The sequence below is a fragment of the Idiomarina piscisalsi genome, assembly GCF_003987095.1.
GTDB classification, from domain to species: Bacteria; Pseudomonadota; Gammaproteobacteria; order Enterobacterales; family Alteromonadaceae; genus Idiomarina; species Idiomarina piscisalsi.
On the sequence record NZ_PIQA01000001.1, the window covers coordinates 1 to 57,671 of the forward strand.

General features: G+C 46.6%; 44 protein-coding genes and 2 tRNA genes (1 of these 46 running past the window's edge). 34 read left to right on the forward strand and 12 right to left on the reverse strand.

The window, feature by feature from the left end:
- Positions 1-112: 112 nt before the first annotated feature.
- The 7 genes from CWI73_RS00005 to CWI73_RS00035 all read left to right on the forward strand — a co-directional run bounded on the left by CWI73_RS00005 (position 113) and on the right by CWI73_RS00035 (position 8,883).
- Entirely contained in the window at positions 113-337 is a 225-nt protein-coding gene (locus CWI73_RS00005; protein WP_126750979.1) for a hypothetical protein, read from the forward strand.
- Between the two features lie 187 nt (positions 338-524).
- On the forward strand, positions 525-1,826 hold the full coding sequence (gene tig / locus CWI73_RS00010; RefSeq protein WP_126750980.1) for a trigger factor: 1,302 nt from the start codon (positions 525-527) through the stop codon (positions 1,824-1,826).
- A 96-nt stretch (positions 1,827-1,922) separates the two neighbouring features.
- Positions 1,923-2,543, forward strand: coding sequence for an ATP-dependent Clp endopeptidase proteolytic subunit ClpP (gene clpP / locus CWI73_RS00015; protein WP_053952848.1), 621 nt, complete (start codon positions 1,923-1,925; stop codon positions 2,541-2,543).
- Positions 2,544-2,568: 25 nt separating this feature from the next.
- Positions 2,569-3,846 (forward strand): ATP-dependent protease ATP-binding subunit ClpX, encoded by a 1,278-nt coding sequence (clpX, locus tag CWI73_RS00020; protein WP_126750981.1) that lies wholly within the window; start codon positions 2,569-2,571, stop codon positions 3,844-3,846.
- Positions 3,847-3,967: 121 nt separating this feature from the next.
- Entirely contained in the window at positions 3,968-6,292 is a 2,325-nt protein-coding gene (gene lon / locus CWI73_RS00025) for an endopeptidase La (protein WP_100690472.1), read from the forward strand.
- 303 nt (positions 6,293-6,595) lie between these two features.
- A complete protein-coding gene (gene hupB / locus CWI73_RS00030) occupies positions 6,596-6,868 on the forward strand; it encodes a nucleoid-associated protein HU-beta (protein WP_011234253.1) in 273 nt (90 codons plus the stop codon).
- A 146-nt stretch (positions 6,869-7,014) separates the two neighbouring features.
- Positions 7,015-8,883 (forward strand): SurA N-terminal domain-containing protein, encoded by a 1,869-nt coding sequence (locus CWI73_RS00035; protein ID WP_126750982.1) that lies wholly within the window; start codon positions 7,015-7,017, stop codon positions 8,881-8,883.
- 57 nt (positions 8,884-8,940) lie between these two features.
- Here CWI73_RS00035 and CWI73_RS00040 read toward each other — a convergent pair whose 3' ends face one another.
- The 6 genes from CWI73_RS00040 to CWI73_RS00065 are packed head-to-tail and all read right to left on the reverse strand — an operon-like array spanning position 8,941 to position 15,864.
- Positions 8,941-10,656, reverse strand: coding sequence for a BatD family protein (locus CWI73_RS00040; protein WP_126750983.1), 1,716 nt, complete (start codon positions 10,654-10,656; stop codon positions 8,941-8,943).
- Positions 10,650-12,494, reverse strand: a complete 1,845-nt coding sequence (locus CWI73_RS00045) for a vWA domain-containing protein (protein ID WP_126750984.1) — start codon at positions 12,492-12,494, stop codon at positions 10,650-10,652. Before CWI73_RS00045 ends, CWI73_RS00040 begins: the two co-directional genes overlap by 7 nt.
- The gene (locus CWI73_RS00050) at positions 12,494-13,474 is read right to left on the reverse strand and encodes a vWA domain-containing protein (protein WP_126750985.1); all 981 of its coding nucleotides are present in this window, start codon (positions 13,472-13,474) and stop codon (positions 12,494-12,496) included. The genes CWI73_RS00045 and CWI73_RS00050 overlap by 1 nt, the downstream gene beginning before the upstream one ends.
- On the reverse strand, positions 13,467-13,952 hold the full coding sequence (locus CWI73_RS00055; protein WP_126750986.1) for a DUF4381 domain-containing protein: 486 nt from the start codon (positions 13,950-13,952) through the stop codon (positions 13,467-13,469). Before CWI73_RS00055 ends, CWI73_RS00050 begins: the two co-directional genes overlap by 8 nt.
- The gene (locus tag CWI73_RS00060) at positions 13,949-14,908 is read right to left on the reverse strand and encodes a DUF58 domain-containing protein (RefSeq protein WP_126750987.1); all 960 of its coding nucleotides are present in this window, start codon (positions 14,906-14,908) and stop codon (positions 13,949-13,951) included. Before CWI73_RS00060 ends, CWI73_RS00055 begins: the two co-directional genes overlap by 4 nt.
- Positions 14,908-15,864, reverse strand: coding sequence for an AAA family ATPase (locus CWI73_RS00065; RefSeq protein ID WP_126750988.1), 957 nt, complete (start codon positions 15,862-15,864; stop codon positions 14,908-14,910). Before CWI73_RS00065 ends, CWI73_RS00060 begins: the two co-directional genes overlap by 1 nt.
- Positions 15,865-16,075: 211 nt before the next feature.
- On the opposite strand from CWI73_RS00065, the gene fadI reads away from it, so the two are divergent.
- Complete coding sequence (gene fadI, locus CWI73_RS00070) at positions 16,076-17,386, forward strand: acetyl-CoA C-acyltransferase FadI (RefSeq protein ID WP_126750989.1); 1,311 nt, start codon at positions 16,076-16,078, stop codon at positions 17,384-17,386.
- A complete protein-coding gene (gene fadJ / locus CWI73_RS00075; protein ID WP_126750990.1) occupies positions 17,386-19,512 on the forward strand; it encodes a fatty acid oxidation complex subunit alpha FadJ in 2,127 nt (708 codons plus the stop codon). Before fadI ends, fadJ begins: the two co-directional genes overlap by 1 nt.
- A gap of 4 nt (positions 19,513-19,516) precedes the next feature.
- On the opposite strand, the gene CWI73_RS00080 is transcribed toward fadJ, so the two are convergent.
- From CWI73_RS00080 to nadK, 5 genes are all read right to left on the reverse strand, one after another.
- On the reverse strand, positions 19,517-23,308 hold the full coding sequence (locus tag CWI73_RS00080; RefSeq protein WP_126750991.1) for an EAL domain-containing protein: 3,792 nt from the start codon (positions 23,306-23,308) through the stop codon (positions 19,517-19,519).
- Positions 23,309-23,480: 172 nt separating this feature from the next.
- Positions 23,481-26,192 (reverse strand): insulinase family protein, encoded by a 2,712-nt coding sequence (locus tag CWI73_RS00085; RefSeq protein WP_126750992.1) that lies wholly within the window; start codon positions 26,190-26,192, stop codon positions 23,481-23,483.
- A 26-nt stretch (positions 26,193-26,218) separates the two neighbouring features.
- Positions 26,219-26,569: an outer membrane protein assembly factor BamE gene (locus CWI73_RS00090; protein WP_126750993.1), complete on the reverse strand. Its 351-nt coding sequence runs from the start codon at positions 26,567-26,569 to the stop codon at positions 26,219-26,221.
- A gap of 87 nt (positions 26,570-26,656) precedes the next feature.
- Positions 26,657-28,321, reverse strand: coding sequence for a DNA repair protein RecN (gene recN, locus CWI73_RS00095; protein ID WP_126750994.1), 1,665 nt, complete (start codon positions 28,319-28,321; stop codon positions 26,657-26,659).
- A gap of 108 nt (positions 28,322-28,429) precedes the next feature.
- Positions 28,430-29,320: an NAD(+) kinase gene (nadK, locus tag CWI73_RS00100; protein WP_126750995.1), complete on the reverse strand. Its 891-nt coding sequence runs from the start codon at positions 29,318-29,320 to the stop codon at positions 28,430-28,432.
- A gap of 142 nt (positions 29,321-29,462) precedes the next feature.
- Between nadK and grpE the strand changes: the two genes are divergently transcribed.
- The 10 genes from grpE (at position 29,463) to CWI73_RS00150 (ending at position 42,231) form a co-directional block, all read left to right on the forward strand.
- Positions 29,463-30,122 (forward strand): nucleotide exchange factor GrpE, encoded by a 660-nt coding sequence (gene grpE / locus CWI73_RS00105; RefSeq protein WP_126750996.1) that lies wholly within the window; start codon positions 29,463-29,465, stop codon positions 30,120-30,122.
- A 104-nt stretch (positions 30,123-30,226) separates the two neighbouring features.
- Entirely contained in the window at positions 30,227-32,155 is a 1,929-nt protein-coding gene (dnaK, locus tag CWI73_RS00110) for a molecular chaperone DnaK (protein ID WP_126750997.1), read from the forward strand.
- Between the two features lie 90 nt (positions 32,156-32,245).
- The gene (gene dnaJ / locus CWI73_RS00115) at positions 32,246-33,400 is read left to right on the forward strand and encodes a molecular chaperone DnaJ (protein WP_126750998.1); all 1,155 of its coding nucleotides are present in this window, start codon (positions 32,246-32,248) and stop codon (positions 33,398-33,400) included.
- 45 nt (positions 33,401-33,445) lie between these two features.
- Positions 33,446-34,282 (forward strand): M48 family metallopeptidase, encoded by an 837-nt coding sequence (locus CWI73_RS00120; RefSeq protein WP_126750999.1) that lies wholly within the window; start codon positions 33,446-33,448, stop codon positions 34,280-34,282.
- 147 nt (positions 34,283-34,429) lie between these two features.
- Positions 34,430-35,659, forward strand: coding sequence for a dicarboxylate/amino acid:cation symporter (locus CWI73_RS00125; protein WP_126751000.1), 1,230 nt, complete (start codon positions 34,430-34,432; stop codon positions 35,657-35,659).
- Between the two features lie 2 nt (positions 35,660-35,661).
- Positions 35,662-36,462 carry a 4-hydroxy-tetrahydrodipicolinate reductase gene (gene dapB, locus CWI73_RS00130; RefSeq protein WP_126751001.1) on the forward strand — a complete coding sequence of 267 codons (801 nt, stop codon included), beginning with the start codon at positions 35,662-35,664 and terminating at the stop codon, positions 36,460-36,462.
- 185 nt (positions 36,463-36,647) lie between these two features.
- Entirely contained in the window at positions 36,648-37,793 is a 1,146-nt protein-coding gene (gene carA, locus CWI73_RS00135) for a glutamine-hydrolyzing carbamoyl-phosphate synthase small subunit (protein WP_126751002.1), read from the forward strand.
- Positions 37,794-37,845: 52 nt separating this feature from the next.
- Positions 37,846-41,070, forward strand: a complete 3,225-nt coding sequence (carB, locus tag CWI73_RS00140) for a carbamoyl-phosphate synthase large subunit (protein ID WP_126751003.1) — start codon at positions 37,846-37,848, stop codon at positions 41,068-41,070.
- Entirely contained in the window at positions 41,067-41,543 is a 477-nt protein-coding gene (gene greA / locus CWI73_RS00145; RefSeq protein ID WP_126751004.1) for a transcription elongation factor GreA, read from the forward strand. Before carB ends, greA begins: the two co-directional genes overlap by 4 nt.
- 157 nt (positions 41,544-41,700) lie before the next feature.
- A complete protein-coding gene (locus CWI73_RS00150; protein ID WP_126751005.1) occupies positions 41,701-42,231 on the forward strand; it encodes a hypothetical protein in 531 nt (176 codons plus the stop codon).
- Position 42,232: 1 nt separating this feature from the next.
- Here CWI73_RS00150 and yhbY read toward each other — a convergent pair whose 3' ends face one another.
- On the reverse strand, positions 42,233-42,529 hold the full coding sequence (gene yhbY / locus CWI73_RS00155) for a ribosome assembly RNA-binding protein YhbY (RefSeq protein ID WP_053952822.1): 297 nt from the start codon (positions 42,527-42,529) through the stop codon (positions 42,233-42,235).
- 92 nt (positions 42,530-42,621) lie between these two features.
- On the opposite strand from yhbY, the gene rlmE reads away from it, so the two are divergent.
- From rlmE to pnp, 15 genes are all read left to right on the forward strand, one after another.
- The gene (gene rlmE / locus CWI73_RS00160) at positions 42,622-43,248 is read left to right on the forward strand and encodes a 23S rRNA (uridine(2552)-2'-O)-methyltransferase RlmE (protein ID WP_126751006.1); all 627 of its coding nucleotides are present in this window, start codon (positions 42,622-42,624) and stop codon (positions 43,246-43,248) included.
- Between the two features lie 39 nt (positions 43,249-43,287).
- Positions 43,288-45,234 carry an ATP-dependent zinc metalloprotease FtsH gene (gene ftsH / locus CWI73_RS00165; protein ID WP_058579416.1) on the forward strand — a complete coding sequence of 649 codons (1,947 nt, stop codon included), beginning with the start codon at positions 43,288-43,290 and terminating at the stop codon, positions 45,232-45,234.
- A gap of 70 nt (positions 45,235-45,304) precedes the next feature.
- Complete coding sequence (gene folP, locus CWI73_RS00170) at positions 45,305-46,120, forward strand: dihydropteroate synthase (protein ID WP_126751007.1); 816 nt, start codon at positions 45,305-45,307, stop codon at positions 46,118-46,120.
- Positions 46,117-47,457 carry a phosphoglucosamine mutase gene (glmM, locus tag CWI73_RS00175; RefSeq protein WP_126751008.1) on the forward strand — a complete coding sequence of 447 codons (1,341 nt, stop codon included), beginning with the start codon at positions 46,117-46,119 and terminating at the stop codon, positions 47,455-47,457. The genes folP and glmM overlap by 4 nt, the downstream gene beginning before the upstream one ends.
- An 86-nt stretch (positions 47,458-47,543) precedes the next feature.
- A complete protein-coding gene (tpiA, locus tag CWI73_RS00180) occupies positions 47,544-48,302 on the forward strand; it encodes a triose-phosphate isomerase (RefSeq protein ID WP_058579414.1) in 759 nt (252 codons plus the stop codon).
- A 7-nt stretch (positions 48,303-48,309) separates the two neighbouring features.
- Positions 48,310-48,651, forward strand: a complete 342-nt coding sequence (secG, locus tag CWI73_RS00185; protein ID WP_126751009.1) for a preprotein translocase subunit SecG — start codon at positions 48,310-48,312, stop codon at positions 48,649-48,651.
- A 7-nt stretch (positions 48,652-48,658) separates the two neighbouring features.
- A tRNA-Leu gene (locus CWI73_RS00190) sits at positions 48,659-48,745 on the forward strand.
- A gap of 76 nt (positions 48,746-48,821) precedes the next feature.
- A tRNA-Met gene (locus CWI73_RS00195) sits at positions 48,822-48,898 on the forward strand.
- A gap of 171 nt (positions 48,899-49,069) precedes the next feature.
- Complete coding sequence (gene rimP / locus CWI73_RS00200; RefSeq protein WP_126751010.1) at positions 49,070-49,528, forward strand: ribosome maturation factor RimP; 459 nt, start codon at positions 49,070-49,072, stop codon at positions 49,526-49,528.
- 23 nt (positions 49,529-49,551) lie between these two features.
- On the forward strand, positions 49,552-51,051 hold the full coding sequence (nusA, locus tag CWI73_RS00205) for a transcription termination factor NusA (RefSeq protein ID WP_126751011.1): 1,500 nt from the start codon (positions 49,552-49,554) through the stop codon (positions 51,049-51,051).
- A 26-nt stretch (positions 51,052-51,077) separates the two neighbouring features.
- Positions 51,078-53,759: a translation initiation factor IF-2 gene (gene infB, locus CWI73_RS00210; protein WP_126751012.1), complete on the forward strand. Its 2,682-nt coding sequence runs from the start codon at positions 51,078-51,080 to the stop codon at positions 53,757-53,759.
- 8 nt (positions 53,760-53,767) lie between these two features.
- On the forward strand, positions 53,768-54,151 hold the full coding sequence (gene rbfA / locus CWI73_RS00215; RefSeq protein ID WP_126751013.1) for a 30S ribosome-binding factor RbfA: 384 nt from the start codon (positions 53,768-53,770) through the stop codon (positions 54,149-54,151).
- Between the two features lie 3 nt (positions 54,152-54,154).
- Positions 54,155-55,117, forward strand: a complete 963-nt coding sequence (gene truB / locus CWI73_RS00220; RefSeq protein ID WP_126751014.1) for a tRNA pseudouridine(55) synthase TruB — start codon at positions 54,155-54,157, stop codon at positions 55,115-55,117.
- Positions 55,118-55,212: 95 nt separating this feature from the next.
- The gene (rpsO, locus tag CWI73_RS00225) at positions 55,213-55,482 is read left to right on the forward strand and encodes a 30S ribosomal protein S15 (RefSeq protein ID WP_053952810.1); all 270 of its coding nucleotides are present in this window, start codon (positions 55,213-55,215) and stop codon (positions 55,480-55,482) included.
- A 192-nt stretch (positions 55,483-55,674) separates the two neighbouring features.
- Positions 55,675-57,671, forward strand: the 5' portion of a protein-coding gene (gene pnp, locus CWI73_RS00230; RefSeq protein WP_126751015.1) for a polyribonucleotide nucleotidyltransferase. It continues 154 nt past the right edge of the window; 1,997 of the gene's 2,151 nt are visible here — the first part of the coding sequence; it begins with the start codon at positions 55,675-55,677; its stop codon lies off the right edge, out of view.

Here is a 57,671-nt window from a genome sequence, read left to right on the forward strand (position 1 = left end):
GAATCCAGTCTCGCCGACCATCATTTCTCTTGATCATATCCCCAGATAGTTGCGTAATGCGTCAATAAGACTAAGCTTATTAGTATCGTTGCTATAAATGGAGGGCATTACCATGGCAGACTTTGAAACCTGTATGCGAAATCCAGCAGGCACTTTTGGTGAGCCAGAAGATGTGATGAACCGCACTGATTTTAGTAAAGAGCAGAAACTTAAGATATTAAAGCAGTGGCGTTACGATGAATACGAAACCGAAGTCGCTGACCAGGAAAACATGGGTGGTGACAAACCAGACAAACTGGGCGAAATTAATAACTTAATTCTACAATTAGAAGAGTAATTTATTAAGAACGCGCGCAGCTGCGTGCGTTCTCCTCGTTTTTTACCAATACCCTCTCGACTCTTAGCCGCCACCTCGCTATAATGCTGCGTCATTTTTAAAGGTCAACGCCGTTGCCGTATCTCATTTTTATAATGATAACCAGATGCGAGTGACATTCATTGATTGAAACCGAGGTAATGAAGCAATGCAGGTTTCTGTAGAGACAACTCAAGGTTTAGAACGCCGCGTGACAATCACTGTCCCGGCAGATGCAATTGATAGCGAAGTAAAACGCTTATTAAAAGAAGAATACCGTCACCGCCGTGTGAACGGTTTCCGTAAAGGCAAAATTCCACCAAATGTTTTACAAAAAATGTTTGGTCGTGAAGCGCGTTCACGCGCAGCTTCAAGCGTCATGCAGAGCAAATATTTTGAAGCGGTAATGCAGGAAAAGTTAAATCCTGCCGGCGCACCTGCAATTGAACCTAAAGTCAATGAGCCAGGTAAAGATCTTGAATTTACTGCAACTTTTGAAGTGTACCCAGAAGTTGAAGTGAAAGACTTAGACAAAGTCAAAGTTGAAAAGCCTGCGGTTGAAGTAACTGACAAAGACGTTGATAACATGCTTGAAACGTTGCAAAAGCAACACGCAAGCTGGAAAGAAGTTAAGCGCAAGTCTAAGAAAGGTGACCGAGTCACTATGGACTTCGTTGGCTCAATCGACGGTGAAGAATTCGAAGGCGGTAAAGCTGACGACTTCGCTCTGGAATTAGGCGAAGGGCGCATGATTCCAGGCTTTGAAGACCAAATTAAAGGTATCAAAGCTGGCGAAGAAAAGACCATTGAAGTCACTTTCCCGGAAGACTACCACGCCGAAAACTTAAAAGGTAAAGACGCTCAGTTCGTTGTTACTGCTAAGAAAGTTGAAGAGCGTGAACTGCCTGAACTGAACGACGAATTCGTTGCTATGTTCGGTGTGAAAGAAGGTGGTGTAGACGCACTTAAAGAAGAAGTTCGTAAAAACATGGAACGCGAACTGAAAAATGCAGTTAAGTCTAAGGTCAAAGAGCAAGTATTGAAAGGTCTTGTTGAAACCAACGACGTTGAAATGCCAAAAGCAATGATTGATCAGGAAATTGATCAACTGCGCAAGCAGGCTGCACAGCGCTTCGGTGGTAACGCAGACCAAATGCCTGAACTTCCGGCAGAGCTGTTCGAAGAGCAGGCGAAAGAGCGTGTTAAAGTTGGCTTGTTGTTGGGCGAAGTTATTCGTTCAAATGAACTTAAAGCTGACGATGAGAAAGTGGACGAAATTATTGCTACTGCAGCATCAGCGTATGAAGATCCGCAAGAAGTTATTGAGTACTACAAGTCTAATAACGATATGATGCAGCAAGTTCGTAACTTAGCATTAGAAGAACAAGCAATCGATTTAGTTTTGGAAAAAGCGTCGGTCAAAGAGAAAAAAGCAAGCTTTGACGACATTATGAATCCAAAACAACAATAATGTCAGCGTGAGTCCTTGACGGGGCACGCTACAGCTTGGTTTAATGGCTCGTATGACCTCATACGAGCCATTTTTATTTCAGGAGCTTTATAAAACATGTCGAGCGATATTCAGGATCCTATGGCACAGCTAGTCCCTATGGTTGTCGAGCAGACATCAAAAGGGGAGCGCTCTTATGATATTTATTCGCGCTTACTAAAAGAGCGCGTTATTTTTTGTTGTGGTCAGGTAGAAGACCACATGGCTAATCTTATTGTGGCTCAGCTTTTATTCTTAGAATCTGACAACCCGGATAAAGATATTTACCTTTATATCAACTCACCCGGTGGTGTTGTAACGGCGGGTATGGCGATTTACGACACAATGCGTTTTATCAAGCCTGACGTGAGCACAGTTTGCATGGGACAAGCAGCAAGTATGGGCGCATTTTTGCTTGCTGGCGGCGCGAAAGGTAAGCGTTACTGCCTACCTAACTCTCGCGTAATGATTCACCAACCTCTTGGTGGTTTCCAGGGACAGGCATCAGACTTCGAAATTCATGCGAAGCAAATTTTGGATCTGAAAGAGCGCTTGAACCGTATGTTAGCTGAGAACACCGGGCAAGATTACGAAAAAGTGGCAAGAGATACTGATCGCGACCACTTCTTAGCAGCTGAAGAAGCTGTTGATTATGGCCTGGTTGATGGCATTTTAAGTCAACGCGGCGAAGAAGCCTAAGTTGTATTTGTGGTAGGAGAGTAGAATGACGGATAAGTCCAAAGGCGACGAAGATAAGCCGCTATATTGCACATTTTGCGGTAAAAGCCAGCATGAAGTGAAAAAGCTGATTGCCGGACCGTCTGTGTTTATTTGTGATGAATGCGTAGAGCTTTGTAACGATATTCTCAAAGAAGAAATTCATCAGCTTGCTCCGGTACCCGATCAAGAAGAGCTACCGGTACCGAAAGCGATAAGAAAGCATTTGGACGACTACGTTATTGGTCAGGACCGCGCCAAGAAAGTGTTATCGGTTGCAGTTTATAACCATTACAAACGCTTGCGTAACTCGGGCAAAGGGAAAGACCAGGTTGAATTAGGCAAGAGTAATATTTTGCTGATAGGTCCGACGGGTTCGGGTAAAACTTTCCTCGCGGAGACGTTAGCTCGTTATTTGGATGTGCCATTTACCATGGCGGATGCAACCACGCTGACAGAAGCTGGTTATGTGGGTGAAGATGTTGAAAACATCATCCAGAAGCTGCTGCAAAAATGCGACTACGACGTAGAGAAAGCTGAGCGTGGTATTGTTTACATTGACGAAATTGACAAAATTTCGCGTAAGTCTGAGAACCCGTCCATTACTCGTGACGTCAGCGGTGAGGGCGTGCAACAGGCATTGCTGAAGCTGATCGAAGGCACCGTCGCATCGGTACCACCTCAAGGCGGGCGTAAGCATCCACAACAGGAGTTTTTGCAGGTCGATACCTCAAAAATCTTGTTTATCTGTGGTGGCGCATTTGCAGGCCTAAACAAAGTTATCGAACAACGCTTGTCGACCGGAACAGGTATTGGCTTCGGTGCGGAAGTAAAAAGCAAAGAGCAGAGTAAAGAAGGTGAAATTATTGCACAGGTAGAGCCGGAAGACTTGGTTCGTTATGGCTTGATTCCTGAGTTTATTGGTCGTCTGCCAGTCGTTGCTACGCTTGATGAGCTGGACGAAGCTGCGTTGGTTGAAATACTTAAAGAGCCTAAAAACGCCTTAACGAAGCAATACGCTGCGTTGTTCGACATGGAAGACGTTGAGCTAGAATTCCGTGACGACGCACTAAGAGCGATTGCTAAGAAAGCAATGACCCGTAAAACAGGTGCTCGCGGCTTGCGTTCAATTGTTGAAAGCGTACTGCTAAGTACAATGTACGACTTGCCGTCAATTGAGGGTGTTGTCAAAGTGGTCGTCGATGAGTCGGTTATTGCTGGCGAATCTGACCCTATTCTGATTTACGCGAATCAGAAGAAGGACAAGCAAGCATCGGGCGAATAGCTTAAATTGCGTTAAAAGTAATCAAAAAAAGGGCCGTTTGGCCCTTTTTTTCTGTTAAGGATTGAACTTTAGCCGAAAGACCGCATATAACAGAGTAAACCAAGGTCGGGAGAAAAGATTAATGAGCGAAGAACGCACCGAACAATTAACGATGCCAGTTCTACCGTTGCGAGATGTAGTGGTTTACCCGCATATGGTAATTCCACTTTTTGTGGGCAGGGAGAAATCAATTCGCTGTCTGCAAGCTGCCATGGACGCAGATAAGCAGGTCTTTTTGGCTGCCCAAAAAGACGCCTCAATAGACGAGCCGGAAAAAGACGACATTTACCAGGTTGGTACTGTTGCAACCATTTTGCAGCTGCTGAAGCTGCCTGACGGTACCGTGAAGGTGCTGGTAGAAGGTAAACAGCGCGCTCAGTTAGATGAATTAAAAGACAGCGAAGAATATTTTGAAGCGAATATTCATTACCTTGCTGCTGAAGCTCTGTCCGAGAAAGAAGAAGAGGTGCTGATTCGCTCTGCACTGAATCAGTTTGAAGGATACGTCAAACTCAACAAGAAAATTCCACCGGAAGTGCTGACCTCGTTGTCCGGTATTGAAGATTTGGATCGTCTGGCTGATACCATGGCTGCGCATATGCCACTGAAGCTGGCAGAAAAGCAAGCCGTGCTTGAAATTACCGACGTGCGTGAACGCATTGAGCACCTGATGGCGCTGATGGAAGGCGAAATTGATATTCTCCAGGTGGAAAAGCGCATTCGCAGTCGCGTGAAAAAACAAATGGAGAAGAGCCAGCGTGAGTATTATTTGAATGAGCAAATGAAGGCCATTCAGAAAGAGCTGGGTGAAAGCGAAGACGGCGTTGATGAATTTGAGCAGCTACAAAAGAAAATAGACGATGCTCAGATGCCGGCGGAAGCAAAGAAGAAGACCGAAGCCGAGCTGCAGAAGCTGAAAATGATGTCACCAATGTCGGCTGAAGCCACGGTTGTGCGGGGCTATATTGACTGGATGGTGGCAGTACCATGGAAAAAGCGTTCACGCATTAAGAAAGACCTGGCCAATGCTGAAAAAATTCTCGACGCCGATCACTACGGTTTAGAGAAGGTAAAAGAGCGCATCATTGAATACCTCGCGGTGCAACAGCGCACGACCAAAGTTAAGGGTGCGATATTGTGCTTAGTCGGTCCGCCGGGCGTGGGTAAAACCTCGCTGGGTCAATCGATAGCGAAAGCGACAGGTCGTCAGTACGTTCGCATGGCCTTAGGTGGCGTCCGTGACGAAGCCGAAATTCGTGGCCATCGTCGTACATACATAGGTTCAATGCCTGGTAAGCTGATTCAGAAAATGTCGAAAGTAGGGGTTCGTAACCCGCTATTTCTACTGGACGAAATTGATAAAATGTCGGCGGATATGCGCGGTGATCCGGCTTCGGCGTTGTTGGAAGTGCTGGATCCAGAGCAAAACGTCAATTTTAACGACCATTACCTCGAAGTGGATTATGACCTGTCTGACGTGATGTTTGTCGCCACGTCAAACAGTATGAATATTCCTGCGCCGTTACTGGATCGTATGGAAGTCATTCGCTTATCAGGCTATACCGAAGACGAAAAGCTGAACATTGCTAAGCGCCATTTACTACCGAAGCAAATTGAACGTAACGGCCTTAAGAAAAAAGAAATTACCGTTGATGATAGCGCAATTATTGGGATCATTCGTTATTACACGCGTGAAGCCGGTGTTCGTAACCTTGAGCGTGAATTGTCACGTCTTTGCCGTAAAGCGGTAAAAACGATCCTGCTTGATAAATCAATAACGCACGTCGAAATTAATGGCGATAATCTAAGTGATTACTTGGGTGTGCAGCGATTTGATTATGGTAAAGCAGAAGAAGCCAACCAAGTGGGTCAAGTCACAGGACTCGCCTGGACGGAAGTGGGTGGCGACTTGCTGACCATAGAAGCAACGAATGTCGCCGGTAAAGGAAAAACCACCAGCACCGGCTCATTGGGCGATGTTATGCAGGAGTCCATTCAAACGGCTTTGACGGTTGTTCGTAGCCGTGCAGATAAGCTGGGCATTGCCGAAGACTTCCATGAGAAGCGCGATATTCATGTTCACGTGCCTGAGGGGGCAACACCGAAAGATGGGCCGAGCGCCGGTATTGCGATGGTGACCGCTATGGTGTCGTCGCTTACTGGCAAGCCAGTGCGCTCTGATGTGGCTATGACCGGTGAGATTACCTTGCGTGGTGAAGTGTTGGCTATTGGGGGCTTAAAAGAAAAACTCCTGGCAGCCCACCGTGGTGGTATTAAACACGTTTTAATACCAAAAGATAACGAGCGCGATTTGAAAGAAATCGCCGACAACGTCAAGGAAGACTTGGTTATCCAGCCGGTGAAGTGGATAGACGAAGTGCTCGATGTGGCATTGGTGAAGGATTAACCTTAGCGGTAATACTAAAGTCATATTTTGACGGTAGAATGCGGTCTGCAGGTGCGAATTTAGCCCTCAGCCCGCATTTTTTCGTTAAAAAGTGCGTAAAAAGGGTTTTCAATCTGTAAGACTGTGGTAGCCTAAGGTTCATAGCTACTTCTGAGGGGACTCTCAGAGGAGCTGGGAAAGAAATACGTTCGGTAATAAACGTGCTTGAACAATAATATCAACCTTGATATAAACGTTGTCGGCCCATTTAAAACCGAATGGAACCACGGAAACTTGATAATAACAATCTAAGGGGATGATACTGTGAACAAGTCTCAGCTTATTGACAAAATCGCGGCAGGTGCAGATATTTCTAAGGCTGCTGCTGGTCGTGCTCTGGACTCAATGATCGATGCAGTAACTGATGCTCTGAAAAAAGATGACCAAGTCGCATTAGTTGGCTTCGGTACATTTAGTGTACGTGAGCGTTCTGCTCGCACTGGTCGTAACCCACAAACTGGTGAGACTATTCAGATCGCTGCAGCTAAAGTACCTTCTTTCAAAGCAGGTAAAGCACTGAAAGACGCAGTAAACTAAGAAAGGCGCGTTAGCGCTTTTTTATTGAATTAAATAGTAACCCGGGGTTTAAAACCTCGGGTTATTTTTTATCTGAAGGGTGAGTTTTGCGACGAATCTACTTATAATGTCTCGTCGTTTTACCGGTAAATTAGGAAAGCCTTATTATGTTAGAGAGGATTCGGGAAGGTTCGCAGAGCTTTACTGCTAAAGCCATTCTGGTATTAATCATTCTAACTTTTGCTCTGGCAGGCGTTGGTGGCTATATCACCAGCGGCACAGAAGACGCTGTAGCAGAAGTTAACGGGGAAGAAATTCCTCAAAGTGCTTATGACAGAGCGTATGAAAACGAGCGTAGCCGCTTACAAGAGCAGTTCGGCGATATGTTTTCCGCTATCACTTCAGACCCCAACTACATGAGAAACGTGCGAAGTGGTGTGCTGGAGCAGCTCATTGACCAGGAGTTAATGAGACAGTATGCAGAGTCTCAGGGAATGCGTGTTGGTGCAGACCAGGTAAAAGCTGCGATTCGAGATATTCCTCAGTTCCGTACAGCCGGGCAGTTCGATAATGACGTTTACTTAATGTCATTACGCAATGCGGGGTATACGCCCGAGTCTTTTGCCAACCTAATGCAACAGGACATGACACGTAACCAACTGTTGCGTGGGCTTGCGGGCAGCGAATTCGTACTAACGCCCGAGGCTTTAGCCTTTATGCGCCTGCAAAGCCAAACGCGCTCAGGTGGCTTCCTGGTATTTAACAACGAAGACTTTGCTGACTCAGTTGAAGTGACTGACGCTGACGTGGAAAGCTTTTATCAACAAAATCAGGAGATGTTCCGTACAGAGGAGCAGCTGAGTGTTGCTTATGTTGAATTATCGTTGGCCGATGTTGAACAGTCTGTCGATATTTCTGAAGACGAAGTGCGCGAGTATTATGAACAGCGCCAACAACAGTATACGACTGAAGAAGAGCGTCGTGTTTCTCATATTTTAGTTGAGCATGATACTGAAAATGCGCAACAAAAAGCTGAAGACGCACTTCAGGAACTGGAAAATGGAGCGGACTTTGCTGAAGTTGCTGAGTCATATTCAGACGATACTTTCTCTGCTGAACAAGGTGGTGACCTTGACTGGATAGAGAGAGGCGTAATGGATGAAGACTTTGACAACGCTGCATTTGCGCTTGAGAACGTTGGTGATACTTCAGGTGTTGTTGAGACCAGCTTCGGCTACCACATTATTAAGCTGACGGACTTACGCGCAGGCTCTGTGACACCTTTTGAAGACGTCAAAGACGAAGTGGAGCAGCGGCTATTGGCTCAACAAGCGGAAGACCGTTATTTCGAGTTGCAGCAAAAGTTAGCTGAAATTTCGTTCGAACAACCCGACACGCTAGAGCCAGCAGCTGATGAGTTGGGTGTTGAGGTGAAACGTACCGGTTTATTTACTCGTGAGCGTGCGCCGACACCGCTGAGTGACGATGTTGTGCTAAACAATATTTTCTCTGAACAGCTCATTGAAGAGAAGCTGAATAGCGAGATTATAGAAACGACCGATGATCGTTCACTCGTCGTCCGCGTTACAAAGCATGAGCCAGAGCGCGTGAAAGATATGGCTGAAGTTCGTGAGCAAATTGTTGAACAACTGCGTGTTGAAAAAGCTCAGCAGCTTGCTCTGCAACAGGCACAGGAAACAGCTGAACAATGGCGAGCGGGTACAGAACCGGGCGAAGAGGTCACTTTAGTTGATAGTATTCAGCGTAATAACCGTGATTACTCAAGTACATTAGTTCAAGAGTTATTTAGCCTTGCGCCAAAAGCGAATGGTGAACCGACTTACGAGGCTGTCACATTACCTAATGGGGACGCAGCTATCGTTGCGTTAACGTCGGTAACAGCGGGTAACCCAGACGAAGCTCAAATGGACGGTTTAAAAGAGCAGTTACAAAACCGCAAGGCTCAGGTAATGCTCCAGTCATTTATTGATACGTTAAAAGCGGATGCCGACATTCGCAGAATGCGTCTTCAGTAAATAACTGCAGAGTGGTGATAAATGAATAGCCCGGCCTAGTGCCGGGCTTTTTATTGCTTAAGGTGGGTATAGTGGCGGTAAACTCGAGCTTTGTTGTTTTACGTTCATGCTACCTATTTGCTTTCTGACTTTCTGATAAAGCGTTTTACCTTCAGTCCATTTAGAGCTATTAGAGTTATAAAGAGAAGCCTGTAGCGGCTTTATTTCTTCCTCAATATTTAAACGCTTAGCAACATCAGCAAGACTATTAAAAGAACCGTCCAAATGCGTTTGAGCCCAATTAATAAGGCTCTCTTGTGCTGTTTTCGCATCGTTGTTTTTGCAGGCTTTCTGAAAGTCCTGCCATGACTTACTGCGGTTCAAATTATCTGCGCTTTCAGGCTTAACGGTTTTCTCCTGGCTTTTAACACTTTTGCGCTTAATTAGCAGGTACAAGTTAAGCAGCAACGAAATAGCTAATCCGGCGGTTAAGGCAACAATGACCCAAATAGGCACTAATGGTTTAGAGGCAACAGTATTGGTGTCCGGTTTCGCGGAGGTGTTCGCAGCTTCCTCGTTTTTAGTGTCTGGCTTGATGTCAGTCGGTGCAGCCTCTGCGATATCGCTTTGGGTCATACCGGCAGGCATGATCACGGGCAAGGTCATACTCTCCGTTTTAGCCACGGTTCGTTGCTGGGTCTTGGTGTTAAACCAGGGCAGTTTAAACTCAGGAATGACTAAATCCCCGGCTTGTTCGGGTACGAGCGCAAAACTGACGGTTTTTTGAGAAATCACCACACCATTTCGAGTAAAACTGTCGGTTTCATCGTTGTCTGGGTATACCCTGAAACTGCTCGGAAAGTCCGGAGCTATTTCTGGCAATTGCTCAGGTTTAACCCCCACAGCCGTCAGCATATAAGACAATGTAATAGGCTCTCCGGCTTTGTACTCCTCCTGCTCTGGGCTTATTGATGCTGATAAGCTGACCAACTCGCTGGGTAACCAGTGTCCGGTCCATGAGTCCGGTACGGGTAGCACATTAACGTCAATGCCTTCGGCTATTGCACTAACCGGCTGGGTGTTTGAAAAAGAGGAAAAGATTGAACGCTGCCCCTGAGTAAAGACTTCACCGTCAAAACGAGCGCCGGGTATGGTTATAGAGCCTGACTTGTTAGGCGTTATTTGATAAACGCGCTGGTAAACTTTATAACGGCGACCGTTGACCATTTGTGTGCTTTCTTCATCGCGCCCAATCTGTTGCACATCTGCGTTGTCGACTTGTGGCGGTACCAGATTACCCTTATTTAAGTCGGCAGCCAGAAACAGCCGGGCAATATAGGTAATTGGCTGCTGGAAATAGACATTGGTTGAATCGACTTGGGCTTCAATAAAGGCAATTCTCTGCTCAGTGTTGCTGTCGCTTCCCTGTTCAAGCACACGCAAATTAATTGGTTTAGACGACACTCCTTTAATAGTAATTTCCGGAATGGTGTACTCGCCGGGAGACTGTGGAATCAGTACTGTAGTAAAGCGTGTTTGTTTGCTCAGGCTACCGTTTATCATGGAGGTTTGACGGCTGACAGAAGTGCGACCGACGACAAAGTCCTGCAGCAGCTTGGACGCCTCAAATGCATTATTTGATACGTCATCGTTAACCGTGACAGTCAGCACAAAAGACTCGTTTGCGGTTACTGGGTTTCTGTCGACCGTTGCTGTTACCTCAGTGACATCAGCACTTGCGGTCATACTGAATAACATGAGTAAAACAACGAGCAAGTTTACGGCTCTTACCATTTTTTCTTCTCTCCTTGTGGCTGAGAAGCTCTACGCTGGTTGCGGCGCTGGCTTTCCAATAACATCTTATTTCTTAGCAGTATGCTTGGATCATCCGGTACACGGTTCATCCATTGGTCTAATTGACGCGCTTTTTCAGGATCAATCTCGCCTTCTTTAAACTGAGCATTTTGTTGCTCTGCTTGACCTTCAGCGTTGTCTTCTTGTTGCTTTCTTGCCTGCTCTTTCTCATTTTTTTCTTGCTGACCCGGCTCTTGTTTATTTTGCTTCTGCTGTTGTTGTGAATCTCTATTCTGGGGCTGCGACTGAGAGTTTGAGTTTTCGCCTTGCTGGTTTTGTCCTTGGTTGTTGTTTTGGTTATTACCTTGTTTATCATTCGATTGCTCAGAGTCTTTATCTGACTCTGAGTTTTCATCGCCTGACTCACCAGACTGCTCTTGTTGCTGCTTTTCTTGTAGCTTTTTCACAACGTCCAAATTTTCTTTGGCTTGCTGCCAGCCAGGTTGTTGCTCTAACGCTTGCTGGTAAGCTTCTGACGCCTGCTCGAACTGTTGTTCCTGAGCAAGCGCATTACCCCGGTTGAAGTGGGCTTCGGCCGAGTTGTCTTTGGCAAAAGAATCTGCCGCTTCAGCATACAGGCCTTGTTTGTAAAGCGCTGCGCCTTTTCGAAGCGGATCTGAACTTAGCTTGGATGCTTGCTCAAACTGTTCGTTCTGATAAAGCTGTTGGGCACGCTGCTCGTTGTTTAAAAATAGCGAACTCAGTACGCCTTCAGAGTTATTCGGTTCAGCCTCCTGAGCATAGGCCTTGGGGGTGGATAACGACATTGGGATAATGAATGCCAGTACAAGTGGTGTCAAAAGGGCGCCTTTACGCCAGCTTGCCAGTAATAAAGGCAAAATGAACAGTGCTACATAGGGACCCATATCTTTCCAGGCATCTCCCCGCTGTTGTTGCTCGTTGTCTTTACCTTCACGGCTGAGTGGTGGCAATGCGGTGAGCGCTTCGATGTCGTCGTTAGTTGATGTCGCCTGCACAAAAGCACCGTTGGTTATTTGTGCTAAGTCACTTAACCGGTCTGGAAACAGCTTCGCTATGACGACTCTACCGTTTTCTTTTACCAGGCTGCCATTTGCGTTTCGCACCGGGGCGCCGTCTTCTGTGCCGACCCCTAAAATTGATACTCTGTGTTCAATATCGCGCAAGTAGTCTGTTAAAGGCTGTAAGTCGCGGCTGCTGATACCATCTGTTAGCCAGTAAATATCGCCCTGAGGGTATCCGGCGTTTGCCAGAAGTTCGTTAGCAAGTTTCAGGGCGCGTAAAGGCTCACTCCCTTCAAGGGGCATTATTTCCGGCGACAATGAGGGTATTAAGTTAATTAAGTTTCGGTTGTCCGCGGTTAACGGGCTAATAGTAAACGCATCGTCAGCATAGGCAATTAAACCGGTGTCGCCGTCAAGGCCAGAGCGAACTAAGTCTATCGCTTTAAAGCGTAGTTGAGTCAGACGGTTGGGTGTTATATCTTCCGCTAACAATGACGGTGACATGTCCATAATAACCACCTGACCGGACTCTAACTGATAAACAGGCTGTGGCAACTTTTCCCAAGTGGGTCCGGCAAGAGCCGTACTAGCAATAATTAGCATTAATGCGAGCCGGTGAATCGGCCAGCTGGATGCTTTGCCTCCCGAGTTAACCAGCACCTTCGCTAAATGACCAGGAAGAAACTGATTCCATCCGGCTTCATGTTTATTCTGCCTGAGCAGTCGCCAGTACATAACGGCAACAGGAAGCAGAGCAACAAGCCACCAGGGGCGAATAAAATGAAAGTCGCTCATTATGACACCCTCCATGGCTTGTACCGACTCAGGGCCAGAGTGACTAAGGCAATGAAGCACAGTGAGAGTGGCCAATGGAATAAGCTGGCTCTGGGGCGAAGCTGTTGAGGATCGTCGTCCACGGGCTCCAATTCATCCAGCAAAGTATAAATATTCTCGAGCTCTTCGGTGCTTCTTGCTCGGAAATATTCACCGCCGGTTTCACGCGCTAACTTCTGCATTAAAGGTATGTCTAAGTCGCGGCTTGGATTCACGCGACGTTGACCGAAAAAGCTATCAACGACAACTTCTTCTGCGCCAACGGCAATTGGGTAAATAGTAACGTCATAACTTTTGGCGAGCTCTAGCGCTTGCTCTGGCGTCAGATTCCCCGCTGTACTTTGACCATCGGTTAATAAAATGAGTACGCGGTTGGTTTCTTCGTCTTGCTGAAAGCGCTTAACTGCCAGGGCTATTGCATCGCCAATGGCTGTTCTTTCACCAACCAGCCCAAGTACCGACTCATTCAGCATTTGTGCAATAGTCTGTCGGTCATAGGTCATTGGCGCCTGTAAATAAGCGGTGTCGCCAAATAAGATAAGCCCCAGGCGGTCGCCTTCGCGACGTGTAATAAAGTCACTAAGCACATGTTTGACCATCGACAGCCGGTCGACCGACTGGCCGTTAATTTCCATATCGGCAATTTCCATACTGCCCGACAAGTCTACTGCCAGCATCATTTCCCGACCTTCAGAGCGGGTGGCAACCGGCTCACCTAACCATTGTGGGCGAGCTGTCGCTGAAACGAGCGACACCCATGCAATGGCTAGCACTGTTAAGAAAAACCACTGGCTCTTTATGGTCTGTTGTTCACTGGACAGCCCATATAAGTTGGGCAGTCGAATAGCCGAACGGGTGTTCCTGCGAGTGGGTATTAACCACCAGACCAACGCCGGCAGTGGTAATAAAAGAAACATCCAGGGCCAGGCAAACTCAAACATTGTGCTCTCCCGGCATTTTACTCAGGTCTAACTGCAACCATTGGCAGCCAACTGCTTTGTATAGCTCACAAAATGCATTACTTGCTTGTCCGTATAGCTCACTATTAATGTCGTATTGCTGTAATTCCGCATTAAAGTGTTGCTGCGATTTTTCGCTCATACCTGAGAGTAAAAACGTGAGCCATTGTTGACCGTGCAAGTTAGAAACCGTCTGCTGTGGGTAATACGCGAGCGCCACTTGTCTAAGCAGTAGGGTGACTTGCTCTGTGGTGGCTGGCGCTAATATCTGTAATTGCCTGTAGGCCTCCCGACGAGCCCGAGCCTTTAAGCGCCGTTGAACCAGCCAATAACTAATGAACGCTACAATTGCGATGAATAATAAGACGCTACCAAGGCTCCACCAGGTCGGTGGCCACCAACTGGCATCAGCTGGCGGAACAATGTCATGTAACTGACTGAGCGATGCCTGCTGTATCATGAAATATCGCTCCACTGTACTTCAATAGGTTGTGCGCTGCTAACTGGAGTAAACAGCAGCTGCCGGTTTGCAAAACTTTTTTCAAGCGCTTGCCAGTGGCTCTGGGCCGCGTTTGCGTACGTGTCTGTCTGACGTTTATTGGTTAAGTCGATATCGACTTGTTGCTTGCCATTAGATACGGCTAAAGGCTGGATGGAATGCCCCTGAGGAAGCGACTTTTCCATCGGGTCATAAACACCATAACAACGCACCAGATTATGTTTCGATAACACTTGTAGCCCATCAATAATGGTTTTGTCGACGTTATGAAAGTCACTGATAACATGAATAATACTGCCGGGCTTAACCAGTTGGCGTAATCGCTTCAGCGATTCAGACATGGGCTCTGCGGGTGTCGAGGCCTGTTTCTGCCAGCGTGTTAAACTGTCTTTACTCACGTCAACAAGACCGTGCAATAGCCGTAATACGCCTTGCTGGCGCGCCGCAGGTTTAAATTCGTTATGAAGCCAGCCGTTGCTAATGAGTCCGCCGACACGGTCACCTTTGTGCTGCGCTTGCCAGGCAATAGCCGCAGCAAGGTGCGCAGCCTGGACCGACTTAAATACAAACTCACTGCCAAATAACTGAGACAATGACAAATCGACCCAAATGAACACGGGCTTCTCTTTTTCTTCCCGGTACAGCTTGGTATGGGCTTTACCGGTTCTTGCTGTTACGCGCCAGTCAATGGCACGAATGTCGTCGCCGGCTTGATAATGCCTCACTTCGTCAAATTCCATACCACGCCCCCGGACTTTACTGAGTAAAGGACCCGACACCGTTGTTCGCGGCAGCGTCTTTTTGTGCTTAGCAAAAGCGGCAATTTTACTGCGATAATACATTAGCTCCTGCATACCCAGCGAAATGCCGTCGGTATGCAGTTGTTTTAGCCATTGTGAAACGTCCAGTTGAGGCATTATGGCGTTGGCACCAGTTTCAGTATTGTATCGATAACTTGATCGTGCGTGACGCCGTCAGCTTCAGCCTGATAACTCAGTATAATTCGATGGCGCAATACGTTATGGCAAATGGACATAATGTCGTCCGGAGTGACAAAGTCACGACCGGCCAACCAAGCTTGAGCTCGTGCGCAGCGCTCTAATGAAATAGTGGCACGCGGGCTGGCGCCATAACCAATCCATGAAGCCAGGTTGGCGTCATAGTGCTGAGGTTGGCGAGTGGCGATAATTAACTGAACTAAATAATTTTCTACCGCGTCGTCCAGGTACACTTCCAGAACTTCTTTACGAGCATTGAATAAGTCTGCCTGCGTCAGCGGTTTTGGAGCTGGCATTTGCTCGTTTAATGCTTCACCGCGAGTAAGCCTGAGAATTTTTTGTTCGGTTTCTGCGTCAGGATAGTCCAGCTTTAGATGCATTAAGAAGCGGTCTAACTGTGCTTCTGGGAGAGGATAGGTACCTTCCTGCTCCAAAGGATTTTGTGTCGCCAACACCATAAATAAGTCAGACAGCGGATAGCTGCGTTGACCAACGGTAATCTGACGTTCAGCCATAGCCTCCAGTAGGGCAGACTGAACTTTGGCCGGAGCCCGGTTTATCTCATCCGCTAAAATCAGGTTATGGAACAAAGGGCCTTGCTGGAACTCAAAAGTCCCGGTCTCGGGGCGGTAAATATCTGTACCGGTCAAGTCAGCCGGCAGTAGGTCCGGCGTAAATTGAACGCGATGAAAGTCGCCTTCAATACCGTTTGCCAAGCTTTGTACCGCTCGGGTTTTCGCAAGCCCCGGCGGGCCTTCGACTAATAAATGCCCGTCAGCGAGTACGGCTATAAGTAAATTACGGGTAAAGTCCGGCTGTCCCAGAACTTGCTGATTCAGGTAGTCTTGTAATTGTTGAAATGCTGTCGATGACATCTTGACTCCAGGCTGTCGAATCCGGTGAAAAATGACTATGCTGTCAGTACCGTTATGCAATGACAGTAACAATGCTGTCTTTGTTCCGAATTTTCAATTGTATTGCCATACTGTACCGAAAACGAAGGTTTTAATCTGCTCTATTAAGCGCTAGAATTTGTAACATATTTTGTGGTCAGACCAGTAATGGTTGATGAAGCGAGGAAAAGTTATGTCAGAAGCACATCAAGTGCGCACAGTTAACGGCGAGCGTATCGCCTTTGTTGCGGGCTTACGAACGCCGTTTGCTAAGCAGGCAACAGAATTTCATGGCGTGCCCGCCGTTGATCTTGGCAAAATGGTCGTTCAGGAGCTGGTGAATAAAACCGGCATTGAAGGCGAATGGGTCGAGCAGCTGGTATTCGGGCAAGTGGTTCAAATGCCGGAGGCGCCAAATATTGCTCGCGAAATAGTGTTAGGAACCAGTTTACCGGTGAACACCGACGCCTACAGTGTGTCACGTGCGTGTGCAACGAGCTTTCAGTCTGCGGTTAATATTGCTGAAGCAATGATCGCCGGACATATTCGCGGTGGTATTGCCGGCGGTGCCGATTCTTCATCGGTACTGCCTATTGGTGTCAGCAAACGCTTGGGTCGTGCGTTAGTTGACTTAAATAAAGCCAAGACCTTAGGTCAGCGTTTATCCATTTTAAAACGTCTTAAGTTTAAAGATTTACTGCCAGTGCCGCCGGCCGTTGCTGAGTACTCAACCGGTTTGAGCATGGGGCAGACCGCAGAGCAAATGGCCAAAACTCACAGTATTAGTCGTGCTGACCAGGACGAGTTGACCGTACGTTCGCATAAAAAGGCACATGCTGCCTGGGAAGCAGGGTGGTTGGACAGCGAAGTCATGACAGCCTATCCGGAGCCGTATAACAAACACCTAAGCCGCGACAACAATATTCGTGGTGATAGCCAGGTCGACAAACTCTCTAAGTTGAAGCCGGTGTTTGATCGCAAACACGGCTCAGTTACAGCCGCTAACAGTACACCGTTAACCGATGGTGCCTCGGCGGTATTAATGATGACAGAAAGTCGGGCAAAAGAGTTAGGGCTACCTGTGCTGGGATATTTACGCAGCTACGCCTTTGCGGCGCTGCAGGTCGAAGAAGATATGCTGATGGGACCGTCTTACTCTACGCCAGTTGCGCTCGACAGAGCAGGCATGACGCTAAACGATCTTGATTTAATTGATATGCATGAAGCTTTTGCAGCACAAACACTAGCCAATATGAAAATGTTCGCTAGTGACAAGTTTGCGAAGGAAAAGCTAGGACGTGCCAAAGCCATTGGCGACATTGATATGGATAAATTTAACGTACTGGGCGGCTCAATTGCCTACGGGCACCCGTTTGCAGCGACAGGAACGCGTATGATCACGCAAACGCTGAACGAATTGCATCGTCGCGGTGGTGGTGTTGGTCTGACAACAGCCTGTGCCGCTGGTGGTTTAGGTGCTGCAATGATTGTGGAGACAGAATAATGAGTCAGGATAAAGCATTCACGATGGATATACGCGACGACGGTGTAGCTGTTGTCACAATTGATGTTCCGGGTGAGTCGATGAACACCTTAAAAGACTCATTTGCAGACGAGGTTGGCTCGTTGCTGAACAAGTTGGAAAGCGACAGCTCGATTAAGGGCGTTGTTTTTATCAGTGGTAAACCAGGCTCGTTCATTGCCGGGGCTGATATTAATATGATCAACGACTGCGAAACCGCTGCGGATACAGAAAGCCTGGCTCGTAAGGGGCAAGCCATGTTTGACCGTATTGAGCAGTTGGATGTGCCAGTCGTGGCCGCTATTAATGGTGCATGCCTTGGTGGTGGACTTGAGCTGGCGATGGCGTGTCATGTCCGAGTTTGTACGGATAACTCAAAGACTGTACTTGGTCTGCCGGAAGTGCAATTAGGCCTTCTTCCGGGCAGTGGCGGAACGCAGCGTCTGCCGCGTCTGGTGGGTATTCAGCAGGGCTTAACCATGATGCTAACCGGCAAGCAATTGCGCGCTAAACAAGCGAAGAAAGCGGGCTTAGTGACAGACGTTGTGCCGCAAAGTATTTTACTGGATGTAGCAGTTGAACACGCACTGAAACGTAAGCCGAAAGCCAGTAAAGCGCCTCTGAAAGGCTTTAGTAAGATTTTGGAAGGCACAAAGTTTGGCCGCGATATCATTTTCAAAAAAGCGGGTGAGCAGGCGCAGAAAAAAGCGCATGGAAATTATCCGGCTATTGATAAAATTATTCAGACGGTGCGCGAAGGTGTTGAACGAGGGCACGAAGCCGGGCTTGATAAAGAAGCGCGCAGTTTTGGCGAGCTAGCTATGACACCCGAATCGTATCAGCTGCGTCAGATATTCTTTGCAACCACTGAAATGAAGAAAGAGACCGGTGCTGATGGTGTTGAACCAGACCCAATAAAGCGCGTTGGCGTTCTTGGCGGTGGCTTGATGGGCGGTGGTATTGCCTATGTAACTGCGGCTAAAGCAAACATTCCTGCGCGCATTAAAGACATTTCTGAAGACGGTGTGCGTCATGCCCTGCATTACAGCTACGAGCGTTTAATTAAGAAAGTGAAGCGCAAGCATATGCGCCGTGCAGAGTATGAGAAAACCATGCTGATGTTAAGCGGTACGCTGGACTATAGTGGGTTCGAGCGCACCGATGTCGTTATAGAAGCGGTCTTTGAAGACTTGGATCTTAAGCAAAAAATGGTGGCTGACATTGAAGAGCACGCAAGTGAGTCGACAATTTTTGCTACCAACACCAGTTCGTTGCCTATTACCCAAATTGCGGCCAAAGCGAAGCGTCCGGAACAGGTTATTGGTCTGCATTACTTCTCTCCAGTCGACAAAATGCCGTTGGCAGAAATTATTACCCACGAGGGGACCTCTGATAAAACCATTGCGACCACGGTGGCATTGGCGAAAAAACAAGGTAAGACGCCTATTGTGGTAAAAGACGGTGCGGGTTTTTACGTAAACCGTATTCTGGCGCCTTATATGAATGAGGCTGCGCGCCTGATGCTTGCTGGCGAGCCTATTGAAAAACTGGATAAAACCTTAGTTAAGTTCGGCTTCCCAGTCGGGCCCATGACTCTTTTAGATGAAGTGGGTATTGATGTCGCGGCAAAAGTGGCACCTATTTTGGTTAATGAATTGGGCGACAGATTCGAAGCGCCGCAAGCCTTCGAAAAGCTGATTGATGACGACCGTAAAGGTAAGAAGAACCAAAAGGGTTTCTATAAGTACGGTAAAGGCGTTAAAGGTAAGCCGGTTGATACATCAGTTTATTCGCTATTGGGTGTTGATCCTAACGAGAGTAAATCAGCAGAAGATATCGTCGATATTTGTTTGCTACCGATGTTGAATGAAGCTGTTTACTGCTTGCAAGAAGGCATTATTCGTAGCCCGCGTGACGGCGACATAGGCGCTATTTTCGGTATTGGTTTCCCGCCATTCTTAGGTGGACCGTTCCGTTATATGGACAGCCAGGGGATTGGTAGCATTGTCGCTAAACTGGAAGCTTTAGCGTCAGAGCGAGGCGAGCGCTACACACCAGCACCATTGCTAAAAGAAATGGCTAAAAACGGCGAGCGCTTTTACTCTTAAGTGTTTAAACGTCAACCACGTCTGCTGTATGTTGCTTGATAAATTCAATAAAACTATCAGCAGGCATTGGTTTCGCGTAATAAAAGCCTTGGATGTATTCGCATTCAAGGCTTTTTAATTGCTCAAGCTGAGCTTCAGATTCAACCCCTTCTGCAATGACTTTCAGACCCAGGTTATGAGCCATACCAATAATCGACGCAACCATACTGCGGTCTTTTGAGCTTATCGTGATGTCATCGATAAAGGCTTTGTCTATTTTTAAGCTGTCCATAGGGAAGCGCTTAAGGTAAGCCAGTGACGAATAACCCGTTCCGAAGTCATCAAGAGCCAGTTTAACGCCCATATCGGATAGATTTTCCATCATAATAATCGCGCGTTCAGGGTCACTCATGACCATGCCTTCGGTTATTTCAAACTCAACGTGGCGTGGGGGCAATGACTCCTGGCGCAATATACTTTCTATCTGCAAAGCCAGTCCAGATTGCATAAACTGACGAGCTGACAGGTTAATAGCAATGGTTTTGGGCGCTCCCGGGTACTGCATAAAGACCTTCATATCTTGACATGACTGGCGCAGTACTTGTTCGCCAAGCTCAATAATCAGGCCTGTTTCTTCAGCCAGAGGAATAAAGTCAGCTGGACTTATCTGAGAGCCATCATCACTTTTTATTCTTGCCAGCGACTCTATACCGGCAATGTGCCCGGTATGAACCTCAATCTTTGGTTGATAGTAAACTTCAACGTCATTATTTTTCAAAGCTGCACGCAGTTGGTTTTCCAGTTTCAGCCGTTGCACAGCATTTTCGTTCATCGACTGACTGAAAAATTGATAGCAGTTTCCACCGCGCTGCTTGGCGTGGTACATGGCCATATCGGCCTTTTGCAGGAGCTCTTGCGAGGTAATGCCGTCGTGTGGGAACAGAACAATACCAATGGAACTACCAATAACAATATCTTGATTATTAACGGAGTAGGGCTCAGCGATGGTTCTGTTTATCTTGTGCGCTAAGTCACCGATAAGGTGCAAGTCGGTGCTGTCTTCAATCAGCAAGCCGAACTCGTCACCGCCTAACCGATACAGCGTATCCTGACGTCGGCTAATCTCCATCAGTCGTTCTGCAACTAGACACAGTAAGTCATCGCCAAGCTCATGACCAAGAGAGTCGTTGACCTTTTTAAAGTCGTCTAAGTCAAATAGTAACAGGGTGTGAGAGACTTTCTTACGCACTAGGTTTGAGTGGCTCACCTGAAAATAAGAGCGGTTTGGCAGTCCGGTTAAGGTATCCGTATTGGAAAGGCGTCTTAGCTCGCTTTCGGTGCGCTGGCGCTCCGTAATATCAGAAAAGCTGGCGACGATGAAAGATAACGCACCTTCGTCATCATGAACGGCATCCAGGGTAAGCTCCATTAAAAATTCACTACCGTCAGCTTTAATGTCGGTTAATTCCCCGCGCCAGGTACCTTCCTTTATGACCGTGCGTTTAATCTGGTTGGTAAACTCTTCTGAATAAAGATCAAGGTGAAAGCTTTTTCCCAAAGCTTGCTTACGGGGATAACCTAAAATGCGTTCAAAAGCCTTATTGACCTCCACCTTTTTGAAAAATCGATCAAAAATACAAATACCATCGGAAATGTTGGTAATAGAAGCTGCCAGCATATCAATTCGGTCTTGCGAGCTAACTAAGCTGCTAACGTCGCAGAGCGTGCCATGCATGATATTGACACCGTTCTGCTTCTCGATTCTGCCCTGATCCAATACCCAAAGCCAGGCGCCGTTATTGTTTATTCGATAGGAACACTCGTAATATTCCGTTTGCCCATTGATATGGTTATCTATTGCCTCTTGTAAGCGGTTAACGTCACCTGGGTGAATATTTGACGAAGTGCTTTCCGGTGACTTAAGGCGACGACCATCGACCGGAAACGCAGGACAGTCTGGCCAAATATATTGCCTCAATAGTTCACCTGTAGAGAGGTTCCATTGCCAATACTGGCTGCGACTGAACTGAAGCGCTTTTGCCTGACCATTTAGTGACGTAGCGAGGTTCGTTAATTGCTTTAACTTAAAACGATAGAGGACAATGGTAATGCCAAGAGCGAGTAAAGCGACAATGCTATACCCGAAAATTGCGTAGGGAGTTGTCCAAAAAGGACGAGTGATGCTATAGCTTGCTTCGTTCTGAGCGTACCAGTTTTCACCATCTAAAGAGGCTTGTACAGTAAGTTGATAGGTGCCAGGAAATGGCTGGTTCAGTTGTAATGGCAGTTCGCTATGTTGAATGTAAGACCATGCAGTTTGATTCTTATCGAGCTTGTAGCGATAGGTGAGTGTGTTACCGACTCTGGAAAATGGTAACGAAAACCAAGCTTCTGCCGCACTGCCCGAAGGCTTAATATCTATGGCAAGGGAGGCGTTTTTTAGCGGCAGCGCCGGGTTTATTTTTTTTCTTTCAGATATTTCAGAAAACGGATTAATGGCATAAGCATTGTTTTCTGAATGTAGCCACAATGTCTCGCCTAAACGAGTGAGCCAAAATGAATCATTTAAGTTTAGGCCGTAGTCAAGGCGTTGCCATTCGCTTTCCACCGTATTGTATTTATACAGCTGGTGTGTTTTCGTCAACAAGAATATATCGTCAGAGTAGGCTTCGATATCAGCAACGTTTTCAATGCTTACCGGCGACTCTGCGATAGTTATAATTTCTTTTTTTATAAAGTCGTAATTAACCATTCCCAAGTCAGACTGTATCCAGTACTGATGGTCGCTTGTCTGAGTATAGCTACCCGTTCTCTTTAACGACTCTGGTAAATGAGATTTGATACTATCAGGCAAATGGTTAGGGACAGTGTAGTGTTTTAATATCCCTGGCGCATAAGAATTTGGTATTTCGACGAGCCCATTCGACGAGGTTGCCAGAAACAGGTCACCGTTATTAGAAAACTCAATTTTCCCCGTGGCTGGGCTTTGCGTTAATTGCGTTAACTGTTTGTTACTGTAACTGTAGAGCCCTTGTTCGGTGGCTATGAATAATTGGTTGTCGTGCCTTTCAATATCGGTAACGACCGCTTTTAGCTCATTAATTGGTTGTGGGGTTTGAACGCTGCGAAGCTCATTATTAAGTAACCTCAACCCGCTATTGGTCGCTAGCCAAAATGCGCTTTCAAACCATGTTATTGCTTTAACTTCAGAGGCATTTATAGTGTCCGATATGGGGTTGCTCTTTGTTACTGAGAAAACGTTATCGGAGTAACCATCCCATACATAGATACCTCCGGAGCCGCTGCTCAACCAAAACCAGCCACCGTGAAACTCAATAAAGTGGATATTCGTTACTGGTTGCCCGTTATAGTTAAGCGCTTTTTCTTTAAAGTGCTGAGTTTGCGGATTGAATGTAAGCAGGCTCTCAGAGGTTCCGATAAATAACAGGCCATCCTGTCCTTTAGTGAAGCTGTTCACTTTGAAAGCAGTTGTGTCATGCTTTGGAAAAAGGGTTGAAGTCCATTCACCGTTTTTTTGAAGACGCCATAAACGATGATCTGTAGTCGTCCATAAAGAATTGCCAATAGTTAATAGGGTGCCTGAACCGGCATGGTTAACTGCATCGATATTCAGGCTATTGATATTGTCTAGGTCAACACCGTCGTACCGGGCTAAACCCTTGGCGGTTGATAGCCATAGAAAGCCTTGAGGACCTATTTCGATGTCGCGAATATAATTGCTGGGTAGACCATTGGCAGATGACAGGAATCTAACGCCCTCTGGTTGAAGGTCCAGCGTAGGGGTAGGTTGAGCCATTAGCTGACTCGTGAATGAAAGCAAAAAGAATACTGCGGCGTTGGCCCACGCCCTCGTATACAAAGTAAATGTCACAGAGTACCCAGTAGGCCGCTAAAACGGCTCTTTTGTTAATATGCTGTTAAGTTATCGGTTTGATAACCCGCTGTCAAAGCCTATTTTACTTGGCTTGCTAGCTTGTTTGAAGCCTCAGCCAACCTGAATTTTGTGACAATTTTTGTCGTATGTCAGTCAGCCAGTCGGTTAATTGATAATTATCAAGTGCGTCCAGTAATCTGAGCTGGCGGTTAAATGACGTGTCGCCCAATTGAATAGCACCCCATAAGCGTTGACTCTTAACTCGAAGGCTTCTGTCGCGCGTGCGTATTTGTTGTTGAAGAACCGCCTTGGTGTGGTGCCATACTTTCAGCGTGGTTGTATCTAGTCGACTGAATAGCTTTTCAAGGCTATCTGAAACTTCGTCAAATAAGGTGTCGGTTGGTGCACTATTGGATTGAACAAAAAATAAAATGCCGGGTAGACGCTGAACAGGAAAGTATTGACTACCCGCGGCATAACCTAACTGTTTCTCGGTGCGGATATCATGAAAGAACGCTTGATGTACTAACTGCTGAAGTAACATATAGCAAATTTGCTCTCGCTCACTGTCATTATTGCCTTGCTGATAAAGTAAAATAGCGTTATCAGGATGAGAGCAGGGAACCTCAAGTTCTTGGTTAGAAAATTCGCTGACTTTTTTAACCGAATCTCTGTCTTTTTGTGCCGGGCGCTCAGTGGGCAAGTTTGCTTGAATAAGTTCAGCAAGTTCGTGGGCTTGACGCGTTTGCCAGTCTCCGTGCATAAAGGCTTTTATATACACTGGTTCGAACATTCTCTCTAATGCTTGAGTAAACTCGCGAAAAGATAAGGTAGAGAGCTGGTTGGCAAGCTCGGGCAGCCTAAAAAGTCCAGGTTGTAATTGCTGATTGAGCTCTGCGAAAAGCTTGTTTAATGGTTGATTTTGATGCGCAGATTGCCAGTTGGCAACTAGGGTTTGCTTTATATCTCGGAAACGACGGTGCGCAAATTTAAGCACTAAAGCGCGTTTCATTAAATGTGACATTAACGGAAGTTGCCCCTCTGACAATCCCGTTGTGTGAATAACAATACCTTGCTGAGTCGGGTAAATATTAAAATGCAGCCCCGCAACTTCAGCGTCATAAAGATCATCGTTTAAGGCGTCTATAATGAGTTCAGACCAAAGCCGGGCAATTGCGAAGTAATAAGCTGAGCTGGTTACTGCAGGTAATTTCAATGCTAAATAAATATGTCCCTTAGGTACGCGGAACTCGGTATCTTGCAAGTGCCACAGCTCCATCAAATCGGAACTTGAAATGCATTCCGGCAGTAACGTCTCGTTTTCTAGTGGTTGCGGGTGTAACCGATCATTTATAAAACGGTTGCGCTCGGGCAGTTTGGCTATGAACTCTTCGGGCGTTTGACTAAGCTTCGTTAATTGCGATTCAGTGAGTTTCTCTACGCTGTATTGAGTATCGTAAATAGGGGCTTCCCGATCGGTTTTGACATCAGGAGCGATTAACGTAATACGACTGTGTTTTGGCGTCATTAACGTCAGTAATTTTTCAGCGTAAGCATTATTAAGCTCATCCATTCGATAGTCACCGTAAATGGTATCTTCCGAACTATAATGAAAAGCGTTGATGCTTAATTGGCTGGCTAATTCACCCACGGGCGTTGGTTCCTGATAAAGAAAGCTTAACTCAGACGTAATTTTTCTTTCTTGATAACGCCAGTCTTCTATTCCCTCGGTTTTCACCTTTCGCAAGTAAGCAAAAACCCATTGCAGCATGGTGTCGATATTTTTTCGGCCCGACAGGGTTAGCTGAATGTTGACATTAAAGTCTTTAAAGTTGCTGCCGCTAATTCCGCCGCCAGCAGATAAAGAGTTTATCCACCCTTTGTCGCGTAAGCAGTTAAATAAACTGCCGGGACCTTCGTACCCGACGATATGCGCAATAAAACTGGTGGTTTTGTTTCGGTAATCCTGGTCAATGCCCGGTAACGGAAAGGTGAGAATAAGGCGGTAGGCACCTTTTAATGGTTTTACTTGAATGAAAAGGCCTTTTTGTTCCTCAGTATACAGAGGTTCAGTTATGGCCGTTTTGGGTTGTGCATGATTTTGAAAGTCAGAAAAATGACGAGTCGCGATAGCCTTTAGTTCAGTCAACGATTGTGGACCGGCAAGTACCAGCTGCATTCGATTTGCGCTGAAATGAGACTCATAAAAGCGCTTAAGCTTCTGTTGTAAAGTACCGTGCTCATCATCTTTTAAGGTATTTAAGTTTCCAACAGAGAACAGAGAAAAGGGATGAGCCTGATTAGCCGTCACTTTATGAACCTGATACAGGCGACGTAACTCATCTTTTTGTTTTAAACGAAACTCTGACTCAATGGACTGTTTTTCTTTTTGAATCCACTTATCGGTAAAAAGAGGCTCTTTTAAAATTGATGCAAAACGCTCAAATGCGGCTTCAAGTGCGTTTGCATTACAGTCAAAGTGGAAATTAGTAAACTCGGTGCCTGTCCAAGCGTTGTGCTGACCACCATGAGCGCTAAGAAAATCATTGAAGGCGTTGGGTTCAGGATAAGACTGACTACCCATGAAAAACATGTGCTCTAAAAAGTGAGCGAGACCTTGGGTATGCGGCGGATCGTCAAAGTGACCTGCACTGACGGCTATGGAGCCTGCCGCTTTCACGCTATCAGGGCAATGGACTAACAGCACTTTAAGTTGGTTATCTAAAACCAAGTGCTGATAGTCACGCTTGTCACTGGGACTTCGGACAACACGGACGAGCTCATCAGTCTTTGAGGAGTTCGCCATAATGTTCCTTAGTTCATATTAGGTTTTTATTGATCGAGAGGCTGATCAAACTGATCTGACTTAGCAAAGTCGCCGCTTAAATCACTTAAACGTTCGTTATTGAAAGTTAAGATCAGTTCTTTACGGTAAACTTTACCTTCGTTCGGGTTCATATTGTACAAGTACACCCAGCGATCTGAGTCGAAGCTGTTTTCAGCGACAGGCTTGCCTAATACGTAAATAACCTGCTCTTCAGTCATTCCGACACGAAGCTTATCAACATCGTCTTGCTCAAGGTAATTGCCTTGAGGAATATCTATTCTGTAAACCATGCTATCGAGCACAGAGCAACCACCTAAGCTCAGCAATGCGGCGATACAAACTGCAAATTTGGTCATGAAATACCTATTTCTCTTTTTTATAACTGTATTTAACTTTTGACGATGATAAACAAAGCAGCCGCTGAACACCAGCACAGTCAGCGACTAACTCGCTAAAAGCTCTTTCGCGTTAGCTTTAGCCATGTCCGTTACACTATCCCCACCCAGTAAGCGGGCAAGCTCTGTGACACGTTCATTGTGACTTAGCGCTTTCACCATAGTTTCTGTTTCGTCATTGTCACTATATTTACTGACCTGGAACTGGTTGTCAGCTTTTGCAGCAACCTGTGGCAAATGCGTAACGCAAATAACTTGAGCTGTTTGCCCAAGTTCGCGTAGCATTTTTCCAACAATAGCGGCAGTTGGGCCACTCACACCAACATCCACTTCGTCGAACATCATTGTTGGCACTGACTTTTGGGTTGCTGTCATGACCTGTATGGCAAGGCTAATACGTGAAAGTTCACCGCCCGATGCTACTTTACTGAGAGACTGCAGTGGCTGGCCTGGGTTAGTTGTTACTTCGAACTGAATATCATCGGTACCCAGACGAGACGCTTTTTTATCCGTGTCATGCTCGACATTAATAATAAATCGGCCATGAGGCATATTGAGCTCATGCATTGATTGTGTAATTTTCTTACTGAGTTCATCTGCCGCCTTTTCACGGCTACTAGAGAGTTTCTGTGCTAACTCCCGGTAATCGGCTTCCGCCTGTTGGCGATCAGAATCTAGCTGCTCAAGGTTTTTATCAGCATTCACAATATTATCGAGTTCGGCGTTCAGCTTTTGATGGTGTTGCCATAAGTCGGCAGCCGGCACCTGATGCTTTTTCGCTAAGCTAATAGCTTTGCTAAGGCGCTCTTCAACAATGTCGAGCTCAGCGGGGTCAAGCTCGAGTTCATCCTGATAATGCCTCAGTTCGAGTGCGGCTTCCTCAATATGGACTTTGGCTTGTTCTAAGAGTTGGCAAACAGGCTTTAACTGTTCATCGATATCCGCCGCTTCTTCTAGTCGCTGATTCGCCGAAGAAACCAGCCCTGTTGCATTGTTATGCTCACCCTCGTAAAGCGCACTGAGTGAAAAAGCACTGGCTTCCATGAGGTACTTACTGTGACTTAACTTTTTATGGCGTTGTTCGAGCTCTTCAAATTCACCTTCGGCAATAGCAAAGTCATTCAATTCTTCGACTTGGTATTCGAGCAATTGTCGCTGAGCTTCGAGTTCGTCTTGTTGTTGAACATAGTGTTTATATTCTTTTTCAAGCTCGAACCATTGACGGTATTGCGTTGCAACCTCTGACAGTAACCCTGTGTGTCTTGCGTAGTTGTCGAGCAGTTCTAACTGGTGCTCTTCTTTCAATAATAGTTGGTGTTCATGCTGCCCGTGGATATTAACTAATAGTGGTGCCAGTGACTTTTGTTGGGTGAGCGCAACTGGGGTGCCGTTTATCCAGGCTTTTGAACGACCGTCACGCTGAATGACACGTCGTAGAATACAGTCTTCTTCTGCATCAAAGTCATTGTGCTTAAGCCATTGGGCTGCAGGGCTGTTTGGCTCTACCGTAAAAACAGCGCTTATTTCCGCTTTGTCCTCGCCTGGTCGTACCCAGTTAGCATCAGCCCTGGCACCTAAACATAAGCTTAAAGCGTCTAAAGCAATAGATTTACCAGCACCGGTCTCACCAGTGATAGCGGTCATGCCTTTTGAAAAGTCGATATCCAGAGACTTAACGACAGCAAAATTGCGGATGTGTAACTGAGCTAACATAAATGCACCTTATTGACATGTACGTATAAAAGCACTGTTGTTTTGTACAGTTTATACAGTATTTATACAGTACTATTTTGTTATTGCAAGCTCAGTATGAAATTTCTTCTAAAAAAGTCGGCTGCCCCAGCCAAGTTTGTTACGCAATACGTGGTAATAATTGTGATCAACCGGGTGAATCATTTTCAGCGTATGGTCATGCTTTTTAAGCACAATGTCGTCGCCCGGGTGCACGGCCATACGTACGTGACCGTCACAACTAATTTGTAATAGGTCGTTGTCGTAAGCTGCGCGCAGTCGAATATCGCTTTCGCCATCAACAACAATAGGGCGGCTACTTAATGTGTGAGGAAACATAGGAACCAGAGTCATCGCATTGAGGTTAGGGTGTAGTATTGGGCCGCCTCCGGACAGAGAGTAGGCGGTGGAGCCTGTCGGTGTGGCGCAAATTAACCCGTCAGAGCGCTGACTAAAAACAAAATGGTCATCAATGTAGAGCTCGAACTCTATCATGTGGGCGACTTTGTCAGAATGCAGAACAATTTCGTTAATGGCGCGTCCTGCACCTGCTGGAGAACCGTTGCTAATCACTTCGGCAGAAAGTAGAAAACGCTTTTCAACGCGGTATTCGCCTTCTAAAACGTTAAGCAAGTGGGTCATTACTTCGTCAGGGTCCAGGTCAGTCAGAAAGCCTAAATTACCCCGGTTCACACCAATGACTCCAATGTCATGTTCGCAGAGCGCTCTTGCTGCACCTAACATATTGCCATCACCACCAACAACAACGGCAATGTCAGCCCACTCTCCAAGCTCTGCTAAGTTTATGGTTTTGATTTTACCAGACTCAAGTAGCTTTTGAGGTAACTGTTCAGCAGTGCGGGACTCAAGTGCTATGTCATAGCCACGTTCGTTTAGTGCCGTCGTTACCGTTTCTAAAGTGAGTTGTGTGCCGCGGTCATTGACCTTGCCGAGTAAGCCAATTCTCTGAAATGCGCTCATAATGACAGTTCCTGTGGTTTAGGCTGTTTACGCTACGATCAGGTGGAAAATTTATCAAGTCATAGAAAGCCCCTTGAAAGTAAAAAACTTGCCCCCATTAACTTGGCAACCTCAATTTAAACCGGACTGAAGAGAGTCAAATATGGCGGATAAGAAAGACCAACAGACTGAACAGAATGTTGACCAGACGGTCGAGCAACAGCAAGCAGAGCAGCAGGCTGCACAAGCGGCGGAAGAAGCGATGCAACAAGACACAACAGCAGCTGAAGCAGAAACGGCAGGAACGTCGGCTGACCAAACTGACAAAATTGCCGAGCTTGAGCTGGCACTGAGTAAAGCTGAAGCACAGGTGAAAGACCAGCGCGAGTCGGTGTTGCGTACGCAGGCTGAAATGGAAAACGTACGACGTCGTGCAAGCCAGGACGTGGAAAAAGCGCATAAGTTCGCGCTAGAGAAGTTCGCCAATGAATTGCTAACGTCCGTGGATAACCTGGAAAGAGCACTACAGCTAGCCGACCAGCAAGACGAGTCGAGCCGCAATTTTATTGAAGGTATTGAGCTGACTTACAAGAGTCTGACCTCAACCCTGGAAAAGTTTGGTGTGAAAGCGGTAGGAGAAGAAGGCGAAGCCTTTAACCCTGATTTGCACCAGGCCATGTCGATGCAAGAGTCTAGCGAGCACTCAAATAACACCATTATGGCTGTCATGCAGAAAGGCTACGAACTAAATGGCCGCTTGCTGCGTCCCGCTATGGTTATGGTTGCGCGTAATTCAGACTCGGGCGTCGATACGAAAGCATAAAGATTAATCAAATATCCTTACATAGGGTGTTGAAATCAAAATAAAGAGACCCCAAATAAGGGGTAACGAAACAAATTTCATGAATCTGGAGTTGGAGACGAATCATGGGCAAAACAATTGGTATTGACTTAGGTACAACAAACTCTTGTGTTGCTGTACTAGACGGCGGCAAAGCACGCGTTATCGAAAACGGTGAAGGTGACCGCACAACCCCTTCAGTGGTTGCATTTACTGACGACGGCGAGATTTTGGTGGGTTCACCAGCAAAACGCCAAGCAGTAACTAACCCGAACAAAACTTTATTCGCAATTAAGCGTTTAATTGGCCGCCGCTTCCAAGATGAAGAAGTGCAGCGCGATATTGGCATCATGCCGTACAAAATTGTTAAAGCGGACAATGGTGACGCTTGGGTAGAAGTGGATGGCGATAAAAAAGCACCACCACAAATTTCTGCGGAAGTTCTGAAGAAAATGAAGAAAACCGCGGAAGAATTCCTTGGCGAGAAAGTTACAGATGCAGTTATTACTGTTCCTGCATACTTTAACGATGCGCAGCGTCAGGCAACGAAAGATGCGGGTAAAATCGCAGGCTTAGAAGTTAAGCGTATCATCAATGAGCCAACAGCTGCTGCGTTAGCGTATGGTATGGATAAAAAGTCTGGCGACAACGTCATTGCTGTCTATGACTTAGGTGGTGGTACCTTCGATATCTCCATCATCGAAATTGATGAAGTTGAAGGTGAGCACACGTTTGAAGTATTAGCGACTAACGGTGACACCCACTTAGGTGGTGAGGACTTTGATAACCGCTTAATTAACTACTTAGTTGAGCAGTTTGAGAAAGACCAAGGCATTGACCTGCGTAAAGATCCATTAGCCATGCAGCGCTTAAAAGAAGCGGCAGAGAAAGCCAAAATTGAACTGTCATCGGCTCAGCAGACCGAAGTGAACCTGCCTTACATTACGGCAGACAACACCGGTCCTAAGCACATGGCAATTAAAGTAACTCGCGCGAAGCTTGAGTCATTGGTTGAAGACTTAATTACTAAGTCACTGGAGCCGGTTAAGCAGGCATTGGCAGATGCAGACCTGTCAGTAAGCGACATTAACGACATTATCATGGTCGGTGGTCAGACTCGTATGCCGAAAGTGAGCGCTGCGGTTACTGACTTCTTTGGTAAAGAGCCACGTCGTGACGTGAACCCGGATGAAGCGGTAGCAATGGGTGCTGCGGTTCAAGGTGGTGTCTTGTCAGGTGATGTAAAAGACGTACTGTTATTGGACGTATGTCCGCTGTCACTGGGTATCGAAACCATGGGCGGTGTAATGACTAAGCTGATTGAGAAGAACACCACGATTCCGACTAAAGAATCGCAAACGTTCTCAACAGCGGAAGACAACCAATCTGCAGTAACTATCCATGTATTGCAGGGTGAACGTAAGCGCTCAGCCGATAACAAGTCATTGGGTCAGTTTAACTTAGAAGGTATCCGCCCGGCAGCGCGTGGTGTACCGCAAATCGAAGTGACCTTTGACATTGATGCGGATGGTATCCTGCACGTATCGGCGAAAGACAAAGACACGGGTAAAGAGCAGAAGATCACCATTAAAGCGTCTTCTGGTCTGGATGAGTCTGAAGTCGAGAAAATGGTGAAAGACGCAGAAGCCCACGCTGAAGAAGATAAGAAATTTGAAGAAATGGTGCAGGCGCGTAACCAAGCTGACGGCTTAGTTCACGCAACTCGTAACCAGCTGAAAGAAGTTGGTGACGCTCTGTCTCAAGAAGACAAAGACGCCATCGAGAAAGCGTGTGAAGAACTTGAGCAAGCAGCCAAAGAAGGCGACAAAGAAGCCATCGATGCGAAGTCTCAAGCTCTGATGGAAGCGTCTCAAAAATTGATGGAAGCCGCTCAACAGCAGCAAGCTCAGCAAGGTGCTGAAGGCGCAACCGGTGGTGAGCAGTCTTCGTCAAAAGCGGATGACGACGTTGTCGATGCTGAATTTGAAGAAGTCAAAGACGACGATAAGAAGTAAGCACTAAGGCAACTTCGCTAATCAACACGGGTGTTGCCGCAAGGTAATGCCCGTGTATTCGTATCAGAGTAGGACAGAAGACGTAACATTATGGCGACACAAGATTTCTATCAAATTCTTGGGGTCTCAAAAGACGCCAGCGATCGTGATATTAAAAAAGCATACAAACGTATGGCTATGAAATATCACCCGGATCGCACCAAAGGCGATAAAGACCTCGAGTTAAAGTTTAAAGAGATAAAGCAAGCCTACGAGGTCTTATCTGACCCGCAGAAGCGCCAGATGTATGACCAATATGGGCACGAAGCCTTCGAACAGGCACGTCAGGGCGGTGGCGGCCCGGGCGCCGGCGGATTCGGTGGTGGTGCCGATTTTGCTGATATTTTTGGTGATGTATTCGGTGATATTTTCGGTGGCGGTGGCCGTCGTCAGCAGGCACGTGCGCAGCGTGGCGCGGATTTACGCTACAACCTGGATATGTCATTGGAAGAAGCTGTACGGGGTAAAACTGTTGAGTTAAAAATTCCAACCTTAGTTGAATGTGAAGACTGTGATGGCAGTGGTGCCAAGAAAGGCAGCAAACCGCAAACCTGTGGTCATTGTCACGGAGCGGGCCAAATTCAAATGCGCCAAGGCTTTTTTGCTGTTCAGCAAACCTGCCCACAATGTCGTGGTAAAGGTACTATTATCAGCGATCCATGCCGCACCTGTCATGGACAGGGTCGCAAAGAAGAAACTAAGACCTTGTCGGTTAAAATTCCGGCAGGCGTGGATACCGGCGACCGTATTCGTTTAGCCAACGAAGGCGAAGCAGGCGAGCACGGCGCTCCGGCGGGGGACTTATATGTTCAGGTGCATGTCCGTGAACACCCAATTTTTTCTCGCGACGGTAATAACCTGTACTGCGAAGTGCCGGTAAGCTTTACAAAAGCCGCGTTAGGTGGAGACATTGAAGTGCCAACGCTGGATGGCAAAGTGAAGCTAAAAGTTCCAAAAGAAACGCAGACCGGAAAACATTTCCGCATGCGTGGCAAAGGCGTGAAATCGGTAAGAACTGGTGCCGTTGGTGATCTTATTTGTAAGGTGGTTATAGAGACACCTGTGAACCTTTCGTCCAAGCAGCGTGAAATGCTTGAAGAGCTGGAAGAGTCTATGGGAAGCGGCGACGAAGCTGCCAAGTTTAGACCCAAAGAAAAAGGTTTTTTTGACGGCGTAAAACAGTTTTTTGATGACTTACGCGGATAAATTGGCTATCACTATAGTGTATTAGCTAATGATTGGAGGCAGCGGATGCAGCTTAAAACAGTTTTGTTAGGTATAACAGCAGCGGTGACTTTGGCCAGTTGTGCACAGTCACCAACCGGACGTTCACAGTTGCAGCTCTATCCGAGCAGTGAGTTGAACAAGATGGGTGCTGCCTCCTACGAGGAAATGCGTAAAGAAGGTAAAATTAACCAAGATGAACAGGTTAACGCATACGTGCGTTGTGTTACCGATGCTTTGGTTGAGACTTTGCCGGGTGACTATGCGCAGATGGACTGGGAAGTCACTGTGTTTGATGAACCAACGGTCAATGCTTTTGCACTACCTGGTGGTTATATAGGTGTTTATAACGGCTTGCTGGAAACTGCGGAAAATCAGCACCAGTTAGCGGCGGTTATTGGACACGAAATTGGTCATGTCATTGCTGAACACAGTAATGAACGCATTTCAAGTAATATGCTAGTCGGCTTAGGGCTACAGATTGGTGGTGTTATCGCCAGCACCCAAATGGACAGTGATGAAGCTGGTTTGTTAATGGCGGCATTGGGTATTGGGGCTCAAGTCGGTGTGCTTTTGCCGTACTCGAGAACGCATGAGTCTGAGTCAGATGAGTTAGGTCTTGAGTATATGGCTGACGCCGGTTTTCAGCTCGACCAAGCGCCGGAATTGTGGCGTAATATGAAAGCAGCGACCGGCGGCTCTGCCCCGCCTGAATTACTGTCAACTCACCCGAACCCGGATACTCGCATTCAGGACTTAGAAGCGCAAATACCTTCGCTTCAAAGCCGTTATCAACAAGCGGTTGCTGCAGGTAACACGCCTAACTGTCAACGACCTGCGTCGCTCGATAAACAGGCTGAGTAATGACCAGATCCTAGAGTCATCCAACAAGCGCGGTCTATTATGCCGCGCTTTCTGTTTAAACGGTTATAAGGTATATCAACCGGTTCTTTCCCTTTGTAAAGTGACACACTAATCTAGCGCCCATTTATTTGACCGACGGGCAGTAGTATGTTGAAAGTGTGGTTCGCAATTCCGTTTTGGCAGCGCGTGTTAGGGGCATTTGCTGCGGGTATTCTGATTGGTGGCTTAGCACCGGAAGTAGGTGTTGCCTTAAAGCCACTGGGTGACCTTTTTATTAAAGCCATAAAGATGCTCGTCGCTCCATTAATCTTTTGTGCCATTGTCAGCGCTGTTACTGATCTAAACGATGGCAAAAAATTAGGGCGACTGGGTGTAAAAACCATTGGTTTATTCATGTTCACAGCGGTTATTGCCAGTGCAATAGGTTTGACACTGGCAACTGTAATCGACATTAGCCCCGAAACCGTTTTGACCCCAACTGAACAAAATGAAAAAAGCATTCCGAGTGTGTCAGAAGTTTTTCTCAACTTTGTTCCTGATAACCCATTTGCGGCGCTGACAGAAGGTAACGTTCTGCAAATAGTGGTTTTTGCGGCGCTGGTCGGCATTGCCATTCAGCGACTGAGTCAGAAGGCCGAGCCGTTACGTAAGACGATAAAGTCTGGCGCAGAGGTTATGTATGAAATCACTCGCATGGTTTTACAACTTACGCCTGTTGGCGTATTTGGCCTTATGTCCTGGGTTATTGGTGAATATGGCTTTTCAACATTGCTGCCACTGGCTAAGTTTGTTGGGGTTATTTACCTTGCGTGCCTTATTCATATCGTTGTTGTTTACGGGGGCTTAGTGAGAACCGCCGGTGGTATGAGTATCCGAGAGTTTTTTAAAGCTGTATTTGATGCTCAGATAGTTGCATTTACGACCTGTAGCTCGTTTGGCTCTTTGCCGGCTGCTCACAGAGCGGTAACAGAACGTCTTAAAGTCTCAAAAGACTACGCAAGCTTTGTGTTGCCTCTGGGAGCCACTATAAATATGGACGGTTGCGGTGGTATTTACCCCGCTGTGGCTTCCATTTTTATCGCTCAGCTTTATGGTATTCCGTTAGAATGGATGGATTACGGACTCATCATGCTTACCGCAACACTGGCGTCAGTGGGGACAGCTGGTGTTCCCGGTACCGCATTGGTTATGTTGACGGTCACCTTGAATGTTATTGGTTTGCCTCTGGAAGGTATTGCCTTCATTGCAGCCATTGACCGTATTATCGATATGGCGCGTACGCTCACAAATGTGACCGGTGATATGATGGTGTCACGAGTGGTTGCACGTAGTGAAAACTTGTTGCAGGATGACAGCATAGTAAAAACGGAGTCATAACAATGTTAAAAGTGGGTGTTTTGGGTGCGTCCGGGCGCATGGGGCAAGCGGTTGTTACTGCGCTTGGGCAAAGCGAAAAAGCAGAATTGACGGCTGCAATTGTCCGCTCAACCAGTAGTGTTTTTGGAAAAGAGCTGGATAATGGTCTCAAGTACACGTCATTGCAAAACACCAATGCACAGAACATTGATGTGCTTATCGACTTCTCGCTGCCCGAGGCACTGGAAGAGAATTTAACCTATGCTTTGCAGAGCAAACTTCCTGTTGTGGTGTGTACGACAGGACTTACGGATGAGCAAAAACAAATGCTGGTAACCGCCTCAGAACAAATCCCCGTTCTCTACGCACGCAATACCAGTGTGGGAGTGGCTTTGTTAGAGCAGTTAGTTGCATTGGCGAGTTCAGCTTTATCAACAGCTGACATTGAGATATTTGAAGCACACCATAAACACAAAAAAGATGCACCCTCAGGTACGGCTATAGCGCTTGGGGAGGCAGCTGCCAATGGGCGTCGCCAAAACTGGAGTAAAGTGAATGGCGGAGTTCGTGGTTATGGTGTCAGGCAAGATGACAGTATTGGCTTTTCGGTGATGCGCGCGGGCGACATTATTGGTGAACACCAGGTTACCCTCGCCACAGAAGGTGAGCGTATAGAATTAGGTCATAAAGTCAGCAATAGAAATACCTTTGCGCAAGGTGCTATCAATGCGGGCTTATGGTTATACCGGCAAAAGCCTGGTAACTATGGTATGCAGGACATACTCGAGCTTAACAAGGTGTTCAGTCAGCTGCTCAAGCAATAAATATAACTGGACGATTTCCGTAAAATTTCGTAGAATAAGTGCAATTTGCCTAAGTCAATTCGGGCAGTTAATTCAGTCAGTTAACGTGCTTTTGGATGTAACAGGCAAAATGCGCGGTTCAGGACGCAAGGCGGGCGAAGTCAAATTATTTGATTCACCCGTTTTTTTATGTACGGAGGTTGCCCTTGAGTATTCTAGCGAGTCAATCCGCTAAACGAGCGATTCTGGTGCTTGCCGACGGGTCCGTTTTTCGCGGAACCGCAATAGGAGCGGAAGGCTCCGCCGTCGGTGAAGTTGTCTTTAATACGGCAATGACAGGCTATCAGGAAATTCTTACCGACCCATCTTATACCGAACAAATTGTTACCCTCACTTATCCCCACATTGGCAATACAGGCACTAACTCAGAAGATCAAGAATCTGATAATGTGTGGGCGAAAGGGTTAATCATTCGTGACCTGGCTATGAAAGCCAGTAACTTTCGAAAAGAAGAAACGCTAAGCGCGTACTTGCAGCGTCACAATGTTGTGGGTATTGCCGATATCGACACCCGTCGTTTGACTCGCATTTTACGAGAAAAAGGCGCTCAGAATGGCTGTATTATCGTTGGTGAGCTTGACGAGCAGAAAGCGCTGAAGTTAGCGCAGGAATTCCCCGGGCTTAAGGGTATGGATCTCGCGAAAGAGGTTTGCTGTGACAAACCGTATGAGTGGAAAGGCGGAAGCTGGCAACTCGGCGAAGGTTTTACTCAGCCTGAACAGTCAAAGTACCATGTTGTCGCATACGATTATGGCTGCAAACAAAATATTTTAAGGCTGTTGGCTGACCGGAATTGTAAAATCACCGTCGTACCGGCACAGACATCGGCAGAAGATGTTTTGGCGATGAATCCTGACGGCATCTTTTTATCCAATGGCCCGGGCGACCCAGAGCCATGTGACTACGCAATTGAAGCCATAAAAACCTTTCTGGACAAAGATGTTCCTATTTTCGGTATTTGTTTAGGTCACCAACTGCTGTCAATTGCCAGCGGAGCGCAGTCCGTAAAAATGAAATTTGGTCACCACGGCGCAAACCATCCTGTTCAAGACCTTAAAACTAAGCAGGTCATGATAACGAGCCAGAACCACGGCTTTGCGGTTGACGAAGAAAACCTGCCGGCGTGTCTTGATGTTACGCATCGCTCACTTTTCGATGGCACATTGCAGGGCGTTCACCGGAACGATAAACCCGCGTTTAGTTTCCAGGGGCACCCTGAAGCGAGTCCGGGTCCACATGACGCCAGTGAGCTTTTCGACCATTTTATTGAATTAATGCAGGCTAATGCGTAATTCGTTGTTCAATAAGCAATTACGTATAGCGAGAGGATAGACAGAGCGACTTATGCCAAAACGTACCGACATTAAAAGCATTTTGATTTTAGGCGCAGGTCCGATTGTTATCGGTCAGGCGTGTGAGTTTGATTACTCTGGAGCCCAAGCTTGCAAAGCCCTGCGTGAGGAAGGTTACCGAGTTATATTGGTAAACTCGAACCCGGCAACCATCATGACTGACCCGGAAATGGCCGATGCAACCTATATTGAGCCAATTCACTGGGAAGTTTTAGAAAAAATTATTGAACGCGAGCGTCCTGATGCCATTTTGCCAACAATGGGTGGCCAAACGGCACTCAACTGCGCATTAGATCTTGATCGTCATGGTGTACTCGAACGCTATAAAGTAGAAATGATTGGTGCTAATGCCGATGCTATTGATAAAGCAGAAAACCGTGACCGTTTCGACAAGGCCATGAAAGCTATTGGTCTGGAGACACCGAATGCGGAAATGGCGCACAGTATGGAAGAAGCGTTCGATGTCCTAGACCGTTTAGGCTTTCCATGCATTATTCGTCCGTCTTTCACTATGGGCGGAAGCGGCGGTGGTATCGCGTACAACCGAGAAGAATTTGAAGAAATTTGTCGCCGCGGCTTAGACCTGTCACCGACAAATGAACTTCTTATCGATGAGTCACTGCTTGGCTGGAAAGAGTACGAAATGGAAGTGGTGCGCGATAAGAGCGACAACTGCATTATCGTGTGTACCATCGAAAACTTCGATGCTATGGGTATTCATACCGGTGACTCCATTACGGTTGCTCCGGCACAAACACTGACCGACAAAGAGTTTCAGATAATGCGTGATGCGGCGATGGCCGTGCTGCGTGAAATTGGTGTCGAAACCGGTGGTTCAAACGTACAGTTTGGTGTTAACCCTGATACTGGGCGTATGGTTATCATTGAAATGAACCCTCGAGTTTCTCGCTCCTCGGCTCTGGCGTCGAAAGCAACGGGCTTCCCAATTGCGAAGGTAGCGGCGAAGCTGGCAGTTGGTTATACGCTAGACGAGCTTGAGAACGAAATTACCGGCGGTGTCACACCAGCCTCGTTTGAGCCTGCGTTAGACTACGTGGTCACTAAGATTCCTCGCTTTAACTTCGAGAAGTTTGCAAACTGTAATGACCGTTTAACCACACAAATGAAGTCGGTGGGAGAGGTTATGGCTATTGGCCGTAACTTCCAGGAGTCGATGCAAAAAGCGTTGCGTGGCTTGGAACTTGGGGCTGCCGGATTTGACCCCGTGGTTGACCTGCAGGCAGAAGATGCGCGCTCGAAGGTCATTCGTGAATTGAAGGAACCGGGCGCTGAACGTATTTGGTACATTGCGGATGCGTTCCGTTTGGGTATGACTGTTCGTGAAGTGTTTGAGCTAACACGCATAGACGAGTGGTACCTGATTCAAATTGAAGAGCTTATTAACTTAGAAAAAGAAGTCGACGAATTGGGCTTGGCCGGATTGACCGAAAACGTTATGTCTGTGCTTAAGCGTCGCGGCTTTGCCGATGCCCGTATTGCAGATGTTCTGCACGTAAGTGAGGCTGAAGTTCGGAAAAAGCGTCAGCAATTCAATATCCACCCGGTTTACAAGCGCGTCGATACGTGTGCGGCAGAATTTGCGTCAAGCACTGCTTACATGTACTCGAGTTACGATGAAGAGTGTGAAGCAGAGCCGTCTGATAAAGAGAAAATCATGGTTATTGGCGGCGGTCCTAACCGCATCGGGCAAGGTATTGAGTTCGATTATTGCTGTGTTCACGCAGCGCTGGCGCTTCGCGATGATGGCTATGAAACCATTATGGTGAACTGTAACCCAGAAACTGTGTCAACCGACTACGATACGTCTGACCGCTTGTACTTCGAGCCTATTACTCTGGAAGATGTGCTGGAAATTGTGCGTATTGAGAAGCCTAAAGGCGTTATTGTTCAGTACGGTGGCCAGACTCCTCTGAAGCTGGCGCGTGAGTTAGAAGCTAATGGTGTACCTATTATTGGTACGTCGCCAGATGCTATTGACCGAGCGGAAGATCGTGAGCGCTTCCAAACAGCGGTTCGTCGTTTAGGCCTTAAGCAGCCGGAAAACGCCACAGTCACAGGCTTTAACGAAGCTTTGACTGAAGCGAAACGTATTGGCTATCCGTTGGTCGTTCGTCCGTCATACGTTCTGGGTGGGCGCGCTATGGAAATTGTCTACGATGAGACAGACTTGCAGCGTTATCTGACTGATGCCGTAAAAGTATCAAATGATGCACCTGTATTGTTGGACAAATTCCTTGATAATGCGATTGAGGTCGATGTTGATGCTATTTGTGACGGCAAAGATGTCCTTATTGGCGGTATAATGCAGCACATTGAAGAAGCGGGAGTCCACTCAGGCGACTCGGCGTGTTCATTACCCCCTTATTCTTTAAGCGATATTATTCAGGCGCAGCTACGTGAACAAATGCGTAAATTGGCGTTTGAGTTAAATGTAAACGGCTTAATGAATGCACAATTTGCTGTAAAAGACGACGAGATTTACTTAATAGAAGTGAACCCTCGTGCGGCTCGTACCGTACCTTTTGTATCTAAAGCAACCGGTGTACCACTGGCGAAAGTCGCAGCCCGAGTTATGGTGGGGCGCAGCCTTGAAGAGCAGGGCTACGTGAAAGAGATTATTCCACCGTATTACTCGGTCAAAGAAGTGGTTATTCCTTTTGCTAAGTTCCAGGGCGTGGACCCAATTCGCGGTCCGGAAATGCGCTCAACGGGCGAGGTGATGGGCGTTGGTGAAAGCTTTGAAGAAGCCTATGCCAAAGCTAATTTAGGGGCTGGTGAAGCGCTGGCGAAAAAAGGTAAAGCGCTTATTTCAGTGAAAGACAGCGATAAACAGCGTCTTATGGATCTTGCTCGTGGCTTGCTGGCACTAGGATTTAGCCTTGAAGCAACGCGCGGTACGGCGAAGATGCTTGCAGAAGAAGGTATTGACTGCACTATCGTCAATAAGCTTCAGGAAGGTCGACCAAATATTGTTGATGCTATAAAGAATGGCGAGTACAGTTATATTATCAACACGGTAGAAGGTCGTCAGGCTATTGAAGACTCTGTTTACATTCGTCGCGAAGCGCTGTTGAATAAAGTGATTTACACCACCACATTAAATGCAGCGTTCGCAACAGTGAAAGCAAACACCGCGGACGACAGAGCTCGGGTTAGCTCAGTACAAGAATTACATAAAAGGGTATCGTTAGTATGAACCAGATTCCAATGACGGAACGGGGCGCTCAGTTGTTAAGAGATGAGCTGAAGCGTTTAAAAACGGTAGAGCGACCTCGTATTGTCGAGGCAATTGCCGAAGCACGTGAACACGGTGACTTGAAAGAGAACGCTGAGTACCACGCTGCACGTGAGCAACAAGGTTTTTGTGAAGGTCGAATTCAAGAAATTGAATCGAAGCTCTCTAACGCTCAAATCATTGATGTCACTAAAGTACCTAATAACGGTAAAGTGATTTTTGGTGCAACAGTCACAGTGTATAACACTAAGACTGATGAAGAGGTTACTTATAAAATTGTTGGTGATGATGAAGCGGATATTAAGTCAAACCTGATTTCCGTTAACTCTCCAATTTCTCGTGCCTTAATCGGTAAGGAAATCGATGATGTTGCAACAGTAACGACACCTAATGGTGAAGTTGAGTACGAGGTTGTTGCAGTAGAGTACAAGTAACTCCTTAAATTTATTGACATTTTAAAAGGCTGGAAACTTAAGTTTACCAGCCTTTTTTATTTTTTAGCCTTGCTTTTGGTTGTTTTTTCACCGTCTTGCTGTATATTTCCGCACCCATCACTAATTGTTAACATAAATAAAACAAAGAAGCTAAACGATGGACACGGAAGCCCCGGGGTTTGACCCTCTCTCCTATACTCAAGTTGACGACTTATCCGTTACAGAGTGTTTTGAAAAGCTGAAATTGGTTTCAAACAAGTCTACCTATAAAGATGTGGCTATTTGGCTTGGCAAAACACAGATGGACTACAATAATTGGCGTCGCAGTGGCAAGCTGCCTTGGTTTGAGATTATTCGGGCGTTACTCAGAGAAGGTATATCGCTGGATTGGTTCTTCGCGCCTGGACAAGACTTAAGTAAACCACAGTATGTCTATAGTGCTGCCGACTACACCAAAGCAAGTGTCCGAGAGCACGAGCAATGGCAAAGGTTTAACTTTCTGAATGCTCACCGAAGAGTCAGGCCTCTACTGGAAAAATACCAACTAGAAAGCAGCAGAAAAGCCGAAGCCTTTCTGCTGGAGTGCTACTTATTGTCTAAAGACAATTTTCTGAATAAAGAACAGGCGGTCGAGCTTATTGCTCGCGCACTGGCTATGGATCCACCCAAGACGGAGGAGCTGCGTTAACTTAACGGCGAGGTAGTTTTATCTGAGGTTCTTCGGCCTGCTTATACAGAATTTGAGTTTTACCAATAATTTGCACTTGCTCAGCGTCGGTATGCTGAACAATAGTTGCCATAATCTGCTGGCGTAATTCTTTGTCTTCCTCTGGCACCTTTATCTTAATGAGCTCATGGTGTTCAAGTGCTTGCTCTATTTCGGCAATAACACCTTCGGTTAATCCGTTTGCGCCTAATAACACAACAGGCTTTAACGGATGAGCCAGTCCTTTCAAAAACTGCTTTTGTTTATTTGTTAATGACATTTGCTAATATTCCGGTTTACGACTTGAATTTTTGGTATTGTAACGCCAGATAAGGTGTTCTAGCCAGTTAATTGAGGAAACTTCGGTAAATCATGGGAAAAAAGCGCAGTGTCAGTAGTCAGCGTTGGCTGAAAGAGCATTTTGATGACCATTTTGTGCAAAAAGCGCAAAAAAAAGGCCTGCGTTCTCGGGCGGTTTTCAAACTGGAAGAAATTCAGCAGAAAGATAAGTTGATCAAAAAAGGCCAAACTGTCGTTGATCTAGGGGCTGCTCCCGGCGGTTGGTCACAATACGTGGCTGACTATTTCAATGGCGACGGGCAAATTATCGCCTGCGACATTTTACCGATGGACCCAATCGCTGGTGTCGATTTCCTTCAGGGCGATTTTCGTGAAGAATCTGTACTGGAGGCGTTAACCGACAGAATTGGTGGCAAGAACGTCGATGTTATATTGTCGGATATGGCGCCAAATATGAGTGGTAATGGCACGGTTGATCAAGCACGCTCTATGTACTTAGTAGAGCTTGCTTTAGATATGTGTCACCAAGTATTGAAACCTGGCGGCCATTTTGTCGTCAAAGTATTTCAGGGGCAAGGGTTCGAAGAGTTCCTGAAAGATGCAAGAGCCGCTTTTAAAACGGTCAAAACACGTAAACCAGATTCTTCTCGCGCTCGTTCCAGAGAAGTCTACTTGGTAGCGACACACTATAAAGTATAGTACCCTGTTGGGTAGTGATTTTAATAGAGGTAATAGGCTTTGAGCGATATGGCAAAGAATCTCATCTTGTGGCTGGTAATAGCCGTTGTGCTGATGAGCGTTTTTCAGAGCTTCAGTCCAAGCGAATCGTCGTCTTCAACCATGGCGTACAACGAGTTTGTAAGTCAGGTTAACAATGGCAACATTCGCAAGGCTGAATTTGGTGACGACGGACGCACGATTTCAGGGGTAACTCGAAACGGACAATCTTATAAAACGGTTGTTCCAACCCAGTACGATCCAAAAATACTGGACGATTTGTTGGCGAACGACGTTCAAACACAAGGTACTCCTCCTGAGGAGCAAAGTATTCTTGCGTCAATTTTCATTTCATGGTTCCCAATGCTGTTGCTTATTGGTGTATGGATATTCTTCATGCGTCAAATGCAAGGCGGTGGTGGCAAAGGCGCCATGTCGTTCGGTAAGAGTAAAGCCCGTTTAATGAGCGACGAGCAAATAAAAACAACGTTCAAGGACGTGGCAGGTTGCGACGAAGCCAAAGAAGAAGTAACCGAGTTGGTTGACTACTTAAAAGATCCATCGAAGTTTCAACGATTGGGCGGTAAAATCCCGAAAGGCGTGCTAATGGTTGGTCCTCCTGGTACCGGTAAAACCTTGCTGGCGAAGGCGATTTCAGGCGAAGCCAAAGTACCATTCTTTAGTATTTCGGGTTCTGACTTCGTTGAAATGTTTGTCGGTGTTGGCGCCTCGCGCGTTCGCGATATGTTCGAGCAAGCGAAAAAGTCAGCTCCATGCATCATCTTTATTGACGAGATAGATGCGGTAGGCCGTCAGCGTGGCGCAGGCCTCGGCGGTGGTCATGACGAGCGCGAGCAAACGCTGAACCAAATGCTGGTTGAAATGGACGGCTTTGAGGGCAACGAAGGTATTATTGTTATTGCCGCTACTAACCGTCCAGACGTACTTGACCCTGCATTACTCCGACCTGGACGTTTTGATCGTCAGGTTGTGGTGGGACTACCAGACGTTCGCGGTCGTGAGCAAATTCTGAAAGTACATATGCGCAAAGTACCTTTAGGTGATGATGTTAAACCAGAGCTAATCGCTCGTGGTACACCAGGCTTCTCAGGCGCAGATTTAGCGAATTTAGTGAACGAAGCTGCCTTGTTTGCTGCACGTGGTAATAAGCGTGTCGTTGCAATGGAAGAGTTCGATAAAGCAAAAGACAAAATCATGATGGGTGCGGAACGTCGCTCAATGGTCATGACCGATGATGAAAAAGCGATGACTGCTTATCACGAAGCGGGTCACGCGATTGTTGGTCGTTTAGTGCCGGAGCATGATCCTGTCTATAAAGTATCTATCATTCCACGCGGTCGTGCGTTGGGTGTGACTATGTACTTGCCGGAGCAAGACCGTGTCAGTCACAGCAAGCAACACTTGGAAAGCATGATTTCAAGCTTGTTTGGTGGACGCCTGGCTGAAGCCATTATTTATGGCGATGAAAAAGTCACAACCGGCGCTTCTAATGACATTGAAAGAGCAACCGAAATTGCTCGTAAAATGGTAACTCAGTGGGGCTTATCGGACAAAATGGGGCCACTGCTTTATGCTGAAGATGAAAACGAGGTGTTCCTTGGTCGTCAGGTGACACAGCATAAGCATATGTCTGATGACACAGCCCGAGCTATCGATGAAGAAGTGAAGTCTGTTATCGATAAAAACTATCAACGAGCTAAGCAAATTCTTGAAGAAAACGTCGATATTCTTCATGCGATGAAAGACGCGTTGGTAAAATATGAAACTATCGATGCAGACCAAATCGATGACTTAATGAATCGTCGTGAAGTTCGCCAACCTAAAGGCTGGACGGATAACAATAACGACGGTGACGGCACTAATGGTGGCGCTGCTAAGGCAGACGACACTGAAGAGCGTCCACAGAGGCCTATCAATGTTGATAAGCCTGGTGACGCGACGTCGTAAAAACAGCTAAGCTATAAAAAGCCACCGAAAGGTGGCTTTTTAGTAATGGGGAAGCAAATTGGGAGCTGCTATGCCTAAGAATCCGAAACCTCTGCAAGTGATGGGTATTCTTAATGTAACACCTGATTCATTTTCTGATGGTGGTCGCTATAACCAGCTAGACGAAGCGATAATTAGAGCCAGTCAGTTAATAGAGCATGGTGCTGATATTTTGGATATTGGCGGAGAGTCGACCCGGCCGGGTTCGGACGCAGTCAGTGAAGCTGAGGAGCTCGATCGAGTTATCCCTGTTATAGAAGCAATAAAGCAACGTTTTGACATACCGGTTTCCATTGACACGACGAAAGCGAAAGTCATGACTGAAAGTGTCAATGCCGGCGCTAGTTTAATTAACGATGTGAATGCACTGAGAGAGGAGGGCGCTGTTGAGGCCGCTGCTAAGGCTGGCGTTGAAGTTTGCCTTATGCATATGCAGGGGCAGCCTCGTACCATGCAAGAGCGTCCACACTATGACGATGTTGTCTGCGATGTTAAACGCTTTTTTCAAGAGAGAATCGATGTTTGCACGGAGGCAGGCATAGCACGTGAGAATATTTGGCTCGACCCTGGCTTTGGTTTTGGCAAAACACCTCGGCACAATTATCAACTACTACAACGACTGCAGGCATTTCATGAGTTGCAGCTGCCATTGCTCGTCGGTTTGTCACGGAAAAGTATGATTGGTCATGTGACTGGACGAGACGTCAGTGAACGATTAGCAGGAAGTTTAGCCGGTGCAACCATTGCAGCAATGAAAGGAGCACGTATAATTCGCGTTCACGATGTAAAGGAAACGGTTGATGCGATGAAGGTTGTCGCGGCAACATTAGAAGGAGAGCACATTTGAGCGAGCGTAAGTATTTCGGCACTGATGGTGTCCGTGGCCGAGTTGGAGACTACCCCATAACCCCTGATTTTGCGGTGAAGCTGGGTTGGGCCGCAGGTCGAGCCTTAGCAGCGAAAGGCGCAAGTCGGGTATTGGTAGGGAAAGATACTCGCGTGTCAGGCTATATGCTGGAATCAGCGCTTGAAGCGGGCTTGGCTGCTGCAGGTGTTGGCGTTGATTTTTTAGGGCCTATGCCAACCCCCGGAATTGCTTATTTAACAAGAACGTTCCGAGCGGCGGCAGGTATTGTAATTAGTGCTTCACATAACCCTTATTATGACAACGGTATCAAGTTCTTTGCCGACAATGGTCACAAACTGCCTGATGCTACGGAGCTTGAAATAGAACGTCTTATTGATGAGCCGATGGACTGTGTTATTTCGGAAGAGCTTGGTCGTGCTCGTAGAATTAATGATGCAGCAGGTCGTTATATTGAATTTTGTAAAAGCGTGTTCCCTAATGAGATGACCCTCGAAGGTCTGCGTATTGTTGTCGATTGTGCCCATGGCGCAACCTATCACATTGCACCTAATGTATTTCGGGAGTTAGGCGCAAAAGTGACAGAAATTGGCACAGAGCCAAACGGTTTAAATATTAATCATGAGTGTGGCGCAACACACCTCGATGCGCTGCAAAAAACCGTGATTAAAGAGAAAGCCGACTTAGGTATCGCGTTAGACGGTGATGGCGATCGCATTATGATGGTCACCGAAAATGGCCGTGCGATTGATGGCGATGAAATTCTTTACATGTTAGCAGTGACTGCGCAGCAGCAAGGGCAACTGCAAGGTGGTATTGTCGGCACCTTAATGACTAATTTCGCTCTTGAACGCGAACTGAACAAGCGCAATATACCTTTTGTGAGAGCAAAAGTGGGCGACCGTTACGTTATTGAAGAACTCGTTAACCGTGACTGGTATTTAGGCGGTGAAAACTCTGGGCATTTGATCAACCGTCAACACCACACAACAGGCGACGGTATTATCGCTGGTCTACAAGTGTTAGCGGCTATGTATCAGGAAGGAAAGTCATTAGAGCAGCTTAGTTGCGACTTTAAGAAAATGCCTCAGGTACTGGTCAATGTTCGTTTTGAGAAGGGTCAACAGCCACTTGAGTCGTCGGCAGTGAAAAGTGTCGTTAAAGAAGTTGAGTCGGCTCTCGGTGATAAAGGCCGAGTGCTGTTGCGTAAGTCAGGTACTGAACCGCTTATCCGAGTCATGGTAGAAGGTGAGGATGAGGGGAATGTGCGGGCTTATGTTCAACAAATCGCCAACGAAGTTGAAGCGGCTACAAATTAAACACTTAGCGGCTTTGCTAAAAATGTTGCTTGTATCTTTGAGCGGGTTTCGCTACTATTCCCGCGCTCTGAAGTAGAGGACAAATTATGCCAAATGCATCATTAGTGATTGCAAACTGGAAAATGAACGGAAATAAAGCGTTAGCCAAAGAAATGGTAACGTCTTTAAGAGATAACCAAGAGCAGTTTCGTGCTGTTGACGTTGTCGTTTGTCCTCCCTTTACTCTCATCTCTGATTTAACACGAGAGTGTTATTACGACGATATTGCTGTCGGTGCGCAAACTGTATCAGAGCATGAAAGCGGCGCTTACACTGGAGAGGTATCAACGTCTCAGTTGAAAGAAGCAGGCGTTAGCTATGTGTTAGTTGGTCACTCAGAACGACGTCAGTTGTTTGCTGAGAGCGATGAGCAAATTAACCAGAAAGTAAAAGCGACATTGAGCGCAAATTTAAAAGCGGTTCTTTGTGTTGGTGAAAACAAATCACAAAGAGACGCTGGCGAAACCTGGGATGTGGTATCGCAGCAAGTGAAAAACGCATTGCAGGGTATCGCACCTGAAAGTACAGGAAAGATTATCGTTGCTTATGAACCTGTTTGGGCAATAGGAACAGGTGAAACAGCAACACCGGAACAAGCTCAGGAAGTGCATGAGAAATTAAGAGCACTGGTTGTCGAGCTGTTCGGTGAAATTGGCAATAAATTGCCATTGTTATATGGCGGTTCAGTTAAGCCAGGTAACGCAAAAGAACTGTTTTCACAAAAAGACATTGATGGTGGCCTGATAGGTGGTGCAAGTTTAAAAACTGACGACTTCCTAAGCATCTGCCAGGCAGCACAAGGGTAATTTAATTATGTATGAATTTTTAATGATCGCATTTTTGGTCGTTGCCATTATTCTGATTGGATTTATCATGATTCAACAAGGTAAAGGCGCAGACATGGGCGCATCGTTTGGCGCCGGCGCATCAAACACGGTATTTGGTTCGTCAGGTTCAGGTAACTTTTTGAGCAGAACCACTGCTGTTTTGGCGGTTGTGTTCTTCGTCTTGAGCCTGGCTTTAGGTAACTTGTCGACTTCAACGGGTGAAGCTACAGACGATTTTTCTGACTTATCCGTTCCAGAACAAGAAGAACAGTTACCTCCGGCGGAAAATAACGAAGATGATTCTTCGGATGTACCGCCAATTAACTAAGTGATTTGCAGAAGTGGTGGAATTGGTAGACACGCTATCTTGAGGGGGTAGTGCTCTAACGGGCGTGCGGGTTCAAGTCCCGCCTTCTGCACCAATTAATTTCTCTCTGATTGTTGCTTCAGAGCTTGAAAATAAAAGAAAAAAACGTATAATGTGCAACAAGTTTCGGACGCGGGGTGGAGCAGTCTGGTAGCTCGTCGGGCTCATAACCCGAAGGTCGTAGGTTCAAATCCTGCCCCCGCAACCAAATTCAATGAAGCAGGACATAGTAATAGGCTTCGTTGAATAACTGACAAAGGGTCCAGTGTTTAAAAAGCCCCGCAGCAGCTCGGGGCTTTTTGCTATGTGACCTTAGCTATCTTAAGATAGCCAGAACACTGGGCGCTTGCGCCCTTTTTTTGTTTTTAGGAGGCAGTAATTGGCAAATTTGCAAGAACGGTTGACGGACATTATTCGCCCTGCAGTTGAAGCTCTGGATTATGAGTTATGGGGCGTTGAGTTTGTTCGTGCGGGTAAATTTTCAACATTACGCGTATACATTGACCACCCTGATGGTATCAGTGTGGATGATTGTGCGGATGTAAGTTATCAGGTTAGTTCCTTATTAGATGTCGAAGACCCGATAAACGCTGAATATAACCTGGAAGTTTCTTCACCGGGTATGGAAAGACCGTTTTTTAATACTGAGCAAATGGTGCCTTATATCAATGAAACTGTCGCTGTGAACTTAGTCGCAGCTCAGAAAAACAAAAGAAAATTTCAGGCATTATTGGAAGCAGTTGAAGACGACACACTGACTTTGACTGTCGATGACGATACGCTTCAGGTGAAAATGCGCGATATAAAAAGCATTCATCTGGTTCCAAGATTTGATTAGATTGCGTTGGCGAGGCAGCACTCATGAGTAAAGAAATACTGTTAGTCGCAGAAGCGGTTTCAAACGAAAAAGCCGTACCAAGAGAAAAGATTTTTGAAGCGTTAGAGTCAGCTCTGGCGCATGCGACTAAAAAGAAATACGAAGGTGACATTGACGTTCGCATAGACATCGATCGCCAAACGGGCGAATTTGATACATACCGCCGTTGGTTAGTAGTCGAAGACTCTGATGAAGGCTTGGAACACCCATATCGTGAAATTAGCCTGTCGGCGGCACAATACGAAGACCCGTCTTTGCAGCCTGGTGACTACGTTGAAGAGCAAATTGATTCAATTCGGTTTGATCGCATCACCACGCAAACGGCGAAGCAAGTTATTGTACAGAAGGTTCGTGAAGCGGAACGGGCACAAGTTGTTGACGAATATCGTGACCAAGTGGGCGAAATGGTGAGCGGTATTGTAAAGCGTGCTAATCGTGAGCACGTAATTTTAGATTTAGGCAACAACGCAGAAGCAATTATTTACCGTGATGAAATGCTGCCTCGCGAGTCAGTACGCCCAGGTGACCGTATTCGTGGTTTGCTTTATGACGTAAAACCAGAAGCGCGCGGCGCTCAATTATTTGTCAGTAGAACGCACCCAGATTTCCTGTTGGAGCTGTTCCGTATTGAAGTACCTGAAATTGGCGAAGAAATGATAGAGCTTCGTGGCGCTGCACGCGACCCGGGTTCACGTGCTAAAATAGCTGTTAAAAGTAATGATAAGCGTATAGACCCTGTCGGGGCTTGTGTCGGCATGCGAGGAGCGCGCGTTCAGGCGGTATCCGGTGAGCTTGGCGGCGAACGAGTTGATATCGTTCTTTGGGACGACAACCCTGCACAGTTTGTTATCAACGCAATGGCGCCGGCAGAAGTTGCCTCTATTGTTGTTGATGAAGATGCTCACACTATGGATATCGCTGTGGCGGATGACAACCTGGCACAAGCTATCGGTAAAGGCGGTCAAAACGTTCGTTTGGCGAGTCAGTTAACAGGCTGGACACTAAACGTAATGACTGAAGAAGAGTTTAATGAGAAGAATGAAGCAGAAACGCAACGCTTGTTAAACTTGTTTATCTCAAGCCTGGATATCGATGAAGATTTCGCAACAGTGCTGGTTGAAGAGGGCTTCTCATCATTAGAAGAGGTGGCTTACGTACCTGTTGCAGAATTCCTTGAAATTGAAGGTATGGATGAAGATATCGTTGAAGAACTTCGTAGCCGTGCACGCGCTTATTTAACGACGAAAGCATTGGCTAATGAAGAGTCTTTGGAGTCGGCGGAGCCTGATGAAACCTTGTTAAACTTGGAAGGAATGGATCGTCACCTTGCTTATGTACTAGCGAGTAAGGGGGTGACTACTCTGGAAGAATTAGCAGAGCAGGGCATTGATGACTTAGCCGATATTGAAGAACTTGATGAACAGCAGGCTGGCGATTTAATTATGAAAGCCCGCAATATTTGCTGGTTCAGTGAAGAACAGTAAAACGATCAGCGGAGGTACAACAGACTATGGAAGAAGTAACGCTCGAAAAGCTGGCCAAAGATGTCGGTACAACAGTTGATCGTCTGGTTCAGCAGTTCGCTGAAGCGGGCATGAACAAGAAAGCTGGCGACTTAGTTAATGAAGAAGAAAAACAAAAGTTGCTGGCTCACTTAAATCGTCAACATGGCGGTGGCGGCAGCTCTGAACCCAGCAAAATGACATTAAAACGTAAAACGAAAAGCACCTTGAGTGTAGGTGGTGGACGAGACTCGAAGTCAGTTCAAGTCGAAGTTCGTAAAAAACGTACTTACGTTAAACGTTCTGCGGCAGAAGAAGCTGAACGCGAAGAACAAGAACGTTTGGCTAAAGAGAAAGAAGCGGAAGAAGCAAAGCGCCGAGAAGAAGAGCAGAAGCGCGAAGAGGAACAGCGTAAGGAAGCGAAGGCAAAAGCTGAGCGCGAAAAAGCCGAAAAAGAAAAGGCTGAAAAGGAAAAAGCTCGTAAAGAGAAAGAAAAAGCACGGCAGAAAGCGGAAGCTGAAAAGCGTGCAGCGATGACGCCTGAAGAGCGTGAAGCAGCTGATAAAGCGAAAGAGGAAGCTGAAAAGCTTCGACGCCAGCAGGAAGAAGAAGCGCGTAAAAAAGCCGAAAAAGAAGCTGAAAAGCAGGCGGAAGAAGCGCGTAAGCTGGCAGAAGAGAATGCGAAACGCTGGGAAGAAGAAGAGAAAAAGCGTAAACAGCAGGAAGAAGAGGACGTTCACTTTACGACATCGTCTACTGCTCAAGAAGCAGAAGACGCGCAAGACTTTGATGAAGAACGTAAAAGTCGTCGTCGTAATAAGAAACGTCGTCGTAAAGATGAAGAAAATGAAGACGCACCGCGTCGCGAAAAGCGTCGTAAGGGCGCTCGAAGAGGAGCTTCTTTGCAGCAAGGCTTTAATAAACCCGCTCAACCTGTTGAGCGAGAAGTGAAAATTGGTGAGACCATCACAGTCGGTGAACTTGCAAACCGTATGGCGGTAAAAGCAGGTGACCTCATTAAGACCATGATGAAAATGGGCGAAATGGTCACTATTAACCAGATTCTGGACCAGGATACAGCCGCTCTGGTTGTTGAAGAGCTTGGTCATAAACCAGCGTTGGTTAAAGACAATGCGCTCGAAGAAGAAGTGCTGTCTGATCGCCACGAAGGTGGTGAAGAAGCGCCGCGCGCACCGGTTGTCACGGTGATGGGTCACGTTGACCACGGTAAAACGTCACTGCTGGATTACATTCGTAAAGCGAAAGTGGCTTCTGGCGAAGCCGGTGGCATTACACAGCACATTGGTGCGTATCACGTAGAAACTGATCAAGGCATGGTGACTTTCCTGGATACTCCAGGACACGCAGCCTTTACATCGATGCGAGCACGTGGTGCCGGCGCAACTGACGTGGTTATTCTCGTTGTCGCAGCCGATGATGGTGTCATGCCGCAAACGAAAGAAGCTGTGCAGCACGCGAAAGCGGCGGGTGTACCACTTATCGTTGCTATCAACAAAATGGATAAAGAAGAAGCTGATCCAGACCGTGTTAAGAACGAGTTGTCACAGTTGGACGTTATTCCTGAAGACTGGGGTGGCGACACTATGTTTATTCCAGTGTCCGCGCACAGCGGACTAGGAATTGACGAACTGTTAGAAGGCGTGTTGTTGCAGTCTGAAGTCCTTGACCTTAAAGCTGAAAAAACCGGCATGGCGTCAGGTATCGTGGTTGAATCACGTCTTGACCGTGGTCGTGGACCAGTAGCAACCATTCTTGTTCAGCGTGGTTTGCTGAAACAGGGGGATGTGGTTCTTTGTGGTCTTGAGTACGGCAAAATTCGCGCGATGCGTGACGAAAATGGTCAAGAAATTAAAGAAGCTGGCCCATCAATTCCAGTGGAAATACTGGGTCTGTCTGGTGTCCCTCAAGCAGGTGATGAAGCGACTGTTGTAAAAGACGAGCGTAAGGCCCGTGAAGTGGCAAACTACCGTCAAGGTAAATACCGTGAAGTGAAGCTGGCTAAGCAGCAAAAAGCGAAGCTGGAAAACATGTTTGCGAACATGGAGGAAGGCGATGTTTCAGAATTGAATATTGTTCTTAAGTCAGACGTTCAAGGTTCACTCGAAGCAATTTCTGATGCATTGACCAAGCTGTCTACCGATGAAGTGAAAGTGAATATTATTGGTAGCGGTGTCGGTGGTATCACCGAAACTGATATTTCTCTGGCAAGCGCTTCTAACGCTATCGTCGTTGGTTTCAACGTTCGTGCGGAAGCAGCGGCCAGAAAACTGGTAGAGCAGGAAAACGTCGATCTCCGTTATTACAGTGTTATTTATGACTTGATTGACGAAGTAAAGGCGGCGATGAGCGGTATGCTTCAGCCTGAGTTCAAGCAGGAAATCATTGGTCTTGCTGAAGTTCGTGATGTCTTTAAGTCGCCTAAGCTTGGTGCTATTGCCGGCTGTATGGTCACTGAAGGTATTGTGAAGCGCTCCGCACCAATTCGTGTCTTGCGTGACAACGTCGTTATTTATGAAGGTGAGCTTGAATCACTGCGTCGCTTTAAAGATGACGTTCAGGAAGTTCGTAACGGTATGGAATGTGGTATCGGTGTTAAGAACTACAATGACGTTAAAGAAGGCGACCAAATCGAAGTCTTCGAAACGGTTCAAGTTGAACGTAAGTTGTAAGGAAAGGTATGCCACAAGACTTTAGCCGCACCGAAAGGGTGCGGCATCAGTTACAACGTGAGATCGCACTCATCATACAGCGCGAGGTGAAAGACCCTCGCGTGAGCATGGTGACGGTTTCCGATGTAGAAGTATCAAGAGATTTAGCGTACGCCAAAGTATTCGTTACCTTTTTCAATGATGACGAAGCAGAAACGAAAACAGCACTGAAAATTTTAAATCAAGCGGCTGGTTTCATTCGTTCACTTTTAGGTAAGCGGATTAAAGCGCGCATTGTGCCAGAGCTGAAATTTCATCACGACACCTCGTTAAATGAAGGTATTCGTATGAGTAAGCTGGTGGCGGAAGCACGCGCACGTGACAACAAAAATAAGACCGATTCAGAGGACTAAGCAATGGGCAAAGCTCGTCCCCGTAAAGGGCGTCCTGTCTGTGGCGTAGTCTTTCTGGATAAACCGAAGGGCATGAGTTCCAATCATGCCCTTCAACGTGTTAAGCGCCTCTACAATGCTCAGAAGGCCGGCCATACCGGCGCTCTGGATCCTTTAGCAACCGGCTTATTGCCCGTGTGTTTAGGGGAAGCCACTAAATTTTCTCAATACCTGCTTGATGCGGATAAAAGCTATCGGGTTGAAGCCACTTTGGGTGTGCGTACAACGACAAGTGACGCAGAGGGCGAGGTAGTAGAGCGTAAGGCGGTGAATATTACCGAAGACGATATTCGGAGAAAGCTGTCCGAGTTTATTGGGCAGCAACAACAAACTCCGTCTATCTATTCTGCACTTAAGCACGAAGGTCGACCATTGTATTATTACGCTCGCCGCGGTATTGACGTCCCACAAAAAGTGCGTGAGATAACCATCCACTCCATTGAGTTTATTCAGTTAGTTGGTGAGGTTCTTGAGTTACAGGTCAGCTGCAGCAAAGGCACTTATATACGCACATTAATCGATGACCTGGGTCAAGCATTAGGGTGCGGAGCGCATGTTTCGTTACTACATAGAAATGGTGTGGCGGATTTAAACGCGGACAATATGTTGGCTATAGAGCAGCTGGAGCAATTGGCTGAAGCGGGCGATCTGGACGCACAGCTCCATTCGGTTGATTGTCTACTACATGCCTTACCAGAGCAAAAAGTAACTCGTTCTGAAGCACGAGATTTACTTCATGGGCAGCCGGTAGATAATTGCTTAGATCGTGAGGTGGCCGTTGGCGATCAATGCCGTATGTGGTGTGATCGCCTTGACGGTGGAAAGGAGTTTATTGGTGTCGGAGCACTGAGGGATGATAATCGCTTTTGGCCCAAAAGGGTCTTGGCGCTTGAATTCTGTGAGTTCTCTCTCGATGATTTGAAATAATCATTGATTTTGGGCGTTAGCTCTATATAATACGCGCTTCTCCCGCCCCTGAATTAGTGATCGGAGGCGGATATTTCACACAATTAGGAGTTATTATGTCACTAACTGTTGAACAGAAAGCTGAAATCGTAAAAGAGTTTGGTCAAGGCGAGAACGACACAGGTTCTCCAGAAGTACAAATCGCTTTGTTGACAAAAAACCTGGCAGAGCTTCAAGACCACTTTAAATCGCACAAAAAAGACCACCACTCACGTCGTGGCTTGTTACGCATGGTTAGCCGTCGCCGTAAATTGCTTGACTACCTTAAGCGTAAAGACGAAAAGCGTTATTTATCAGTTGTTGAGCGTTTAGGAATCCGTCGCTAAGACGCTGAGCAAAGCAAAAATTTCTGTAAGAAAGGGCTGAATTGAAAAATTCAGCCCTTTTTTTGTGTTCTTTTTAGTCTTATGGGTCTTAATTTTGTCACAATTCCCTTATACTATGCGGCGAGACAAATAAAGAGAGAAGACGAACATCAATCCGGATGTTCTATATTTATTAGGTAAAGGAAAGACAACGTGAATCCAATTACGAAACAATTTCAGTACGGTCAGCATACAGTCACTTTAGAAACTGGCGTTATTGCACGTCAGGCCACTGGCTCCGTATTGGTCAGTATGGATGACACAACAGTTCTGGTAACTGTTGTTGCAAAAAAAGACGTCCGTGAAGGGCAAAACTTTTTCCCGCTGACAGTTAACTATCAAGAAAAAACATACGCAGCAGGTAAAATTCCGGGTGGCTTCTTCAAACGCGAAGGTCGTCCAAGTGAAAACGAGACGCTGACATCGCGTCTAATCGACCGTCCAATCCGTCCTTTATTCCCTGAAGGCTTCATGAACGAAGTTCAGGTGGTTGCTACGGTAGTGTCAGTTAATCCACAAATTAACCCTGACATTGTTGCACTAATAGGCGCATCAGCTGCGCTGTCAATTTCAGGTGTACCATTTGCAGGCCCAATCGGTGCTGCGCGTGTTGGTGTGGTAAACGACGAATATGTATTGAACCCAACCATGGATGAGCTAGAGCAGTCTAAACTGGATCTTGTGGTTGCAGGTACAGAAAACGCAGTATTAATGGTTGAGTCTGAAGCCGAGCTGCTTTCAGAAGACCAAATGCTGGGCGCTGTCATGTATGGTCATGAAGCTATGCAGGACGTTATCAAAGCCATTGAAGAATTTACTGCAGAAGCAGGTAAAGAAAAGTGGGACTGGAAAGCACCAGAGAAAAACGAAACTCTGCAACAGAAAGTTCGTGAGTTGGCAGAGCAAGGTATTGGTGAAGCTTACCGCATTACTGACAAAGCCGAACGTAAAGGCAAGCTTGATGAAGTTAAACAGCAGATGGCTGAAAAGCTAATTGCAGAAGATGAAAATGCTGACTTAGAAGAAGCTGGCGAGATTTTCCACGATCTTGAAAGCGAAATTGTTCGCAGCCGTATCATTGCTGGTGAAAAGCGGATCGATGGTCGCGACCCGGATATGGTTCGTGCTATTAGCGCAGCGACCGGTGTTTTACCGCGAACTCACGGCTCTTCATTGTTTACTCGTGGTGAAACTCAGGCTTTGGTTACCGCAACATTAGGTACAGACCGTGACGCTCAAATGATTGACGAGCTAACTGGCACAAATACCAGCCGCTTCATGCTTCATTATAACTTCCCTCCATACTGTGTTGGCGAAACTGGCATGATGGGCTCACCTAAGCGTCGTGAAATTGGTCATGGCCGATTAGCTAAACGCGGTATTCAGGCAGTTATGCCAAGCCACGATGAATTCCCTTACACCATTCGTGTGGTGTCAGAAATTACTGAATCTAATGGTTCAAGTTCAATGGCGTCAGTTTGTGGTTCGTCATTGGCACTTATGGATGCGGGTGTTCCTATTAAATCGTCTGTAGCGGGTATCGCTATGGGTCTGGTAAAAGAAGGCGACAAGCATGTCGTGCTTTCAGATATCCTGGGCGACGAAGATCACTTAGGTGATATGGACTTTAAAGTAGCAGGTAACAACGACGGCATTACTGCGCTGCAAATGGACATCAAAATCGACGGTATCACTCGCGATATCATGGAAAGTGCACTGGCACAGGCTAAGTCAGCTCGTTTACACATCCTGAAAGTGATGGACGAGGCTATTGGTGGTCACCGCCAAGAACTATCTGCTTATGCGCCACGCTTTACCACCATCAAAATTGATCAGGACAAGATCAAAGATGTCATCGGTAAAGGCGGTGCGGTTATCCGTGAACTAACTGAGTCGACTAATACCAACATCGAAATTGGTGATGACGGCACTATTAAAGTAGCTGCTAGTGACCAGGCTGATGCCGACGCCGCTATTGAGAAAATCAAGCAGCTGACGGCTAATGTTGAAGTTGGTAAAATTTACCAAGGTAAAGTAGCGCGCATCGTAGATTTCGGTGCTTTCGTTACTGTGTTGCCGGGTAAAGATGGTCTTGTTCATATTTCTCAAATCGCTGAAGAGCGGGTTAATGACGTTAACGAATACTTGAA

What these genes read in the sequence shown, in the direction of transcription:
- CWI73_RS00125 (WP_126751000.1), top strand. Translation starts at nt 34,430, where the DNA reads ATGTTGAAAGTGTGGTTCGCAATTCCGTTTTGGCAGCGCGTGTTAGGG.
- rlmE (WP_126751006.1), top strand. Translation starts at nt 42,622, where the DNA reads ATGGGAAAAAAGCGCAGTGTCAGTAGTCAGCGTTGGCTGAAAGAGCAT.
- clpX (WP_126750981.1), top strand. Translation starts at nt 2,569, where the DNA reads ATGACGGATAAGTCCAAAGGCGACGAAGATAAGCCGCTATATTGCACA.
- rpsO (WP_053952810.1), top strand. Translation starts at nt 55,213, where the DNA reads ATGTCACTAACTGTTGAACAGAAAGCTGAAATCGTAAAAGAGTTTGGT.
- nusA (WP_126751011.1), top strand. Translation starts at nt 49,552, where the DNA reads ATGAGTAAAGAAATACTGTTAGTCGCAGAAGCGGTTTCAAACGAAAAA.
- grpE (WP_126750996.1), top strand. Translation starts at nt 29,463, where the DNA reads ATGGCGGATAAGAAAGACCAACAGACTGAACAGAATGTTGACCAGACG.
- CWI73_RS00090 (WP_126750993.1), bottom strand. Translation starts at nt 26,569, where the DNA reads ATGACCAAATTTGCAGTTTGTATCGCCGCATTGCTGAGCTTAGGTGGT.
- infB (WP_126751012.1), top strand. Translation starts at nt 51,078, where the DNA reads ATGGAAGAAGTAACGCTCGAAAAGCTGGCCAAAGATGTCGGTACAACA.
- CWI73_RS00040 (WP_126750983.1), bottom strand. Translation starts at nt 10,656, where the DNA reads ATGGTAAGAGCCGTAAACTTGCTCGTTGTTTTACTCATGTTATTCAGT.
- CWI73_RS00085 (WP_126750992.1), bottom strand. Translation starts at nt 26,192, where the DNA reads ATGGCGAACTCCTCAAAGACTGATGAGCTCGTCCGTGTTGTCCGAAGT.
- CWI73_RS00065 (WP_126750988.1), bottom strand. Translation starts at nt 15,864, where the DNA reads ATGTCATCGACAGCATTTCAACAATTACAAGACTACCTGAATCAGCAA.
- clpP (WP_053952848.1), top strand. Translation starts at nt 1,923, where the DNA reads ATGTCGAGCGATATTCAGGATCCTATGGCACAGCTAGTCCCTATGGTT.
- carB (WP_126751003.1), top strand. Translation starts at nt 37,846, where the DNA reads ATGCCAAAACGTACCGACATTAAAAGCATTTTGATTTTAGGCGCAGGT.
- greA (WP_126751004.1), top strand. Translation starts at nt 41,067, where the DNA reads ATGAACCAGATTCCAATGACGGAACGGGGCGCTCAGTTGTTAAGAGAT.
- folP (WP_126751007.1), top strand. Translation starts at nt 45,305, where the DNA reads ATGCCTAAGAATCCGAAACCTCTGCAAGTGATGGGTATTCTTAATGTA.
- CWI73_RS00005 (WP_126750979.1), top strand. Translation starts at nt 113, where the DNA reads ATGGCAGACTTTGAAACCTGTATGCGAAATCCAGCAGGCACTTTTGGT.
- tig (WP_126750980.1), top strand. Translation starts at nt 525, where the DNA reads ATGCAGGTTTCTGTAGAGACAACTCAAGGTTTAGAACGCCGCGTGACA.
- dapB (WP_126751001.1), top strand. Translation starts at nt 35,662, where the DNA reads ATGTTAAAAGTGGGTGTTTTGGGTGCGTCCGGGCGCATGGGGCAAGCG.
- CWI73_RS00080 (WP_126750991.1), bottom strand. Translation starts at nt 23,308, where the DNA reads ATGGCTCAACCTACCCCTACGCTGGACCTTCAACCAGAGGGCGTTAGA.
- CWI73_RS00120 (WP_126750999.1), top strand. Translation starts at nt 33,446, where the DNA reads ATGCAGCTTAAAACAGTTTTGTTAGGTATAACAGCAGCGGTGACTTTG.
- secG (WP_126751009.1), top strand. Translation starts at nt 48,310, where the DNA reads ATGTATGAATTTTTAATGATCGCATTTTTGGTCGTTGCCATTATTCTG.
- truB (WP_126751014.1), top strand. Translation starts at nt 54,155, where the DNA reads ATGGGCAAAGCTCGTCCCCGTAAAGGGCGTCCTGTCTGTGGCGTAGTC.
- lon (WP_100690472.1), top strand. Translation starts at nt 3,968, where the DNA reads ATGAGCGAAGAACGCACCGAACAATTAACGATGCCAGTTCTACCGTTG.
- CWI73_RS00035 (WP_126750982.1), top strand. Translation starts at nt 7,015, where the DNA reads ATGTTAGAGAGGATTCGGGAAGGTTCGCAGAGCTTTACTGCTAAAGCC.
- yhbY (WP_053952822.1), bottom strand. Translation starts at nt 42,529, where the DNA reads ATGTCATTAACAAATAAACAAAAGCAGTTTTTGAAAGGACTGGCTCAT.
- rbfA (WP_126751013.1), top strand. Translation starts at nt 53,768, where the DNA reads ATGCCACAAGACTTTAGCCGCACCGAAAGGGTGCGGCATCAGTTACAA.
- CWI73_RS00055 (WP_126750986.1), bottom strand. Translation starts at nt 13,952, where the DNA reads ATGATACAGCAGGCATCGCTCAGTCAGTTACATGACATTGTTCCGCCA.
- CWI73_RS00050 (WP_126750985.1), bottom strand. Translation starts at nt 13,474, where the DNA reads ATGTTTGAGTTTGCCTGGCCCTGGATGTTTCTTTTATTACCACTGCCG.
- tpiA (WP_058579414.1), top strand. Translation starts at nt 47,544, where the DNA reads ATGCCAAATGCATCATTAGTGATTGCAAACTGGAAAATGAACGGAAAT.
- recN (WP_126750994.1), bottom strand. Translation starts at nt 28,321, where the DNA reads ATGTTAGCTCAGTTACACATCCGCAATTTTGCTGTCGTTAAGTCTCTG.
- nadK (WP_126750995.1), bottom strand. Translation starts at nt 29,320, where the DNA reads ATGAGCGCATTTCAGAGAATTGGCTTACTCGGCAAGGTCAATGACCGC.
- dnaJ (WP_126750998.1), top strand. Translation starts at nt 32,246, where the DNA reads ATGGCGACACAAGATTTCTATCAAATTCTTGGGGTCTCAAAAGACGCC.
- CWI73_RS00150 (WP_126751005.1), top strand. Translation starts at nt 41,701, where the DNA reads ATGGACACGGAAGCCCCGGGGTTTGACCCTCTCTCCTATACTCAAGTT.
- CWI73_RS00045 (WP_126750984.1), bottom strand. Translation starts at nt 12,494, where the DNA reads ATGAGCGACTTTCATTTTATTCGCCCCTGGTGGCTTGTTGCTCTGCTT.
- fadJ (WP_126750990.1), top strand. Translation starts at nt 17,386, where the DNA reads ATGAGTCAGGATAAAGCATTCACGATGGATATACGCGACGACGGTGTA.
- dnaK (WP_126750997.1), top strand. Translation starts at nt 30,227, where the DNA reads ATGGGCAAAACAATTGGTATTGACTTAGGTACAACAAACTCTTGTGTT.
- fadI (WP_126750989.1), top strand. Translation starts at nt 16,076, where the DNA reads ATGTCAGAAGCACATCAAGTGCGCACAGTTAACGGCGAGCGTATCGCC.
- CWI73_RS00060 (WP_126750987.1), bottom strand. Translation starts at nt 14,908, where the DNA reads ATGCCTCAACTGGACGTTTCACAATGGCTAAAACAACTGCATACCGAC.